We start from the raw sequence: 57,671 nt of genomic DNA on the forward strand, positions 1-57,671 counted from the left end.
CTCCCTGCGCGCGCCGATATCGAGACACCTGTGATCTCTTCAGGCAAAGACGTGGGCACGCTTCGCTTTGCCCACCCTACGATAGTTTGCACAAACGATAGATTGGCGAGCTGCCGTAGGGTGGGCAAAGGCGCGCTGCGCGCGCCGTGCCCACGGTCACTCTCCGAAATGACCGGCGATGTCGCGCATGTCCCCGCCCCAATCCAAAGGCCTCCCTGCGCGCGCCGATATCGAGACACCTGTGATCTCTTCAGGCAAAGACGTGGGCACGCTTCGCTTTGCCCACCCTACGATAGTTTGCACAAAGGATAGATTGGCGAGCTGCCGTAGGGTGGGCAAAGGCGCGCTCTTCGCGCGCCGTGCCCACGATCACTCTCCGAAATGACCCGCGATGTCGCGCATGTCCCCGCCCCAATCCACGGGGAGGTCGCCCTGCTCCACGTAACGATGAAAGCTGCTGAGGGACCAGTCGCGCACGCGCGTGACGAGCCCGTGTTTCACGGGATTGAAATGGATGTAATCAACGTGTCGCTCCAGATCTGCGTCGTCGCGAATTGTGTGCTCCTAGAAACGCCGCTGCCAGATGCCTTTCTCGCGCTTCTTCAATTTGCTCATTGAAGGCGGCCCGCCCTCCAAGCCTCTCGAAAATCCACCCTTGATCAGATTCCACCGCGACGAAAAATCAGCATCGGCCTCCGGAAGCAACCAAACAGCATGGAGATGGTCGGGCAGGATACAAATGGCGATCGTCTCGAACGGGCGGCGCTGCTGAACTGTTCGGTAAATTCGCCTGAGGCGATCAACTTGGTCTACGAGCAGCGTGCTCGAGCGGTCGGCGAGCACGACGGTGAAGAAGAACATGCTGCCTTGTGCGCGGCGATATCGAGACACTTGCGATCCCCTCGAGCGACGACGTGGGCACGCTTCGCTTTGCCCACCCTACGGCAGTTACGTTGCCCTCGCACCTTTCTTCGCCCGCCGCTTGCATGTGCCCGGCAGCTTGGCCGCGAGGAAATCGCCGAGCGCTTCGACGCGGGCGGGACGGGGGCCGCCGGGGGGCGTTACCAGGTGTACGGCGCCTTCGGCCTGCTTCCAGTCCTTCAGGATCACTTCGACGGCGCCCGACGAGATCGCTTCGCCAACGATGAATTCGGGCAGCTCGGCGATGCCGAGGCCCGCTATCAACGCCGGCATCACGGCTTCGCCGTTGTTGACGCGGAGCTGTCCACCCGGGCGCACGCTGGCCTGCTCGCCGGCGGAATTGGTGTAGTGCCAGATGTTGGGCGTCGACATATAGGCGTAGCTGAAGCACTTGTGCTCGGCCAGGTGCATGGGATGCGTCGGCCGGCCGTGCTTCTTCAGATAGGACGGCGCGGCCACGGTGAAGCGCGGCATGGTGAAGAGCCGCCGCGCGAGCAGCGAGGAGTCCGGTAGCCGCGCTATCCGCACCGCCATGTCAAAACCCTCGCCGATCAGGTCGACGGTCGCATCGCTCAAATGCAGATCGACCGAGACTTCCGGATAGGCCTCGAAAAACTCCGGCAGCAGCGGCGCCACCGCCTTGATGCCGAACGTCATGGGCACGGCGAGCCGCACCAGGCCCCGCGGCGCCACCGATTGCGCCAGCGCCTCGTTCTCCGCCGCTTCACCGTCGGCCAACAGGCGCGTCGCGCGCTCGGCGAGCTTGTGCCCGGCATCGGTCAGCGCGAGCCGGCGCGAGGTGCGGTTGAACAGCCGGGCGCCGAGACGCTCCTCCAGGCGGGTGACCGCCTTGGACACAGTCGCCTTCGACATCGCCAACTCGCTCGCGGCCCCCGCGAACGACCGCAATTCCACGACTTTTGCGAAGATCGCGAGTGCCTCGAAATCGGGAAGTTTTGCCATGGCGACCCATCCATAGGGATATTTATGGAAACAATGCGTTTCAACAGTTTCTATTTCTATACCACAGACGGAGGTTTATCCAAGGGGTCATCAGACATTCAGGACTGGAGAAATCCAATGACCAGGAAGCTCTCAGGCAAGGTTGCCCTCGTCACCGGCGGCTCGCGCGGCATCGGCGCGGCTTCTGCCCGCGCTCTCGCAGACGAAGGCGCGGATGTCGCCATCAGCTACGTGGCCTCGCCGGAAAAAGCGGAAGCCGTCGTCACCGAGTTGAAGGCCAAGGGCGTCAGGGCCCGCGCTTTCAGGGCGGACCAGGCTTCCGCGCAGGACGTCACGCAACTGGTCAACGACGTCGCCAGGGAATTCGGCCATCTCGACATCCTCGTCAACAATGCCGGCGTTGCCGCGGGCGGTGCCATCGACGACGCCAATGCCGACACGGATGCCCTCGCCCGCCAGGATCAGGTCAACGTGCACGGCGTCATCGCGGCAATCCGCGCCGCCTCGCAGCTGATGGGTGAAGGCGGCCGCATCGTCACCGTCGGCTCCATGCTGGCCGACCGCGCCTCGTTCCCGGGCCTTGCCGACTACGTCGCCACCAAGGCGGCCGTCGTCGGCTACACCAAGGGCGCGGCACGCGACCTCGGACCGCGCGGCATCACCGTGAACGTGGTGCAGCCCGGATCGATCGACACCGACATGAATCCGAAGGATGGCGGCGAGTTCGCCGAGACCCAGCGCAAGCAGCACGCGCTGCAGCGCTTCGGCCGTCCCGAGGAAGTCGCCGCCGGCATCGTCTTCCTCGCAAGCCCGGACGCCTCCTTCGTCACCGGCACGGTGCTCAACGTCGACGGCGGGTTCGGCGCCTGATCGAGGCGCCAACCACCCACACAAGGAATTACGCAGATGATCGAACTCAGACCTTTCAACAAGCTCGGCGGCGCCGACCACGGCTGGCTCAAGGCCAAGCATCACTTCTCCTTCGCTGGCCATTACGACCCGAACAACATGGGTCACGGCGCATTGCGGGTGTGGAACGACGACGAGATCGCGCCCAACACCGGCTTTCCCGCCCATCCCCACGCCAACATGGAGATCATCACCTATGTGCGCGAGGGCGCGATCACCCATCAGGACAGCCTCGGCAACGAGGGCCGCACTGAAGCAGGCGACGTGCAGGTGATGAGTGCCGGCAGCGGCATCCGCCACTCCGAGTACAATCTGGAGCCGACCCAGACGCGGATCTTCCAGATCTGGATCGAGCCGACGACGCGCGGCGGACAGCCGACCTGGGGTTCGAAGCCGTTTCCGAAAGCGAATCGCTCCGGCAAGCTCGTCACCATCGCGAGCGGGTTCGATGACGATGCGGATGCGCTGCCGATCCGCGCCGATGCGCGGGTGCTCGCCACCACGCTCAAGGCGGGCGAGAGCGCGGAGTACGCACCAGAGAAGGCGCGGCATCTCTACCTGGTGCCTGCGGCAGGTTCAGTCGAGATCAACGGCGTGCGCGTCAACGCCCGCGACGGCGCCGCGATCCGCGACGAGGACCGGCTGAAGATCACCGCGCTCGAGGACACCGAGCTCGTGCTCGTCGACGCGGCCTGACGACTCTCTCCGTCATGGCCGGGCTTGTCCCGGCCATCCACGCCTCAAACAACCATTCAAACTCATCCCCCAACGGAGACCACCATGACCAAAGTTCTCGTCCTCTATTATTCCGCCTATGGCCATATCGAGGCGATGGCCAACGCCGTCGCCGAGGGCGCGCGCGAGGCCGGCGCCACCGTCGACGTCAAGCGCGTACCGGAGCTGGTGCCGGCCGAGGTCGCCAAAGCCTCCTATTACAAGGTCGATCAGGACGCCCCCATCGCCAAGATTGAGGATCTCGCCAATTACGACGCAATCATCGTCGGCACCGGCACCCGCTTCGGCCGCATGGCCTCGCAGATGGCGAACTTCCTCGATCAGGCCGGCGGGCTCTGGGCCAAGGGCGCACTGCACGGCAAGGTCGGCGGCGCCTTCACATCGACTGCGACCCAGCATGGCGGCCAGGAGACGACGCTGTTCTCGATCATCACCAACCTCTTGCATTTCGGCATGGTCGTGGTCGGCATGAACTACGGCTTCGCCGGCCAGATGAAGCTCGACGAAGTCACGGGCGGCGCACCCTACGGCGCCACCACGATCACCGGCGGCGACGGCAGCCGCCAGCCCAGCGCCAACGAGCTCGCCGGCGCGCGCTATCAGGGCCGCCAGATCGCAGAGACCGCCAAGAAGCTCCATGGCTAGGCTCCATGGCTAGCACACGGCTGACGCGACGGGCGGCATTTCTCTTTCGGGAATGCCGCCTCAGCTCCGCTCGGCCTTCTTCCTGACGAGGTCTTTGCCGATCGGCCGCGCCGGTTCGCTCCGCAGCACCAGCGAGGTCGTCACAGTGCCGAAACCGGCAATGCGATCCACGATCGTTTCGAGATCTTCCGGCGCCGGAACCAGCACCTTCAGCACGAAGCAGTCATCGCCGGTCACGCGATGGACTTCGATGATGTACGGAATCTCGCTGAATCTCTTCAGGCAGGTCTTGATGTGCTCATGCGACGTGCGCAGGCGCACCAGCGCCATCAGGCCAAGCCCGAGCGCACGCGGGTTGATCCGGGCACCGTAGCCTTCGATGATGCCGGCTTCCTCCAGCCGCTTGACGCGCTCGGAGACAGCCGGCTGGGACAGGCCGACGGAACGGCGAAGCTCGGACAACGGCACGCGCGCATTGGCCTGCAGCGCCTCCAGGATCTTCAGGTCCTTGGCGTCGATGCTTCCGAAACGATCCAAGAAAATTCTCCATTCCGCCTTGAGATCATCGGCAGATGATCGATTCGGCCGATGACTTGCCATGTCACGCAGCACCGTGACCGGCCACACTGCGCCTCCATCTCAGATATCACGGGACGATCATGCACGACATCATCATCTTGCCCGGCCTCGGCGGCTCCGGCGACACCCATTGGCAGACCCTCTGGGAGCGCAGTGATGCCCGCTTCAATCGATTTCAGCCGACGAGCTGGGACCAGCCCGAGCTCGACGACTGGGAGCAATCGCTGGAGCGAGCGGTCAGGCGCTGCGCGAAGCCGCCGGTGCTGGTGGCCCACAGCCTCGCCTGCCTGCTGGTGGCGCACTGGGCCGCCCGCTTCCCATCCGCGATCGCGGGTGCGTTTCTGGTCGCGGTGCCCGATCCTGACGGCACCAGCTTTCCCGGCGAGGCCGCCGCGTTCAAGCCGGCCCCCGACCGCGCGCTGCGCTTCCCTTCGCTCATCATCGCCAGCACGAACGATCCCTATGGCAGCCTCGAGGTGACACAGCGACGCGCACGCGCCTGGCAGTCGGGCCTGATCGTGCCGGGCGCACTCGGCCACATCAATGGGTCGAGCGGGCTCGGCGACTGGCCGCAGGGTCGCGCATTGCTGGATGCCTTCTGCGCGGGCCTTCCGAGATGACGGGCGAGCAGACAGCCTGTGTCAGCGCATCTTGCGTATCGCCCGCGCCGCGAGGGCGGCGGCCGCGGGATAGCGGCGCAGGCCCTGCGCGGCGTGGTCGCGCCATGCGAAAGGAGCGCCGCGCCAGGTCAGCGCGACGCTGACGTCGGTCAGCGGCACCCGCTCGGCGCCGAAGCGCCGCTTGTAGTCCTGATTGCCGATGCTGAGGTCGAAACGGCGCACGCCCGCCGCATGCATCGCGGCCATCGTGCGCTCGGCGACGAGCAGGCCCGGCGAGCAGCTCGACCATGGGTCGCCGCCGTGGCTGATGCGCAGCAGGTAATAAGTCGCGCCCTGCCTGATGCCGAATGACGTGCCGATGACAGCTTCATCGCAGACCAGTGCCGCAACGACGGCATAGCCTTCTGCAATGCCCTGGCGGGCAACCTCGCGGTAGAACCGCGCATGCGCGTCGTCATTGAGGACGAACCGCGAGCCGAGCTGGCGCATGCGCGCCTGCTGCTGGACATCCATCACGTCCAGCAGCTCATGCGCGCGCGCAACGTCGGCGGCGATCTCGAACCGCGCGCCTTGGTGCCGGCTGAAGACGCGCCAGCAGCGCGGCATCTGCATGCGCTTGATCGACGCTTGATAGTTCTCATAGTCGTCGCCCATCAGCACGACATTGCCGTTCAGCGATGAGGATCCGATCCGCCCGAACGCCACCAGCGGATTCGGCTTGCCACCGACCTGGGCTGGCATCTTCTTCAGGCGGAGCAGGTCGAAGCGGTCCGGCAAGGCGCGCAATGCCTCGACCAGTGCCAAGCTGATCGCATCCATCGCCGCCGCGTCCAACGCGGCATCGCTCGCCAGGATCGGCGCGTTGTTGTCGGAGACGCCGAGATCGGCGAATTCAACGATGCGGATGCCGCGCCTGATGTGGCTGATCATCGGCACCATCGCGATGTCCTTGCCGGTGGCGGCATCCGAGATGATCGCGATCAGCGGCGCAAAATCGTGAAACGCCTCATACCATGCATCGAGCCAGTAACCATGCTGGAATGCGGTGCGATGCCCGGCGCTCAGACGCGACGCGGCCTGCCGCCAGTCACGCAGGAAATCGACAGCGATGTTCGACGTGCTGGACACGAGGCCATCTGGTTGCTCGACGCTGAGGAACGTCATCTGCGGGGCATACGATTACTGAATGGTTCGAGGTAGATTATTGTTTTGTCGCACACCACAAGAGACCTAGCCGCTCAATCGTTAAGCCGATGCCACCATCGCCCCGACTGCGACAAGCTGTCAGCGCTCCGGTTCCATCTGCTCAACGCATTGGAACCTGGCGAGGAAATGCAGGCCGGCCACCGCGAGCGCGAACATGAACCAGATCGGATTCTGCCGTTCGAGCAGGAAGGTCTCGGTCGCGCCGTAGTACAGGCCGAACAGCCATACGGTCAGGAACAGCTTTGCCAGTGCGCCACTGCGGTTGTGTGTCTGGGCTGACTGGAAATTACGGAGGGGGGCGAGCACGAACACGAGAATCACGAGCAGCAGCCCCGGCAGACCGATGGTGACCGCGAGGTCGAGATAGCTGTTGTGGCTGTGCGCCGCCGACGTCGCCCATTCGGCGCCCTGGGCGGTCTGCCGCGCCGTGACATCATCCCAGAAGGCGGCATAGCCGTGACCGGTGATCGGCTTCTCGGCGACGGCCGCCAGTGCGAACTCCCAAATCGCGGAACGGCCCGTGAAGGTCGGATCAAGGGGAAGCAGCCGCGTCATACCGCCGAGCGTCGGGCTCAAGACACTGCCGACCGTCAAAAGGTTCATCACGATCAGCGGCACGAAGCAGATGATCCGCTTCAGCCACAGACTCGGCGTCACGTAGACCAGCGACGCGAGCGCGTAGATCGCAAGGCACAGCACCGACGACGTCTTGCCGCCGGTGAAGATCAGGAAGATGCCGGCAAGCGCGGCGATCGCCGGTCCCATCACGAACGAGCCGACGGCGGTCAGGTAGATCCCGACATAGACCAGGATGGTCATCACGGGCGAGGCGATGTTCTTATGGCCAAAACTGCCGCGCCAGTCGCCGGCAAGCTGCGGCTCGCCAATATCAAGCCCGGTGTGGATCGAATAGTGCGGCGCGAGGAAGACGCCGAGATAGCAGAGCGCGAGCAGCACCAGCGCGGCAGCACCCAGGCACAGGTTGAAGCTGCGCTGCGTCGGCGGCAGCAATGGCAGCAGGACTGCGAGCGACGTCACGCTGGCGGCGAGCACGAAGCGCTGGATCGAAACGCCGCGGCTTTCGGAGAGGACGATGTTGATCACCAGCCAGCCCACGAGGCAGAGATGAAGCGGCGTCACCAGAGTCTTCAGCGCGGGCGCATCCGTGGTCGCGACGAGCAGCACCGCGACCGCAGCGAGCAGTCCCCACGAAACATAGGCCAGCGCCATTCGTCCGCCGACGACGGTGGTAACATCGGGATTGCGCAGGTCCGGGAACGGATCGAGCGTCACCAGCACCAGCAGCAGCGAGGCGACGGCGACGAGGCAGCGCGCCGCCTGCACGGCATTGAGCTCCGCCAGGCCGTCGCGGAAGGCGCGGCCCAACGATCGGGCCTCGAGGTCAGTCATGTCGGCGGCGCTGCGGTCCATGCTGCGGTCCACGGCTCAAGACACTTGGTGACGCCGGTGAAGTTCGAGGTCCCGGTTCAACCCCATTGAGCGTCCGTCACCAGGCCTTTCGGAAGCCTGCGCCACCGGCTGGCGCACGATGCTCCGCGCGATCTCGTAATATTGCAGCGCCCGTTGCTCCAGCGTGAGACTGTCCAGGATATAGCCGCGCGGATCGAACGCGCCCGCGGCACACCCTTCCCAGAAATTGTCCCACCCCGCCTCGAATCCTGCGACGTCGACGAATTTGGCCCCGCAGCGCTCATCCCAATACGGCACCGACGACACGGGCGCGAACTGCACGCGGTGCGGATAGTAATCGGGGTCTCGCCACGGGCCGCCCGGATCCCAGGCGAATACCGGCACGCCGCAAGACAAGGCCTGCTGATAGGCGATGCCCTGGCTCTCGTTCTGACACAGGAAGATCATCGCGCGCGAGGCCGCCAGCGCCGCCTGATAATCTTCTTCCTTGTAGCTGCCATAACGCAGCTCCGTGAACGAGCGCCCCTCTTTTCGCAGGCGGGCGCGGACGGGTTCGATCAACTCCGGCGCATAGCGCTCGCGGTCCCAGTGGACCTTGTCGTAGATCAGCACGTCGACCGCCTTCTGCGAGGCCTGCGACGGCGCCCAGAGATCGGTTTCGATGCCGACCGGCCAGGCCTCCGTCTCGGGCCAATACGGCCGGTACATGTCGACGTACCAGGGGCCGGGCACCACGACCTTCTTCACCGGCAGGCGCTTGAACAGATCGGGGTCGTCAAGCGGATGATTGTGCGCGGCGACGCCGAGCAGGATCGGGTTCTTCCACGAGAACTTGTCGAGCAGGAAGGTGCGGCCGATGATGCAGGCGAGCTCGTCGGGATGCCGCGCGATGTAGCCGTAATCGTTGACGCGGTAGCGGATGCCGAGCCGATCGAGCCCCGCACAGAGATTGAGGAACACGCGGAGCTGGCCGCTCATGCGCGGCTCGCCGAGCAGCAACCGGCGCGCCATGCGTCGCAGATGCCGGTCGCCGGGAAACCAGCGATCGTCCTTGTCCTCATAGAAGAGGTTGAGGATCATCGCATCTGGGTCGTGTTCGAATGTCTTTGCGGGCACTGGATTCCATCCGCGGCAGCCGGATGCGCATTCTCGCATGGGACCGGCGGTCGCACTCTTCCAAATTTGCCACAGGCTTAATGCCAGCGGCTTAACGCTAATTGACGAAACCAGCGCCACACACGGCTTCACGGCAACGATCTGGCTGTAATGCGAGTATCATTCGCGGGGCCTGCCCACGTTGCGATCGATCGCATCATCCATTCAGCGCACGCGTCCTGGTTAACAGACTCTTAAAGGCGAGCCGTGGCTCAGATCACCGCCGAAGACGTCCTCGATTTGCCGGCCACCAGACGCGTCGTTCCGGCGGCACGCCAGCCGCTGCCGTCGAGCTCGACCTGGTCGGTGTCCGTCGTCATTCCCGCCAAGAACGTTGCGGCCTATGTCGGCGAAACCCTCACCAGCGCACTGGCGCAGGGCGAGGTGGGCGAAGTCATCGTCGTGGACGACGGCTCGACCGACAACACCGCCGCCATCGTCCGCGGCATTCGCGATCCGCGGCTGCACCTGATCACGAATGATTCCGCCGGTGTGTCGGCAGCGCGCAATCTCGGTGCGCGATATGCCCGCGGCGACTGGCTGCTCTTCCTCGATGCCGATGACCGCCTTCGCCCCGGCGCAGTGGCGGCGCTGCTGGAGGCGGCACGCGCGGCTCCGCGGGCGGTGCTCGTCTATGGCGATTACAACACGATCGACAGCGAAGGACATCAGATCGGTCGGCGCGGCCTGCTGAAGGGGCGCCGGAAGCCGTCCGGCGACGTGCTGACGCGGCTCGCCGCCGGCAATTTCATCGTCAATGGCGGCATCGCGCTCGCGCGCGCGGAAGCTTTCCGGGCCATCGGCGGCTTTGATACGTCCTTGAGATATTGCGAGGACTGGCATTGCTGGTGCCGCCTGGCGGCGATCGGCGAGTTCGAATTCGCGCCAAAACTGCTGCTCGATTATCGCTTGCACACCGCCAACACCATGAACGCGGCGGTGCGGACGCCCAAGGATTTCTTCCCGGCCATCGCGCGGGTATTCGACGACGGGCTGATTCTGGCACGCCTGCCCGAGGGCACGGCGGCCGGACTGCGCCTTGCCGCCGAACTTCATCTCATCACCTACTCGGCGATGCAGGCGGTTCGTTTCGGCCGATATCGCCAGGCTTTTGGCTATCTTGGAATGGTCGGCCGCCGCTCGCTCAAGGCGTTGCCGCGCGCCGCGGCCAGGACTGCCCTCGCCCGCTTCGGCATCTGATCGTCACGACACGATCTTCGAGGCCTCATAGGGCTTCGGCTCGATCCCGAACGCCGCGAGCATCGAGCCGAACGCGACCATCACGGGGTGCATCGCGACGACGGCTTTCGACGACGTCAGCAGACCTGCGGACCGAATTAGCGAGAGCGGCAACCGTCCGAGCATCTGTACGAACACCCGCGCCCGCGCCGCCGCGCTCTGCGCGGCCTTGTACTGCACGCGATAATTGATGGCGCCGATGCGCAGGCCGCGCTTGGCGATCCAGCCGAGGCTGGTGCGGCTTTGCGGCACGGTCTCGGTGATGACGGCCTCCGCCGTCCAGTGGAAGATCATGCCGGCATCACGGCACCGCACGAAGAAATCGCAATCGCCGCCGCCGAGGAAATTGAAGCGCAGGTCGAAGGCGGGACGATCGAACCGCTCGAAGGCCGCGCGCGTGATCAGACAATTACCGCAGCCATAGATCAGCGGCACCGCGCCGGAATAGTCGTAGGCGGGACGGAAAGCGGGATGACGCGACAGCCACGGCTTGCTGTCGTCATCGAACACAGGCAGCACCGGCCCGCCGACCACGTCGGCGCCGGTCGCCTCCGCGGTGCGGACCATCAATTCGAGCCAGTCGCTTGACGCGATCTCGTCGTCGTCGATCATCAGGAAGCGGGTTGCGGCAGGAAACAGTGCCTGCGCCGTCTCGAACGCAGCATTGATCGCCTGGCAATTGCCCTGCCGTTTCTCGACGAGGCAGACACCCTGCAGCCTGCCGGCGGCCAGAAACTCCGCGGCAACCGGCGCGCTCTCGCGCTGCGTGGCATCGTTCTCGACCATGACGACGGCAAAGGAACGCGGGGTCCGCTGGTTCGCCAGCGACTCCAGCGTCAACCGCAGATGCTGCGGACGGCGGAAGCAGGGAATGCAGACGACGATACCGACCGACAGGTCGATGACCGCGGAGCTCGCCACAATCTCCCGGTTGGGATCGCGCACGGCATCCGAGATACGCGTGGCAGACAGGTCTGTCGGGATCAATGTCATGACGTTCTAGATGTCCGAGATATATTGAGAAAGCCCTGCTTCATTCGTACGTCCCGCGACGGTACATCGTCGCGGGACAGGTGCGTCCCAAAACGAACGGCCTGTTGATGGCGCGTGCCTGCGCCTCACGCCAGTCTCCCGACCGTCCCAAGACAACATCATGCGTTTAACCGCTTTCGCCTGTTTCTCCCGCGAAATCATGCGCACGTGGTACTGCAATTCGCGGTCCACGCGTCGACCAAGACCCAACATGAACAATGCCGTAGTTAATGCGCATGCGCATTAACCCGACCGTAAGCACTGCGACCGGTGAGACGGCGCGGCATCAGATTTGCTCTTCGGGCTCGCGATATTTTTCCTGTAAATTTGAATAGAACAAGCGCGGTCAGAAAATATGAACAAGCCAGCCACGATCGATTTTGCGACAGCCACGGCGATCCGGATCCCCGCGACCGCGGCCCCCGTCCAGGCACTTCACGATCTCGTCCCGGGCGAAGCGCGCGACAGCCTGCTCGCCGTTCACGACGTGCTGCGGCGCGAACTGCCGCAAGGCCAGCTCGCCATCTATGAAGCCGGCGGCGGCTCGTGCAGCGTCCTGCCGCCGGAATTGCCTGGACGCAGCAAGGTCACCGTCGTCGACATCGACGAGGACCAGGTCCGCAACAACACCTACGCGGACGAGGCTATCCTCGGCGACGTGCAGACCTACCGCTTCGAGCGCGAGACCTTCGATCTCGTGATCTGCTACAACGTGATCGAGCATCTGCCCCACGTCGACGCCGCGCTCCTGAATTTCCGCGATGCGCTCAAGCGCGGCGGCCTGATCCTGATCGGCGCGCCCAATCCCCGCTCGCTCTCCGGCGTCGTCACCAAATATTCGCCGCACTGGTTTCACGTCTGGTTCTACCGGCACATCCGCGGCATCAAGGATGCCGGCATGCCCGGTGAGCCACCGTTCCCCACCTTCTTCCATCCGCTGGTGACGCTGCCCCGGCTCGAAGCCTTCGCGGCCGCCAACGGCCTTGAGATGATCTACCGCCGCGAGGTCGAGAGTCCGCGCTATCCCGAGATGCGCCGGAGCAAGCCGCTGTTCGCGGCGCTCGTGGACGCCGGCGCCGCCGTGTTGAATATCATGCTTTCGCGCGGGACCGACGTCCGTCGCGGCGACTATCACGTCATCCTGCGGAAGAGCTGACGATCATGGCGCGCGCGCGGCCCATTGCAGAACAGGCGGAGCTTCGCAGCCATGCCGCGCGCGGTAACGAACCGTTAATCTCCAGGGAGCCCCGGCATCGCTGGCGTCACGAGGACGCACTGCGGAGTGGCATGCGCTTAAACGCTTTGTTTGCCATTTCGGTGAATAGTCCCTCAATGAGTATGGTTAATTTTCCCTGTTGCGTTGATTGGGCACCTATATCCCGGGTGCATGGCGTAGAGCGAAGAGTAGCCCCTCAGCCTGCGGCATTTGGAATGAAAGCTGGGGATCATGCTTGACTATAACCAGCCGATAGATCGGGCCAGACCGGAGTCGCCGCAACAGAGGCCCCAGGCCGGCTTCAACGTGCTGGAGCTCGCCAATTTGCTCTGGCGACGCAAGATCGCGATTACCGCGGCTGCCCTGCTCGGTGCAACGCTCGCCGTTACCGTGGGCAAGAGCCTGACGCCCCGCTACACCGCCACCGCCCAGCTCTATGTCGATCCGCGCGAGCTTCAGCTCGTCGACCGCGAACTCACACCGCGCGCGCAGGACGTCTCCGGCATGGCCATGGTGGTGGAGAGCCAGGCGCGGCTGATCACCTCCAACAGCGTACTGCTCAAGGTGATCCAGCAGGCGGGTCTCGACAAGGACCCGGAATTCGGCGGCGGCAGCGACGGCCAGAGCCTGATGTCGTCGCTGCTCGGCCTGATCGGTCTGCAGCCCCGCGCTCCCTCCGCTGCGGACAACAAGGAGGTGCAGCTTGCGGCACTCGAGGCGCTGAACAGGCACATCACGATCCGCAAGACCGAGAAGAGCTTCATCGTCGACATCGAGGTCTGGTCGACGGATCCGGCGAAGGCGGCGATGCTCGCCAACACGCTGACCAATGCCTACCTCGCCGAGTCCCGCAACTCGCAGGCTTCGGCCGCACGGCGCGCCACCAACGATCTCTCCGGCCGCCTCAAGGAGCTGCGCGAGCGGCTGCGCAACGCCGAAACCGCGCTCGCCACCTACAAGGCCCAGAACAATTTCGTCGGCACCCAGGATGCGCTGATCAGCGATCAGCAGCTTTCCGCCAGCAATCAGCGGCTTTCCGCGGCCCGCGCCGCGACGATGGATGCCCAGGCGCGGCTCGACCAGATCGAGGCGAGCCGCCGTACCGCGGCCGATGCCGGTGCGATCCCGGAAGCGCTGCAATCGCCGACGATTGCGAACCTGCGCGCGCAATATGCCGATGCGCGCAAGAAATATGCTGAGCAGGCCGGCGAGCTCGGGCCGCGCCATCCGGCACTGCGCCAGACCGAGAAGCAGGTCGAGGATCTCAAGCGCACCATCAGCGAGGAGATCGATCGCTTCGCCCAGTCGGCCAAGAACGATCTGACGCGCGCCCGCGACTATGAGGCCTCGCTCAACCGGGCCATGGAAGCGCAGAAGCGGCAGAGCGTGCAGCTCAGCCAGGCCGCCGTCCGCCTGCGCGAGCTCGAGCGCGAGGCCGATGCCAGCCGCGACGTCTATCAATCCTTCCTCAAGCGCTCGCGCGAGACCGAGGAGCAGGAGACGCTGAACACTTCGGCGGCCCGCGTCATCGGCGAAGCGACGGTGCCGCAGCGGCGCTCGTTCCCGCCCGCGATGAGCCTGTTCGCCATGATCGGCTTCATCTTCGGCGCGCTCGCGGCGTCAAGCTGGTTCGCCGCGGTCGAACTCCTGCTCGTCGGCGCGCCGGCGCCCGCGCCAGCCCGCCGTGCGGGCAAGCCGGCACCGGAGAGAACGCGCACTCCCGAGGTATTGCCGGCTCCGGCAGCTCCGCAACCTCCTCAGGTCTCGCGACCTCAGGAAGTGGCGCAGGCGCTGCCAGAACTTGCCGCGCCATCGCTGCAGCCTGCGATGGTCGAAAAGCCCCTGATCGAAAAGCCGCTGATCGCCCGCCTCCAGGAGGCCGACGTCATCCACACGCTCGGAGCCATTCTCGCCACCGGAGGCGGCGTCGACCTCACCCGGCTGGGCTGGCCGACATTGCGGCCCGGCTTTCCGCTGACGAAGCTGCTCAACGCCTGGCGCGATATGCGCACTGCCGTGGCCCGGCGCGCCGGCGACAAGGCGATGCCGGTCATCGCGCTCGTCGGCGCCGGCGAGACCACCGGACGCAGCGTGATCGCGCTGAATTTCGCGCTTGCGGCCGCGCGCGACGGCGCCCGCGTGCTGATGATCGATGCCGACCATCAGGCCCACGCACTCTCGAACAAGGTCAGCCGCCCCGGCAGGAACGAACCGAGCAGGCTCGGCTGGCTCTCGATCGGCAGCAAGGCCGCACGCGAGATCAAGACGGTCAACGGCATTTCGGTGCTGCCGGCCGGCGAGGGCGACGCCGGAAAGGCTGCCGACGCGATCCGCAAGGCGATTGCGCAGGCGCGCGCCGCGGGCGGCTATGACCTCGTGATCCTCGACGGCCCCGTGATGCCGCTTCTTGCCGGCGGCCGAAAGCTGCTCGACGACACCGACGCGCTGGTGGCGGTGCTGCCGACCAGCCTCGACATCAACGACAGCCTGGAAGAGATCCTGACCGCGCTGGGCCGCGCCGAGCGCAAGCTCGTCGGCGTCGTGCTGGACGAGCTCACCCCTGCAATCCAAACGCGCCAGCGAGGCAGACAATATGCTTGAGCGTCGCGTCAACCTCGACGGACGGGCAGCAACGGCCGACGTGCCGCGAATCACCGTCGGCGGGCTCCGCATGGCCGCGATCGATCTGGAAGCGACCGCCGATTTCATGATCGAAGCGACCGATCCCGACAATCGCATCGGCCGTCCGTTGTTCCTGACCTCGGCCAATGGCGAGGTGCTGGCGCGCTGCTCGACGGAACCGCAGACCGAGCGCCTGTTCCGCGCCGCCGACCTGATCAATGCCGACGGCCAGCCGCTGGTGGCGGCATCAAAGCTGCAATCCTGGTTTCCCCTGCCCGAGCGCGTCGCGACCACGGACCTGTTCCACGTCGTCGCGCGCAAGGCGGAAGCGGTCGGCCGCACCTTCTACATGTTCGGCGCCAGCGAGGCCGAAAACATCGTGGCGGTCGATAACGTCCAGAAGATGTATCCGAACCTCAAGATCATCGGACGCAGCCACGGCTATCTGCGAGGCGAGGCGCTGCGCGCCAAAATCGAGGAGATCAACGCGCTTGCGCCGGACTATCTGTGGGTCGCGCTCGGCGTGCCCAACGAGCAGGCATTCGTGGAGGAATTCACGCCGTACCTGACCAATGTTGGCGTTATCAAGACATCAGGCGGCCTGTTCAACTTTTTGTCGGGCAGCCGTTCCCGGGCGCCGCAATGGATGCAGAAGATCGGACTCGAATGGGCCTGGCGCACCTTGCTCGAGCCGCGCCGCCTGTTCTGGCGCTATTTGACCACCAACCCCCGCGCCCTCTATCTTCTCTTCAGCCGCAACCGGCCCCTCCGCTAAGAGAAGAGCAGAAGACGATATGACCGACCGACCGACCGTCCTCGTCACCGGGGGCGCGGGCTATATTGGCTCGCATGCCTGCCGCGCATTGACCGCCGCCGGCTACCAGCCCGTCGTTTATGACAATCTCTCGACAGGTCATCGCAGCTTCGTTGCCGGCCCCCTGGTGACGGGCGATCTGCTCGACGGCACGGCGCTGGCACGCGCCTTCGCCGACCACAAAATCACGGCGGTGATGCATTTCGCGGCAGCGAGCCTGGTCGGCGAGTCCATGACCGATCCGCAGAAATACTACATCAACAACGTTCAGGGCACGCTGTCGCTGTTGCAGGCGATGCGCAACGCAGGCTGCCATCGCATCGTGTTCTCCTCGACCGGCGCCGTCTACGGCAATGCCGATTCCAAGGAGCTGCCGGAAGACTTTCCCTGCATGCCGATCAATCCCTATGGCGCGTCGAAATTGATGATCGAGCGCATGCTCGCCGATTATCGCTCGGCCTATGGCTTCGGCGCGTTCTGCCTGCGCTATTTCAACGCCAGCGGCGCCGATCCGGCCGGCGGCATCGGCGAGCTGCGCGACAATGAAACCCACCTCATTCCCCGCGCCATGATGGCGCTGCAGGGCCATGTCGACTTCGCGGTGTTCGGCGATGACTACGACACGCCCGACGGAACCGCGATCCGCGACTACATCCACGTCACCGACCTCGCCGCGGCGCATGTCGCGGCCCTGAAGCTACTGGAAGAGGGGCATGCCGGCGGCAGCTTCAACCTCGGCACCGGCTCCGGCTTTTCCGTGCGCGAGATCCTGAACGCGATCAGGCAGGAGACCGGCCGCGAGGTGCCGCACACCGTCAAGCCGCGCCGCGCCGGCGATCCCACTTATCTGGTCGCCGATCCCTCCGCTGCGCGAAAGGTGCTGAACTTCGTGCCTGGCCATTCCGACCTGGCGACGGTCATCCGCACCGCCTGGGCCTGGCACCAGAAGGCGCATCCGTTCAGACAGCGTTAGGCAATCGGGGCGCCCGCGCCTTGATCAGCGGAGGCGTGAACGGCTAGACTGGGCCTTCGCTGCCGGCAACGATGCCGGCATGCATGCTCGGCCGATTGAGCGAGCCGATTTTTCCGAGCGTCAGGTCACGATCATTTCGGCGCGAAGGCCTGTCATCGGTCGCGGATCCCTGGGAGCATGGAACGAATGCATCAGGCCGCCCGCCTGGAGTTCGAGCGCGTGATGGAGGAGTTTGCCCGATGGCACATTGTGCCTGCGGACGAGCGCTCGCCCGCGCCCGCCTGGTGGTGGGGACCTGCCATGGCGGTGTTCGACGACCAGGAGCAGATGAGTTGCCCATGGTGCGCCGAACTCGGTTTGAACGAGGGTGCGAGCTTCGCCGAGGGCGCGCACGCGATTCTCGCGCTGTTCGTCGAGCAGACATCGCTGACGGGGCCTCAGGATTTTCCGAGCAAGGTCGAGGGCGGGGAGCACGACGTCCGCGAGCTGCACCCGCAGCCGTCAGACGACAGCGCGTTTCAGCCGTGACGCCGCAGCTTCAGTAGCGGCAACGTCCGGCTCCGGCTGGAGCGGCGGGGCGACAGGCAGGACCATCGGCCGCAGCAGCTCGGCCATCTGCTTGGCCGGCAGCGGCTTCGAAATCAGGAAGCCCTGCATCTCGTCGCAGCCATGGGTACGCAGGAACGCCTCCTGCTCGACGTTCTCGACGCCTTCGGCGACGACGGTCATGCCGAGCGCCTTGCCCATGCTGATGATGGCCTGCGCGATCGCCTGGTCCTCGGAATCCTGCGGCAGGTCGCGCACGAAGGAGCGGTCGATCTTGATGGTGTCGATCGGGAAGTGCTTCATCAGCGACATCGACGAATAGCCGGTGCCGAAATCGTCGATGGCGAGGCGGATGCCGCGGCTCTGGATGGCATCGAGCACCTTGAGCGCGCGGCCGACATTGCGCATCATCATGCTCTCGGTGACTTCGAGCTGGAGCAGCACCGGCGACATGCCGCTGGCCGCCAACGCCTCGTCGACGTCCTGCAACAGATGCTCGTCGGCGAACTGCCGCGGCGACAAATTGACCGCCATCGACAACGGCAACAGGCCGCGGCGCTGCCAGGCCATGGCCTGCGCGCAGGCCTCGTTGAGCACCCAGCGGCCGATCGGCACGATCAGGCCGGTTTCCTCGGCTAGCGGAATGAACTGAGCCGGCGAGATGTTGCCGAGATCGGGATGCGTCCAGCGCAGCAGGGCTTCCACGCCGGTGATCTGGCCGGTCTCCATGTCCACCTTGGGCTGGTAGTTCAAAGAGAACTGCTCGCGCTCCAGCGCACGGCGCAGCGCGCTCTCCAGCGACAGCCGCTCGATCGACTGCGTCTTCACCTCCTTGGAGAAGAAGCGGTAGCCGTTCTTGCCGTCCTCCTTGGCCAGGTACATCGCCATGTCGGCGTTCTTGGTCAAGGTCTGCGCATCGGAGCCGTTGGCCGGATACATCGCGATACCGATCGAGGCCGTGGTGTGGCACTCGTGTCCGGCGAGCTCCATGGGCTCGGCGAGTGCTGCGAGCAGCCCGGTCGCGATGCGCTGGACGTCGTCGATCTCGCCGCACTGGTCCAGGATCACCACGAACTCGTCGCCGCCGAGGCGCGCCACCACGTCGCTTTCCCGCAGCGCGCCGCGCAAGCGGTTGGCGACTTCGAGCAGGAGCAGGTCGCCGGCCTCATGGCCGAGCGAATCGTTGATGACCTTGAAGCGGTCGAGATCGATGAACAGCACCGCGAAACGGTGATCGTGACGCTCTGCCGTTTCGATCGCCTCGCGCAAAAGCCCGTTGAAGGTCTCGCGGTTCGGAAGGTCCGTCAGGCTGTCATGCGAGGCGAGGTACTCGATCCGCTCGTCCGCCTCCTTCTTCTCGTCGGCGCGATCGAAATTCTCCATCGCAAAGGACACGTTGTCGGCGAGACGTTGCAACAGCTCGACGAACTCGGCCGTGAAGGTAGCCGGCTCGGTCGACATGTAGATCATGACGCCGACGGCCTGATTGTGCACGATGAGCGGAAATGCCGCGCCAGATCGCGCGCCGTCGCCGCGGACGACGGCGTGGAATGCGCTGACGCGATCGTCATTGAGATAATCGTTACTGATGCAGGGCCGGCGCGTGCGGAACGCCGTGCCGCTCATCCCGCGTCCTTCGGGCCGCTCGGGGTCGATCGAGAGGCGAACGTTCCGCGTGGTGTTGGAAGATGGCCCGGCACTCGCCACGATCTCCAGCTGGTCGCTGTCGGCCCTGGCCAGCGCGATGGTCGTCGACGTGAACTTGGCACCGTTCGAGGCCGCGAGACAGACGAGATCGAACAGCTCGGCGCGCGACTTCGCCCGCATGATCGCCTCGTTGGTCGCGCTCAGAGCCGCGAACATGCGCGTCAGGCGCTCTTTCTGCGCCTCGGTGCGGGCCTTTTCCTCGGCACGGTCAAAATTGTCGAGCGCGAAGGAGACGTTTTCGGCAAGGCGCCCGAGCAGTTCGACCAGATCGGGCGTGAATGTGTCCTCCTCGGGCGCGAGGAAAAGCAGGATGCCGATGGGCTCCTGGCCCGCCTTTAGAAGCGGGAAGCTGGCGGCGGCCCGCGTTCCGTCCTCGATCGCCTTCGCCCGCCAATATGCCGACCGCGGCTCGTTCAGATAGTCGTTCATGACGCTGGGCCGGCGGGTCCGGAGCGAGGTGCCGATGATCCCCTTGGCTTCGGGATGGTCGGCGGAAATGTTGCAGGTCCGTCCAACCATCTGCTGCTGCAGGCGCCCCTTCACCGCGACGACGCGGACGAGCTCGTTTTCCTCGTCGATGATGCCGATCGTTGCCGACGCGAACACGTCGCCGAGAATAGCTGCCTGGCACGCGGCCTCGAACAGGTCCTCGCGCGTCTTGGCGCGCATAATCGCTTCATTGGTTGCGCTGAGCGCTTCGAACATTCCGCTCAGGCGATTGCGCTGCTTGTCTACCTGCGCCTTCTCCTCGGCGCGATCGAAGCCTTCCAGTGCGAAGGCGACGTTGGCCTGGAGCTTGCGCAGCAATTCGACGAATTCGGGTGTGAACGTGCCGCACTCCGGGGAGTTAAACAGGAACACGCCTTCGACCTGGTCGCCGTTGAAGAGCGGCAACGCGGCAGAGGACGCGATCCCGTTGCGGCGGGCGCTGGCGTGCCAGGGCGCGATGCGCTCGTCGGCGAGAACGTCGTTGCTGACGGCGGGCTGGCGCGTGCGGAACGCGGTGCCGGTCAGTCCGCGCCCTTCCGGCACCTGCTCGGAGATGGATAACTTGAAGTTGCGAACGTGGTCGGCGTTCGGTCCGTAACAGGCGACGACGCGCAGCAGCCCGGCGTGAGGGTCGACCAGGGCGATGTTGGCCGAAGTGAACTTGGCGCCCTTCGCCGTCGCCTCGCAGACGAGGTCGAACAGATCGGCGCGCGACCGCGCCCGCAGGATCGCCTCGTTGGTGGCGCTGAGCGCCGCATACATGCGTGCCAGCCGTTCCTCTTCGGCGGCGATTTTGGCCTTCTCGGACTCGCGGCCGAAATTATCGATCGCGAACGAGACGTTCTCCGCCATACGCAGCAGGAGCGCGACGATCTCCTCGTCCTTGGCCCAGGAGCGGCTGATGAAGAACAGGAGCACGCCGACACTTTCACCGTGCCTGATCAGCGGCGCGACCACGCAGGCGGCAACGCCAGTGTTGACGTTGGCCTGCTCCCACGGCGTGCCTCTGGTGCGGCTGGCGAGATCGTCCTCGACGATGGCCTTCTGCGTCCGGAACACCTCGCCGGATAGTCCCTTGCCGTAGGGATTCTCCGGATCAATCGAATAGCGCGCCTGGGTGATCAGTGCGAGGTTCTGGCCGGTGGACGCGACCGGACTCATCCAATGCGAATCCGGTTCGCGGAGCAACACGATGGTCGCCAGCGACTTGCCCCCGTGAACGGAGGCGTCACACACGAGCTGGTAGAGCTCCTGCTCGGTCTTGGCGCGCAGGATGGCTTCGTTGGTGGCGCTGATGGCGCCGAACATGCGGTTGAGCCGCCGGGTCGCCCGTTCGCTGGTCTGCCGCGCTGTTTCGCGGGCGAAATTGTCCAGAGCGTAGGAAATGTTGGCCGACATGCGCTCGAACAGCGACACCATCTGCTCGTTCAGCGAGCCGGCTTCGCGGCGGGTCACGTAGAGCACGCCGACGCTCTCGCCGTTGCAGAGCAGCGGCAGCGCCGCAGCCGCGCCAATGCCGGTGGAAGCTGCACCCTGACGCCACGCCAGCGAACGCGGGTCGTTCAGATAATCATTGCTGACGCACAGCTTCTGATCTCGAAATGCCTCGCCGCCGACGCCCGAGCCTTCGGGTGTGCCGGCATCCGTCGTGATCTCGATCGAGCGCAGCCGCGCAATGTCATCGCCACAGCCGGCCGCAAAATGGAGCCGCCGGTCGTCCGCTCCGACCAGAAACACGGCGACAGCCAAGAAATCCCCGCTCGAAAACCCGGCGTTGCAGACCTTCTGGTACAGCTCGTCCGGCGATTTCGCATAGAGGATCGCTTCGTTGATGGCGCTCAACGCCGCAAAGGTGCGCGCGAGTGTCGTCGGCACGATCTCAGCTCCCGGGCATTTCTGCCTATTTCTCCCGGGTGACTTTATGAGGGGCCATCGCCTAAGTGGTGGTTATTGCGCGCTGCAAACAATCGATCAAAGTGAACGAGCTGCGAACGACCCCGGGTAAACTACCGAAAATACCGCCGCGCGGGACGATTCCTCAGCGAGAGGCGCGATCTCTTTACGAATTTGCAGCCCTGTATTGGTTTACGGGAGATTGATATCGCTGCCGCGCTTTGAGACGATGGCCTCCAACAATCAGTGCCCGCCAAGGGCAAAGACCCCGGGGAACGCCATGCCGATCGTCACGGCCGATCGCCTCACGCGCGTCAGCGCCGCCCTGCTCCGCGTCGCCGGAGCCTCCGAGGAAGAAGCCGACGCCGTCGCGGTCGGCTGCGTCAACGCCAATCTCGCCGGCCATGATTCCCACGGCGTGATCGCCGTTCCCACCTATATCGACCGGATCAAGGCGGGCCACATCGTTCCCGGCGCCAAATGGACCGTGGTCCAGGAATCGCCGACCACGACCGTGATCGACGGTCACTGGGGCTTTGGTTTCCACGTCAACGCCAAGGCGATGGCGCTGACGATCGAGAAAGCCAGGACGGCGAATGTCGCTGCCTGCACCGTGTTCCGGCAAAGCCATGTCGGCCGCCTCGCCGCCTACCCCTTGATGGCGATGCGCGCAGGCATGATCGGGATTGCCACGGCGGATTCCGGCCGCTCGCCGAAGCACGTGGCGCCGTTCGGCGGCAAGGAAGCGCGGCTCGGCACCAACCCGATCTCGATCGCGGTGCCGTCCGATCTCGATGCGCCGTTCTATCTGGATATGGCGACTTCAGCTGTCGCGGCCGGCAAGATCCAGCTCGCGGTCGCGCGCGGCGAGGAGATTCCGACGGGCTGGATCATCGATGCCGAGGGACGGCACACCACCGATCCGACCCAATACCGCAAGGGTGGTGCGCTGCTGCCGCTCGGCGGCACCGAGGGTTACAAAGGCAGCGGCCTTGCTGCGATGGTCGAGGTGCTGTGCGGCCTCCTCACCGGCCTCGGCTTCGGCGTCGAGCCGACGGGGCGACACAATGACGGCTGCTTCATGGCGGTGTTCAATGTCGCCGCATTCCGCCCGCTGCAGGAGTTCAAGCGCGAGGTCGCCGAGTTCGCGCGCTATCTGAAATCGACGCCGCCGTCAGAGGGCAGCAAAGGCGTCTACTATCCCGGCGAGATCGAGGGCCTGCGCGAGCAGCAGCGCCTGCGCGACGGCATCGAGATCGAGGATGCCACCTTGGAAAAGCTGCGCGCGCTGGCGCGGGAATACCGGCTCGACACCGTCCTCGATCTGGCCTGACGGCATCAGGAGAACAGCAGCATGAATCGACAGATGGTCCTGGTCGGCTTTCTCCAGGCGCAGAACTGCACCAACCTGCCGAGCTCCTGGCGGCATCCGGATTCGCGCGACGATTCGATGTCGGCGGACTATTATCAGGAGATCGGCAGAATTCTCGAAGCCGGCAAGTTCCACATGGCCTTCTTCGACGACCGCCTGGCGATGCCGGACCGCTACGGCAACGACCACGCCCATACCGTCGAATACGGCATCCGCTGCGTGAAGATGGATCCGCTGATCGTGCTGACCACGATGGGCATGGTCACCGAGAAGCTCGGGCTGGGCGCGACGTGCTCGACCACTTATTACGAACCGTTCGACGTCGCCCGCCGCTTCGCGACGCTCGATCTCATGTCCGGCGGACGCGCCGGCTGGAACGTCGTCACCTCGCTCAACGACGGCGAGGCGCTCAACATGGGGCGCGACTCCCATCCAGAACATGATTCCCGCTACGACAAGGCCGACGAGTTCATGGAGGTCGTGCTCGGCCATTGGGACACCTGGGAAGACGGCGCGCTTATCATGGACAAGAAGACCGGCCGCTTTGCCGATCCGACCAAGGTGAAGCGGCTCGACCACAAGGGCGCGGCGTTCAAGTCACGCGGGCCGTTCACCGTGCCGCGTTCGCAGCAGGGCCATCCCGTGATCATCCAGGCCGGGGCATCGGGCCGAGGCCAGCGCTTTGCCGGGCGGTGGGGCGAGGTGATCTTCACCGCCGCGCGCAATCTTCAGGGCGCCAAGGACGGCTATGCGTCCGTGCGCAACGAGGCCGCCAAAGCCGGCCGCGACCCCGACCAGATGTTCCTTTGCAATCTGACGACGCCGGTCTGTGGCGCGACCAAGGCGGAAGCCGAGGACAGGATGGCGCTGATCAACAAGCTGCCGCTCCAGATCGACGCGCTGTCGCTGCTTGCCGAAGCGCTCAACTACGACTTCGCCTCCAAGGATCTCGATGAGCCGCTGACCACTGACGAGCTGAAGAGCATGCAGGGTATCCTGGGCATCCGCGACGGCGTGCTGAAGAATTCGGGCAAGAGCAATCCGAGCGCGCGCGACTCGTCACTTTCTCCGGCCGCGGCCAGGTGCAGGACGCAATGGTCGGCGGCCCCAAGGAGATCGCGGACAAGCTCGAGGAGATGTTTGTCGAGCGCGGCTGCGACGGCTTTGTCATCGCCGCGACCTATGTGCCCGGCTCCTACGCCGATTTCGTCCAGCATGTCGTCCCGGAGCTGCAACGCCGCGGACTGTTTCAGAAAGACTATCGCGGCAAGACGCTGCGCGAAAATCTCGGACTGAAGCGGCCCGCGGCCGGCGCCTGGAAGGTGCCGCCGCGCGATGCCGCGGAATAGCAACGAGGACTAGGCATGCGCTGGCTGAAATTTACTGATGCAGGCAAGACCTCGTGGGGAATCATCGAGGACGACAAGGTAATCGCAGTCGAAGGCGATCCCTTCGACGAATGGCAACGCAGCTCGCGCACGCATTCGCTGTCGGACGTGAAGATCGAGTTGCCACTGATCCCCCGCACCTTCTATTGCGTCGGCTTGAACTACCTCAAGCACCTGAAGGAAGCCGCCGACAAGGCCGGCACCGTGCCGGCCGTGCCTGACCGTCCCGAGATCGGCTATCGCGCCCAGAACGCGCTGATCGCACATGACGAGGACGTCGTGATCCCGTCCTTTGCGACGGAGAAAATCCACTACGAGGGCGAGCTCGTCGTCGTCATCGGCAAGAAGGTAAAGCATCTCACGGAGGACAACGCGATGGATTGCGTGTTCGGCTACACCATCGGCAACGACGTCAGCGAGCGCAGCTGGCAGAAGGCCGATCGTAGCCTGTGGCGCTCGAAGAACGCCGACACGTTCAAGCCGATGGGACCGTGGATCGAGACCGAAGCCGATCTCGAACAGATGGAAACGATCGTCCGGGTCAACGGCAAGGAGACCAATCGCTTCGCGACCAACGACATGATCTTCGGCGTGGTGCCGTTCCTGGTCGAGCTGACCAAGTATTTTACCTTATGGCCCGGCGACGTGATCTGGATGGGCACGGACGGCGCCTCGCCCGACATCAAGCACGGTGACGTCGTGGAGATCGACATCACCGGTGTCGGGACGTTGCGGAACAGGTTTGTGCGGGAGGGGCGCTAGCGGCCCCGCAGCACCGGTGCCGTAGGGTGGGCAAAGGCGCTCTTGCGCCGTGCCCACCATCTTTTTCCGTCGTGAAAGATCGTGGGCACGCTTCGCTTTGCCCACCCTACGGCATCTCTCGGGAATCAAAACGGCAGCGCCACACTCGACTTGATCTCCTTCAGCACCACGTTGCTGCGGACGTAGCGGATGCCGGGAATGCGGAACATGAACTCGTCGAGGAAGCGGTTGTAGGCCGCCATGTCCTGCACGACGACGCGCAAATGATAATCGGCGTCGCCCGTGGTCGCAAAGCACTCCAGCACCTCGCGGCGTTTGGTTACCCGCGCGACGAATTCGTCGACGAACTTTGCATCGTGCCGTTCCAGCGAGACGTGGAGAATGGCGGACATCGCAAAGCCCGCCGGCTCGCGCGCGACCAGCGCCGCATAGCCCTGGATGATGCCGGCCTCCTCCAGCGCGCGCACGCGTCGCCAACAGGCAGAGGTGGACATGCCGACCTCGTCGGCGAGCTGCTGGTTGGTGGCGCGGCCGTCTTTCTGGAGGTGGGCGAGAATCCGGGTGTCCTGGTCTTCGATCATGGCGACCTCACAATTCAGTTAAATCTACCAAATTTGCCGACACCTTGCAAAATTCTACCGATTATTCACGCCAATGGGGATGAATAGGTAAGACCTACCAGCCTCCCAGGCCTAACCTTCCAGCATCGGCAAGGATGCCGCGGGAGGTCCGCATGGACGCCTTTCCGTCACTCGACCCCTACGAACTCTCCGATCGCTACGATCGTGAACACGGCCGCGTCTTCCTTACGGGCACACAGGCCATCGTCCGCATCGCGCTCGACCAAGTCAGGCGCGACCGGGCCGCGGGGCTCAACACGGCCGGCTTCATCTCAGGCTATCGCGGCTCGCCGCTCGGCGGCATCGACCTCGAGCTCTGGCGCATCCAGGAGCGGCTGAAGCGGGACCGCATCGAATTCCTCCCCGCAGTGAATGAGGACCTCGCCGCGACCGCGGTGCTTGGCTCGCAGCAGGTCGAGACGCAAGGAGATCGCGAGGTCGATGGCGTGTTCGGCCTCTGGTACGGCAAGGGCCCGGGCGTCGATCGCTCCGGCGATGCGCTGAAGCATGGCAATGCCTACGGCTCCTCGCCGCATGGCGGCGTGCTGGTGGTCGCCGGCGACGACCATGGCTGCGTCTCCTCCTCGATGCCGCACCAGTCCGATGTCGCCTTCATGAGCTGGTTCATGCCGACGCTGCATCCCACAAGCGTCGGCGAGTATCTCGCGTTCGGCGAATATGGCTATGCACTGAGTCGCTTCTCCGGCATGTGGGTCGGCTTCAAGGCGATCTCGGAGATCGTCGAGTCGAGCGCCTCCGTCGCGCTGCAGCCGCCGCGCCACTTCCGCACGCCCGAGTTCACGCCGCCGCCAGGCGGCCTGCACTATCGCTGGCCTGATCTGCCGGGCCCGCAGATCGAGGAACGGCTCGAGGCGAAGAAGCACGCGGTCTACGCCTTCGCCAAGGCCAATCCGATCGACCGTCACATCTACGACATTGCGGATGCCACCTACGGCATCGTCACCACGGGCAAGGCCCATCTGGACCTGATGGAGGCGCTGCGGCTGATGGGCCTTGACGAGGCCGCCTGCCGCAGCATCGGCATCGACGTCTACAAGGTCGGCATGGTCTGGCCGCTGGCGCTGCATGACGCCATGGATTTTGTGAAGGGCAAGCGCGAGATCCTCGTGGTCGAGGAGAAGCGCGGCATCATCGAGAGCCAGTTCAAGGAATATTTTTACGACTATCCTGGCAGCAAGCCGGAGCGCGTGGTCGGCAAGCACGACGAAACCGGCGCCAGGCTGATCTCCTGGATCGGCGAATTGTCGCCTCGCGCGCTCGCGGGCGTGCTGGCGCGCCGGCTTGATCCGATGTTTCCAGGCCTCAATCTCGCCGCACGCGCGGCCGCTCTGATGCCGGAGGCCGCACGCACCATCAACGTCTCTGGCGCGACGCGCACGCCGTATTTCTGCTCGGGTTGCCCGCACAACACGTCAACAAAGGTACCTGAAGGCTCCAAGGCGCTGGCCGGCATCGGTTGTCACTTCATGGCAAGCTGGATGGACCGGGAGACCTCGTCACTGATCCAGATGGGCGGTGAAGGCGTCAACTGGGCGGCGTCGTCACGCTTCACCGGTCACAAGCACATCTTTCAGAACCTCGGCGAAGGCACCTATTACCACTCCGGCTCGATGGCGATCCGGCAGGCGATCGCCGCCAAGGCCAACATCACCTACAAGATCCTGTTCAACGACGCCGTCGCGATGACCGGTGGCCAGCCGGTCGACGGTCCCATCAGCGTGCATGCCATCGCCCACAGCGTCCGCGCCGAAGGTGTGGCGCGCATCGCGCTGGTGTCGGATGATCCGGCACAGTTCTCGCCTGCCGACCTGCCGGCCGGCGTCACCCTTCATCCGCGCGAGGAGATGGATGCCGTGCAGCGCGAGCTGCGCGATGTCCCCGGCGTCTCGGTCCTGATCTATCAGCAGACCTGCGCCACGGAGAAGCGACGCCGGCGCAAGCGCGGGCAGATGGCCGACCCGAAGCGCTTCGCCTATATCAACGATCTCGTCTGCGAGGGCTGCGGCGACTGCTCGGTGGAATCCAACTGCCTCAGCGTCGAGCCGAAGGAGACGCCGTTCGGCCGCAAGCGCCAGATCAACCTGTCGACCTGCAACAAGGATTTTTCCTGCCTCAACGGCTTCTGCCCGAGTTTTGTGACCGTCGAAGGCGCGACGCGTCGCAAGAAGAACGCGAGCCAGATCGACGCGGTTGGGCGCGCCGCCACACTTCCGTTGCCCGCGACGGCGGCACTCGACCGTTCTTACGACCTGCTGGTGACCGGCGTCGGCGGTACCGGCGTGATTACTGTCGGCGCGCTGATAGGCATGGCGGCGCACCTCGAAAGCCGCGGCGTCTCAGTGCTGGACTTCACCGGCTTCGCGCAGAAATTCGGGCCCGTGCTGAGCTACATCCGCCTCGCCTCGAGCCCTGCGGCGCTGCATCAGGTCCGTATCGACCAGGGCGCAGCCGATGCGCTGATCGGCTGCGATCTCGTCGTCAGCTCCTCGCCGAAGGCCTCCGGCACCTACCGCCGCGGCACGCGCGCCGCGATCAACACCGCGGAGATGCCGACCGGCGACGTCGTCCGCTTCCGCGACGCCGATCTCGCCTCCCCCGCGCGCTTGCGTGCAATCGGCCAAGTCATCGGCGAGGGCAATCTCAGCACCATCAACGCCAACGCGCTGGCTGAACGACTGCTCGGCGATGCCGTCTATGCCAACATCATCATGCTGGGCTTTGCCTGGCAGCGCGGACTGGTGCCGATTTCGCTGCAAGCGCTGCTGCGTGCAATCGAGCTCAACGGCGTCGCGGTCGAACGCAACAAGCAGGCCTTTGCCTGGGGCCGGATTGCGGCCGCCGATCCGGACTTTTTGCCGAAAGTCGACGAAGCGCCCAAGATCGAGACGCTCGACCAGATGATCGAGCGGCGCGCCGAATTCCTCACTGCCTATCAGGACGCCGCCTATGCGGCGCGCTACCGGGCGACCGTCGCGAGGGTCCGCCGCGCCGAAGCTGTCCTGAACAGCGAGGCCCTGACCGAGGCCGTCGCACGCGCCCTGTTCAAGCTGATGGCCTACAAGGACGAGTATGAGGTGGCGCGTCTGCACATGCAGGGCGGATTCCTCGACGAGCTGAAGCGCGAATTCGAGGACGGCTTCAGCGTCCAGTATCACCTCGCCCCGCCCTTCCTGCCGTCGCGGCGCGACGCACGTGGGCGTCCGCGCAAACGCGCCTTCGGCCAATGGATCCAGATGCCGCTCGCCATGCTCGCGCGGCTGAAGGGGCTGCGCGGCACGCGGTTCGATCCGTTCGGCTACACCGGGGAAAGGCGCAACGAGCGCGAGCTGATTGCCTGGTATGAAGGTTTGATCGAGCGGATGCTCGGCAGGTTCGATGCCGCGCATCTGCCAGGTCTGGTCGCAATCGCAGCAGTGCCGATGGACATCCGCGGCTACGGCCCGGTCAAGGACGCCGCGATCGCGAAGGCGAAGATCGAGGTCGAGCGGCTGTTCAATGAACTCCACCCGTCGCCGCCGGCAAAGCTGCGCGCCACCGGTTGACGCGGAGCCGGCGAGGCTTCAGCCTCTATCCCCGGGGGGCCCTGATGGCTGCCCACCAATCGGGTGACGCATCATGGATTTCGACCAATTGACCCTGACCCAGGCCGCGGCCGCCCTCCGCGCCGGGACAGTCAAGAGTACCGCGCTCACAACGGAGGCTCTCGCCCGCGCCAAGGCCAATGCCGATCTCAATGCCTTCGTCACGCTGGACGAGGCCGGCGCCTTGAAGGCCGCCGCGGCATTCGACACAACGGGTGACAAGGACAAGCCGCTCGGCGGTGTGCCCGTCGTGATCAAGGACAACATCGAGGTCGCGGGACTGCCCTGTAGCGCTGGCACACCCGCACTCAGAGATTACGTTCCGAAAGCCGATGCGCCCGTCGTGGCAAAGCTGCGCGCTGCGGGCGCGGTCATCATCGGCAAAACCAGCATGCACGAGCTCGCCTTCGGCATCTCCGGCTACAACACCGCGTTCAAGACCGGCGCGGAGTTCGGCGTGCGCAACGCCTATGACCGCACCCTGATCGCCGGCGGCTCCTCGTCAGGGACCGGTGCTGCGATCGGCGCGCGGATCGTCTCAGGCGGGCTCGGCACCGACACGGGTGGATCGGTGCGCGTGCCCGCCGCCCTGAACGGATGCGCCTCGCTGCGCCCGACCGTCGGGCGCTATCCACAGGAAGGCATCGCCCCGATCTCGCACACGCGCGACACTGCAGGCCCGATGGCTGCGACCGTGGCCGACGTCGAGCTGCTCGATCGCGTGATCACGAATGGCGAGGCGGCCCTACCGGCCGACCTGAAGCAGGTGCGGATCGGCGTCGTGAAGACCATGTTGACCAATCTCGATGTCGACACCGAAGCCGCCTTCCAGGCCGCTATCGTGCAGATGAAGGCCCACGGCGTCACGATCGTCGAGGTCGAGATGCCGCAGCTCGCCGAACTCAACGGCCAGGTCGGCTTCCCGGTCGCGCTGTATGAAGCCTATGACGATATGGTCGGATATCTCGCCCACACCGGCACAGGCCTCACCATCGAAGCGCTGGCGAGGGAGATTGCGAGCCCCGACGTGAAGGGCACCTATGATGGCCTCGTCATCCCGCGCAAATTGCCGGGTCCGGACAATACGCTGCTCGATGCCAGGCCGATCTACGACGCGGCCATCAAGACCGCACGACCGGCGCTACAGGCGCTCTATGCCAGGACCTTCGCCGATCATCGGCTCGACGCCATCGCTTTCCCAACCACGCCGCGCGTCGCGATCGCCTCCAACCCAGACTCCAGCAGCCTCGAGAACTTCGGACTGTTCATCCAGAACACCGATCCCGGCAGCAATGCCGGTATTCCCGGCATCCAGCTCCCGATCGCGCTCGGCGCCACCAGCAGATTGCCGATCGGACTTGAACTCGATGGCCCTGCCGGAAGCGATCGCCGCCTGCTCGCGATCGGCTTGGCGGTTGAAAAGCTGTTCGGACGGCTGCCGCCGCCGCATTGACGCTCTCGTAGGGTGGGCAAAGCGAAGCGTGCCCACGTCTTCTGTCCACCAATTGACAGATCGTGGGCACGGCGCAAAGGCGCCTTTGCCCACCCTACGACACGGCCGCTGCCGGCGCGGCTCACGAATACGGATTGATCAGCTTTTGCTGCTCGGCGCTGTGCTGCGCGAGCAGGTCGATGAAGGTCCTGACCTTTGCCGACAGATGATGACGATGCGGATAGACCGCGTTCATCGACAGCTCGATCGTCCGATATTCCGGCAAGAGGCGCACGAGACGGCCGGCTTCGAGGTCGTCCTGAATGAGAAATCCCGCCATCAGGCAGATGGCGGCCCCCTCCAGTGCGACCTTGCGCAGCGCTTCTCCGCTATTGGTGACGAAGCTGCCCGAGATGCGTACGGAGGCCGGTGCGCCTTTGCGATCGAGGAAGCGCCATTCATCGCCGAACGGGTAATTCAGGTGCCGGCCACAATTATGCGCGGCGAGCTCGTCGAGCTTCTGCACCCGGCCGTGCTTCTCGAGATAATCGTGCGAGCAGCACAGCACGTGACGCCAGGTAGCGAGGCTGCGGACGATCAGGCTTGAATCCGGCGGCGAGGTCATGCGCAAGGCGACGTCGTAGCCTTCCTCGATGAGATCGACGTCGCCTTCGCCCATGCGCAGATCGACCTTGAGGTCCGAATAGGTCGACAGAAGCTTTGCCACGACAGGCGCGACGAACTGCACCATATGCGTGGCGACATGGATGCGCAGCGTGCCGCGGGGCACCGACTGCAATTCGCCTGCGATATCGTCGGCCTGTTCGATGTCGGCGAGGATCTGGACGCAACGGTCGTAATAGGCCTTGCCGATCTCGGTGAGGTTGACCTTGCGCGTGGTCCGCTGAAGCAGCCTCACCCCGAGCCGGTCTTCCAGCGCCTGAACGTGATTGCTCACCATGGTGGTCGACATGTTGAGCTTGCGGGCGGCTGCAGAGAAGCCGCCGGTCTCTACCACCCGGCTGAAGACTTCGAGGCTGGTCAATCGATCCATGGCACCTGATTATCCGCCTTTGATGGATAATCGCAAGGAATTCACCCCGATTATCTATCAAAACACGGGATCTCACCCCGCATGAAGCTTCGCGTGGAGCAGGACGCATGCGTTAGCAGCAATCGCTCGACGGGCGCGGCAATCCCGCTGGGGCAGTCGCGGGTCTGGTTCGCTAGATATCACAACCAAGGCGACCTCTCCGGATTATCCAACCTTGATGGATAATCCTTCCAGCATTTCCTCGATTATCACCAAGGCCAGAAAGACCAATAGTCTCAGGACGCCGATAGGAGACTTCCATGTCCGAGATGCCCCGCGCCGAGACTTTTCAGCAGGCAACTGAAATCACCCCCGATAACCCCAAGACCCCGCCGACTGCCCCGGCCCGGAACAGGGTGCGGCGCGCGGCGCTGGCGCTCGCGTTCCTCGCGGGCACGGCAACCGCTGTTTATTACGGGCACGATTACTGGACCAACGGCCGCTACCTCGAGACAACCGACGATGCCTATGTGAAGGCTGACTCCACGATCATCGCACCAAAAATCTCCGGCTACATCGCCAAGGTGCTGGTCAGTGACAACGAAAAGGTGAAGGCGGGCCAGGCGCTGGCCAAGATCGACGATCGCGACTTCAGGGCGGCGCTCGACCAGGCCAAAGCCGACGTCGCCGCCGGCGAAGCCTCGGTGCGCAACATCGATGCCCAGCTCGAGCTGCAACAGCCGATCATCGAGCAGAGCACGGCTGACGTCACTGCAGCCGACGCCAACCTGAAATTCGCGCAGGAAGAGCGCGCCCGTTACGACGACCTCATGAAGACCGGCTCCGGCACGATCCAGCGCGCGCAGCAGACCGACGCGGCGCTACGCGCGAGCAGCGCGCAATTGCAGCACGCGAAATCCGGCCTGCTGGCCGCGCAGCGCAAGATCGACGTGCTCACCACCCAGCGCGCCCAGGCGGCGGCCCAGCTCGAACGGGCCCGCGCTGTCGCGCAGCAGGCGGCGTTGAACCTGTCCTATACCGAGATCACCGCGCCGGTCGAGGGCACCGTCGGCGCCCGTTCGCTGCGCGTCGGCCAGTACGTGCAAGCCGGCACGCAATTGATGGCGGTGGTGCCGCTCGATGCGGTGTACGTGGTCGCCAACTTCAAGGAGACCCAGCTCACGCATGTGCGGCCGGGTCAGCCGGTCGAGTTGCACGTCGACAGTTTTCGCAATCGAACCCTGCACGGCCATGTCGACAGCCTGTCGCCCGCGAGCGGGCTCGAATTCGCGCTGCTGCCGCCCGACAACGCCACCGGCAATTTCACCAAGATCGTGCAGCGGGTGCCGGTGAAGATCGTGCTCGACGACCACAGCCTCACCGGCCTGCTGCGCCCCGGCATGTCGGCGGTGCCGACGGTCGACACCAAGCAGGCGGTGCTGGCAGAGCGCGAGACGGCGAAGCGCCTCGCCGGCAACACGTCCCGCCCGAACGGCGGCTGAAGCCGGAAGGCCTCGGCAGGATTATCAAATCCTGCCGAACGATCCTTCCACAGCTTCATCGATTATCGAAACCATTCGCCTGACGCATCCTGTCTCCGTACCCGAGACGAGGCTTCCATGAGCACGCTGCAACCGACCGTTGACGCCGCCACCAATCTGGCCGCCCCCGCAGCTCCGAGCACGCCGGCCGTATCCGCAAAAACCTGGGTCGCCGTGATCGGCGCTACGCTCGGCGCCTTCATGGCGGTGCTGAACATCCAGATCGTCAACGCCTCGCTCGCCGACATCCAGGGTGCGATCGGCGCCGGCATCGACGACGGCGGCTGGATCTCGACCTCCTATCTGGTCGCTGAGATCGTGGTGATCCCGCTGTCCGGCTGGCTGGCGCAGGTGTTCTCGATCCGGATTTATCTTCTGACCAACGCGATCCTGTTCCTGATCCTCTCGGCGGCCTGTGCACTTGCGCAGGATTTGCCGCAGATGATCGTGTTGCGCGCCGTGCAGGGATTTACCGGCGGCGTTCTGATTCCGATGGCGTTCACGCTGATCATCACGCTGCTGCCGCGCGCAAAACAGCCGGTCGGCCTTGCGCTGTTCGCGCTGTCGGCGACGTTCGCGCCGGCGATCGGCCCGACCATCGGCGGCTATCTCACCGAGAATTTTGGCTGGCAGTACATCTTCTACGTCAACCTCATTCCCGGCGCGGTGATGGTCGGCATGCTCTGGTACGCGCTCGAGCCCAAGCCGATGAAGCTGGCGCTGCTGCGCGACGGCGACTGGGCCGGCATCATCACCATGGCGATCGGGCTATCGGCGCTGCAGACCGTGCTGGAGGAAGGCAACAAGGACGACTGGTTCGGCTCGCCCTTCATCGTCAAGCTGTCAGTGATCGCGGCAGCCGCGCTGACCGCCTTCCTGATCATCGAGCTCACGGTGAAGAAGCCGCTGCTCAACCTGCGCCTGCTCGTCCGCCGCAATTTCGGCTTCGGCATGCTCGCAAACTTCCTGCTCGGCATCGCGCTGTACGGCTCGGTCTTCATCCTGCCGCAGTATCTGTCGCGCATCCAGGGCTACAATTCCGAGCAGATCGGCATGGTGCTGGCCTGGACCGGATTGCCGCAACTTCTGCTGATTCCGCTGGTGCCGCGCCTGATGCAAAAGTTCGATGCGCGGATCATCATCGGCGTCGGCTTCGTGTTGTTCGCGGCTTCCAACTTCATGAACATCTATATGACCAATGATTACGCCGCCGACCAGCTGCTGTGGCCCAACGTCGTCCGCGCTATCGGCCAGGCGCTGGTGATGGCGCCGCTCTCGGCGGTCGCTACCGCCGGCATCGAGCCGGAGAACGCGGGCTCGGCCTCGGGCCTGTTCAACATGATGCGCAATCTCGGCGGCGCCGTCGGCATCGCACTGCTCCAGACCGTGCTGACCAAGCGCGAGCAATATCACTCCAACGTGCTGATGCAGTCGGTCTCGGTGTTCGAGCAGGCCACCCGCACACGGCTGGAACAGCTCACGCAATATTTCGTCAATCACGGCATCCTCGACCGTGCGGATGCAGCGCATCGCGCGTATGTCGCGATTGGCCATATCGTGCAGAAGCAGGCGTACATTCTCGCCTTCAGCGACACGTTTTATCTGCTCGGCATGGCGCTGATCGTCGCGCTCGCCGCCGTCCTGTTCCTGAAGAAGCCCGGCCAGACCTCAGCCGGTGGCGCCCACTGACTCAACCCAGCAAGCAAGGAGAACGACCATGAAACCCCGCATGAACTACTATCAGGCCGCGCCAGATACGATTAAAGCGCTGATGGCGCTGGAGACGCAGATCCAGTCCACGGGGCTCGAGAAATCGCTGATCGAGCTCGTCAAGATCCGGGCGTCACAGATCAATGGCTGCGCTTTCTGCATCAACATGCACACCGAGGACGCCCGCAAGCGCGGCGAGACCGAGCAGCGCATCTACCTGCTCGATGCCTGGCGCGAATCCCCGCTTTACACCGATCGCGAACGCGCCGCGCTGGCCTGGACGGAATCGGTCACGCTGATCTCGCAGACGCATGCGCCTGATGACGTCTACGAGCAGGTCCGTGCGCAGTTCTCCGAGGAAGAGACGGTGAACCTGACCATGCTGATCGGCGCCATCAACGCCTGGAACAGGATCGCGATCGCGTTCCGTGCGGTTCATCCGGTGAAGGTGAAGGCGTCGGTGGCGTGACGGGAGGCGCTCCCCTCACGGGTAAGTCTCGTAGGGTGGGCAAAGGCGCACTTGCGCCGTGCCCACGTCTTCCCATCAAATAGGCAGGACGTGGGCACGCTGCGCTTTGCCCACCCTACGGCAGCTGAGTGCGCGGCTCAGACCGCCGTCGCCTTGGCGAACTCCACGTAGATCTCGCGCAGGCGCGTCGCCATCGGGCCGGGCTTGCCGTCGCCGATGGTCTTGCCGTCGATGGCGACCACCGGCTGGACGAACAGCGAGGCCGACGTCGCAAAAGCCTCCTTCGCGGCGAGCGCCTCGGCCACCGTGAACGAGCGCTCCTCGACGCGAAGCTGACGTTCCTCGGCGAGCGCCACCACGGCCTTGCGGGTACAGCCCGGCAGGATCGCATTGGAGTTCTTGCGGGTGACGATGACGTCGTCCTTGGTGAGGATGAACGCCGAGGACGAACCGCCCTCGGTGACGTAGCCATCTTCCAGCATCCAGGCTTCGCCGGCTCCGGCTTCGGCCGCGGCCTGCTTTGCCAAGACCTGCGCCAGCAGGGCCACGCTCTTGATGTCGCGCCGCTCCCAGCGGATGTCTGGCACGGTGATGACGTTGATGCCGGTCTTCGCCGAAGCGGCGTTGATGATATCCTTCTCCGAGGTGAACATCACCAGGCTCGACTTGACGTCGCCCTTGGGAAACGGAAAGTCGCGGCCCTTGTCGGCGCCGCGCGTCACCTGGAGATAGACCAGGCCATTGGCGACCTTGTTGCGCGCGATCAGCTCCTTCTGCAGCTCGGTGATGCGCTCGACCGTCTCCGGCAGCTTCAAGCTGATCTCGCCGACCGAGCGCTCCAGCCGCGCCAGATGCGAGGCGTTGTCGACCAGCTTGCCGTCGAGCACGGCCGAGACCTCATAGATGCCGTCGGCAAAAAGGAAGCCGCGATCGAGGACCGAAATCTTGGCGTCCGAGAGCGGGACGAATGAGCCGTTGACGTAGGCGATCGGGTCCAAGGCAGGTCTCCTGGGGGGAAGGGGGATTTGGCCACCGGTATAGGAGATTTGGCGAGCCCGATAAACCCTCGATCCGTCATTCCGGGGCATTCGCAAAGCGAATGAGCCCGGAATCCATCTTACCTCGCGTACTGCCGCCCGATGGATTCCGGGCCCGCGCCAAGAGGCGCGTCCCGGAATGACAGGGGAGCTAATGCGACAGAATCTTCGACAAGAACTTCTGCGCGCGGTCGCTGCGCGGCTGGCCGAAGAAATCGTCCTTCGCCGCGTCCTCGACGATCTCGCCGCGGTCCATGAAGATCACGCGATTGGCCACTTTGCGGGCAAACCCCATCTCGTGGGTGACGACCATCATGGTCATGCCCTCATGGGCGAGATCGACCATGACGTCGAGCACTTCGCTGACCATTTCGGGATCGAGTGCCGAGGTCGGCTCGTCGAACAGCATGACGATCGGGTCCATGGCAAGCGCGCGCGCGATCGCCACGCGCTGCTGCTGGCCGCCGGAAAGCTGCGCGGGAAACTTCTGCGCCTGCTCCTTCAGGCCGACGCGATCCAGCAGCATCATGCCCTTCGTCACCGCCTTGTCAGACGACCTGCCCAGCACCTTCTGCTGCGCGAGGCAGAGATTGTCGATGATCTTGAGGTGCGGGAACAGCTCGAAGTGCTGGAACACCATGCCGACGCGCGAGCGCAGCTTGGGCAGATTGGTCTTGGGGTCGTTGACCTTGGTGCCGTCGACGCTGATGTCGCCGCTCTGGAACGGCTCCAGCGCATTGACGCATTTGATCAGCGTCGACTTGCCCGAGCCCGACGGACCGCAGACCACCACGACCTCGCCCTTGGTGACGCTGGTGGTGCAATCCGTCAGCACCTGGAAGCTCGGAGTGTACCATTTGTTGACGTGGCTGATTTCGATCATGACCGACACGCTCTATCGAATGATGGCGATGCGCGCCTGGAGGCGACGGACGCCGAAGGACGCGATACAGGAAATGGTGAAGTAGACGACGGCTGCGAACAGGTACATTTCGACGAGGCGCCCGTCGCGCTGCGCGACCTTGCTCGCCGCTCCCAGGAAGTCCGTGATCGAGAGGACGTAGACCAGCGAGGTGTCCTGGAACAGCACGATGGTCTGCGTGATCAGGACCGGCAGCATGTTGCGGAAAGCTTGCGGCAACACGACGTAGCGCATGGTCTGGGCGTAGGTCAGCCCTAGCGCGCTGGCCGCGGCCGGCTGGCCGCGCGAGATCGACTGGATGCCGGCGCGCATGATCTCGGAGAAGTACGCCGCCTCGAACATGATGAAGGTGATGAGCGAGGATGCGAACGCGCCGACGCTGATGGGACGCGAGGCGCCGGTCAGCCACTGCCCGATATAGGGCACCAGGAAGTAGAACCAGAAGATCACCAGCACCAGCGGCAGCGAGCGCATGAAGTCGACATAGACCCCGGCGATCCGGCCGAGCAGCTTGAGGCCCGACAGGCGCATCAGGGCGAGCGCCGTGCCGAAGACGAGGCCACCGAGGGCTGCAAGGCCCGTCAGCGTCAGTGTGAACGTCATGCCCTCGTAGAACAGATAGGGCAGAGCGCGGCGGATGACGTCGAAATCGAGATTGCCGAACATCGCTTATTTCCCCGTGATGTAGCCGGGGATCGCGACCCAGCGTTCGAGGAAGCGCATCGCGGTCACCACGACGGCGTTGACGAGGAGATAGAGGATGGTCGCGGCGGTGAAGGCCTCGAACACCTGGAACGAGAATTCCTGCATCGAGCGCGCCTGTCCGGTCAGCTCGAGCAGGCCGATGGTGATCGCGACCGCCGTGTTCTTGATGGTGTTGAGGAACTCCGACGTCAGCGGCGGCAGGATGATGCGGAACGCCATCGGCAGCAGCACATAGCGATAACCCTGCGCGGTGGTCAGACCCAGCGCGGTCGCCGCCATCTTCTGCCCGCGCGGCAGTGAGCCGATGCCGGCCTGCAGCTGCACGGCCACGCGCGCCGACATGAAGAAGCCGACGCCGATCGCCGCCGTCCAGAACGGCGCGTTCGGCAATTGCTTCAGCCAAATGCCGGCGGCCTTCGGCAGCAGCTCCGGCAGCACGAAGAACCACAGGAACAGCTGCACCAACAGCGGCATGTTGCGGAAGAATTCGACATAGGCGAAGCCGAACCAGTTCGCCCCCTTCGACGGCAGCGTGCGCATGACGCCGACGATCGAGCCGGTGATCAGCGCGATGACCCAGGCCAGCGCCGCGGTTTTCAGGGTCAGCGCCAGGCCCGACAGCAGCATGTCGAGATAGGTGCCCGTCCCCATCGGGTTCGGCTGGAAAAAGATTCCCCAGTTCCAGTTATAGTTCACGTGTCCCCCGCGCGAACGCGCCAGTCAGAGATATCCTGGCCGCCTATGCAAATGTCCGGCCACCCCTGTGTCAAGAGTGGCCGGACATGATCCCGATCGAAAGATCGAGGTTATCTTACTTATAGTCGTCCGGGTTCGGCGAGTCCGTCGGCTTGGCGAACTCGTTCTTCAGCTCGGCCGAGATCGGCGTGTTGAGGTTCAGGCCCTTCGGCGGGATCTTGGCGGTGAACCACTTGTCATAGATCTTCTGGGCCTCGCCGGACGTATAGAGCGCCGCGGTCGCCGCATCGACCACCTTCTTGAAGGCGGCATCGTCCTTGCGCAGCATGATGCCATAGGGCTCCGGCTTGGAGAATGCGTCCTTGGAGATGACGTAGTCAGCCGGCGACTTCGAGCCGGCGACGAGGCTGGCGAGCAGGATGTCGTCCATCACGAAGGCAACCGCGCGGTCGGTCTCGACCATCAGGAAGGCTTCGGCGTGGTCCTTGGCCGGAATGATGTTGGCGCCGAGCTTTTTCTCGACGTTGGCCTCGGTCAGCTGCTTGATGTTGGTGGTTCCCGCGGTCGAGACCACGGTCTTGCCCTTGAGGTCTTCGATCGACTTCAGGCCGCTCGACTTCTTGAAGACGTAGCGGCTCGCGGTCAGGTAGTGGGTGTTGGTGAAGGCAACCTGCTTCTGGCGCTCGGCATTGTTGGTGGTCGAGCCGCATTCGAGGTCGATGGTGCCGTTCGCCATCAGCGGGATACGGGTCGCCGACGTCACCGGGTTGAGCTTGACCTCGAGCTTGTCGAGCTTGAGCTCCTTCTTCACGGCGTCGACGATCTTGTAGCAGATGTCCATCGCAAATCCGACGGGCTTCTGATTGTCGTCGAGATAGGAGAAGGGGATCGAGGAGTCGCGGAAGCCCAGCGTGATGGCGCCGGTGTCCTTGATGTTCTTCAGCGTGCCTGTCAGCTCCTGGGCCCCGGCCTGGCTGACGGCGAAGGTCGCGGCGAGCGCGAGCCCAATGCTACGGAAATGTTTCACTTTTTTGGTCCCCTTTCAGGATGATGCGGCCCGGATGCAAGCACAGATTGGGCCGGATTAGAATGTGACTTTCGGCTGGCTTGCGGCAGAGGTTAATGGGCTCAGGTCAGCGGCTTGGGCAATTCCCCGAGATCCCAGAACAGGCCGGCCATCACCGTCAAGGCTTCTTCCGTCAATGGCAGCAGGATGTGCTCATTGGGCGCATGCTGGGAGCAGCCGGGATAGGAGTGCGGGACCCAGATCGTCGGCAGACCCAGGATCTCGGAGAATACGTCGTTGGGCAGCGAGCCGCCGAAGTTCGGCAGCACCGCCGGCGGCTTGCCGGTGGTCTCTTTCACCGAATCCGCCGCCCATTTGATCCAGGGGCTGTCGAAATCGGTGCGCGATGCAGCAAAGCTCTGCGCCGCCCGCACCTCGACCATCGAAAAGCCCTTCTGGACAAGATGCGCGCGGATCGCCTCGATCAGGCCGCCGACCTCGGTGCCGACCACGAAACGCAGTTGCAGCACGGCATTGGCATGGCCCGGAATGGCGTTGGCCGGCTTCTCGATATTGCCGGATGACATCGCCAGCACTTCCAGCGTGTTCCAGGCGTAAAGCCGCTCGGCGGCCGACAGCCCCTCCTCGCCCCAGTTCTCGGCAAGCGCCGGCTCGTCCTCGGTCGGCACCACCTGTACGTCGGCAAGATAGCTGCGGATCTGGTTGGTGAGGCGCGGCGGTTTCAGGGCGTCGAGCTGCAGGCGGCCATGGCCGTCGACCAGCGTCGAGATCGCATTCACCAGAATGGTCGCGGGGTTGGCGAGCACGCCGCCCCAATTGCCGGAATGGTGGCCGCCGTCGCGCAGGTTCACATCGAGATGAACGCGGATGCCGCCGCGGCATCCCAGGAACAGCGTCGGGCGGTCGGCGGACAGGCGCGGCCCGTCGGAGGCCATGAACAAATCGGCCTTGAGCGCGTCGCGATTGAGGTCGCACACCTTGCCCAGATCGGGCGAGCCGATCTCCTCGCCCATCTCGACGATGAACTTGGCGTTGAAGCCGAGCTTGCCGCCACGGGCGTCGCGCACCGCGCGGAGTGCCGCCATGTTGATGCTGTGCTGGCCCTTGTTGTCGGCGGTGCCGCGGCCATAGAGCCGCGTGCCCGCAACCGTCGTGCGCCAGGGATCGCGGCCCTCGCGCCACTCGCCCTCCATGCCGTCGACGACGTCGCCATGGCCGTAGATCAGCACGGTGGGCGCTGAGGCGTTTTCGTGATGCTCGGCGAACAGGAACGGCGACTTGCCACTGGGGGACTCGACGATGCGGCTGGTAAAATCCAGCGCGGCAAACGCCGGCTGCATTTCCTGTTCCAGATAGGCGCGCAGCTCGGCGCCGCGCGAGGGATTCTGGCTTTCGGTCTTGAAGGCGACGCGGCGGTCGAGTTCAGCGAGGAACGCACCGGATTTGAAATCATCACGGGCGCGGGCGATGGCGTCGGCTCTGGTCATGACTTGCTTTTCGAGACTTTGAGACAAAGGACCCTACCCGAGACAGGTGGCCCTTCGAAAGTGGCGGGGACGTCGATAGTTCTTGGAGTTCTCTTGAACTTCTCTTGTAGTTCTCTTGGGATTTCGTTCTTGCTCTCTTGAGACTGGCTTGCCAAGGGCGGCAGCCCGCTGATTTTGGCCTTGCCAAGCGCAGGTTATATGCAAGAACTTCGCCAAGTTCGGGCGCACATCTACCATTCGAAGAGCGCTCAGTATAGAGCGCCGGGGAACGATCATGGCCAAGCAGATCAGGCTCAATGCCTTTGCGATGAATTGCGTCGCGCACCAGTCGCCGGGCCTGTGGACTCATCCACGCGACCGCACCGCCGAGTATAACCGCCTGCCCTACTGGATCGATCTTGCCAGGACACTGGAGCGCGGCCGTTTCGACGGGCTGTTCCTGGCCGACGTGCTCGGCGTCTACGACGTCTACGGCAACAGTCCTGACGCTGCCTTGCGCAACGCAGCACAGACGCCGTCGAACGAGCCGCTGCTGCTGCTCTCGGCGATGGCCGCGGTGACGAAAGACCTCGGCTTCGGCGTCACCAGCAATCTGTCGTTCGAGCCGCCCTATCCGTTCGCGCGGCGGATGTCGACGCTGGACCATCTCACCGAGGGCCGGATCGGCTGGAACGTCGTCACCGGCTATCTCGACAGTGCCGCGCGTGGCGCCGGCAAGGACAAGCAGACCGGGCATGACGACCGCTACGACATCGCGGACGAATATATGGAGGTGGTCTACAAGCTCTGGGAAGGGAGCTGGGAGGACGACGCCGTGCTGCGCGACCGCAAGAGCGGCATCTTCACCGATCCCAGCAAGGTTCACCGCATCAATCACGAGAGCGCGAACTACCGCATCAACAACACCATCCATCTCAGCGAGCCCTCGCCCCAGCGCACGCCGGTGCTGTACCAGGCCGGCACTTCGCCGCGCGGCCGGCAGTTCGCGGCCAAGCATGCCGAATGCGTGTTCATGTCGGGACCGTCGGCCAAGATCATCGGGCCGCGCGTGTCAGCGATCCGCCAGGAGGCCGCCGCGGTCGGCCGCGATCCGGCTGAGATCCTGATGTTCAACATGATGACGATCATCCTCGGCAACACGGAAGCAGAGGCTGCGGCGAAATATGCCGACTACCGGTCGCATATCAACCCGGAAGGCGCGCTGGCCCTGATGTCGGGCTGGACCGGCATCGACTTCTCCGGCTACGAGCTCGACCAGCAGGTCCGTCACGTCCAGAACGATGCCGGTCGCAGCGCACTCGACAATGTCACCCGCGGCGATCCCGACCGCGTCTGGACCGTGCGCGACGTCATCGAGCATGTCGGCATCGGCGGCGCCGGCCCTGTCGTGGTCGGCACGCCGGAGATGGTCGCGGACAAGATCGAGGACTGGTTCGAGAAGACCGACGTCGACGGCCTCAACGTCGCGTTTGCGATCTCGCCTGGCGATTTCGAGGATATCGCCGACATGCTGGTGCCGGAGCTGACGCGGCGCGGACGGTACAAGTCGGAATACGCCAAGGGCACGCTGCGAGAGAAGCTGTTCGGCGCCGGCCGCGCAAGGCTGGATGCGCCGCATCCGGCGGCCGGATATAGGGTGGGGAGGAAGGGGTAGTTGCCACGTCCTAGGTGTCGTCCCGGCGAACGCCGGGACCCATAACCCCAGGGAGTGGTTTGGCGAAGACTCGTTGTTCGGGATTAGCTCTGTCCGCAATCGATAGATCGCGCGGTGGGTCCCGGCGTTCGCCGGGACGACGCCGTGGAGGCAGCCTGCCCTACACCTTCCCGTCCACCATCACCTCGATCAGCTTCGTCCCCGGCCGGCCAAACGCCGACGCCAGCGTCGCCTTCAGCTCGCGGGGATCGCTCACCTTGATTGCCTCGCAGCCGAGCGCCTTGGCGACGCCGGCGAAATCCACGGGCGGATCGACGAAATCCATGCCGACATAATTGTCGTCGCCGTGGAAGGCGAGCAGGCGCTGCTTGATGATGCGGTAGCCGCCATTGTTGACGATGACGACGTTGAGCGGCAGCTTGTGATGCGCCGCGGTCCATAGCGACTGGATCGAATACATCGCGCTGCCGTCGCCCGAGAAGCAGACGACCGGACGATCAGGATTGGCAATGCTGGCGCCGACCGAGGCCGGGAGGCCCCAGCCGATGCCGCCCGAGGCAAGACCGTGATAACCGTAGCGATCGCGATGCGGCCGCAGCGCCGTCACTTGACGGCTGGAGGTGAGGCCTTCGTCGACCAGGATGGCATTGTCAGGCATGGCCTCGACCATTTGCAGCACCAGGAAGTCCGGATCGATTGGCGTGCGACCAGCGCTCTTGCCGATCTGCTCGACCAGCGCCGCGCGGCGTGCGGTCCAGTTCTTCGGCGCGAGTTCGGCGAGACGCTGCTTGGCGCGGCACGCCAGTGTCGCGCCACCCATCTCCTTGAGCACCGGGATCAGCGCGCGCAAGGTTTCCTTCAGATCCGCCTTCAGGGCGATCTCGACGCCATAGTTCTTGGCGATCTCCCAATCGACGAGGCCGATCTGCACGACACCGAGACCATCCGGCAGCGCATCAACCTCGCTATAAACAGACATCCGCAACGGATCGCCGCCGAGCGCGATCAGGAGGTCGTATGGCGCAAGCGTATCGCGCGCGACCTTCTGCACGCGTGCCAGCGTGCCGACAAAGCTCGGGCTCTCCGACAGGAAGTGCGAGCCATACGGCGTTGAGGATTGAAAGGCCGCCGCGCCGAGCAGTTCGGCAAGTTCGGCGGCCTCCTTCAGCGCATCGCTCTTGACCACCTCGTCCATGGTGACGATGACGGGACGCTCCGCCCTGAGCAGGCGCGCAGCAAACGCCTTGAGCGCTTCGTCCGACGGCCTTGTCCGCGCGTCGATGCGGGTGGAGCGGCCGAGATCGATCCCGGCTTCGCTGTTCAGGATGTCGCCGGGCAGCGAGATGAACACCGGCCCCGTCGGCGGCGTCGTCGCAATCTTGGCGGCACGGCGCACGATGCGCGGCAGATCCTCCAGCCGCGTCACCTCCACCGCCCATTTCACCAGGGGTTCGGCCATGCGCACCAGCGGGCCATACAGCACTGGCTCCATCAGGCCATGGCCCTGCTCCTGCTGGCCGGCGGTCAGGATCATCGGCGTACCCGTGAACTGGGCGTTGTAGAGCGAGCCCATCGCGTTGCCGAGGCCGGGCGCGACATGGACGTTGCAGGCGACGAGCTTTCCCGAAGCGCGGCTATAGCCATCGGCGATCGCGACCACCAGGCTCTCCTGCATCGCCATCACATAAGTGAGGTCTGGATGGTCCTTCAGCGCATGCATGATCGGCAGCTCGGTGGTGCCGGGGTTGCCGAACAGATGCGTGATGCCCTCGTCCTTGAGCAGCGCGAGAAAGGCGGAGCGGCCGGTGATCTTGTTCTTCATGTTTCCTCCAGGAGCGGACGTTGCCGCAAGGACTGAAAGCATGATGGCCGAAGTCGCGGGAGGCGCGCAAGGAAGCGTGGTCATGGCTGCGTTGCATGGAAACCCCGCTCGTGTCCCGGACGCGACGCAGCGCGCAGCGGTGCGGCGCAGAGCCGGGACCCAGTTGCTCGCCGCATTCTGCATGGGCCCTGGCTCGGCGGAGCGTCACTTCGTGCCGCACCGCGTCCGGGGCACGAGAGCGGAGTACGTTGCGCGCTACATTTCCTCCCGCCCCAGCTCGAACGGGTCCTCGCCGCCTGCCCGCTTCTTCTTTTTCGACCGCTGCCAGACCACGCCCGGAAATCCCTTCAGCGGCACCAGCGGCTCACCGGTATAGGCCCATTCCTGCAGCTCCTCGATCGCGATGTGATAGAGCGGCTGGCGGCCGGTGCGCTCTCTGAAGAGCGCACGCGGGATGTTGACCATGTGCGGACCGCGCGGACGTTCATAAGCAATCGGCGTGCCGCAATGCGAGCAGAAGCTGCGCGCGGTCTTGGTCGCCTTGTCTTCAAAGCGGGTCAGCGCGGTTTTGCCCGAGGTGATGCGGAAGCGCTTCTTCCAGCTGCCGACATAGGTGGCATAAGCGGCACCATGGGCGCGGCGGCTCGCAGCCGAATGATCGTGCCAGGCCCAGCGCGCGGGGACGTCGATCTCGAAGGTCACCTTGCCACAGAGGCATTGGCCGGTGGCGATCCCTGCGGCGGCTGCGGCTTTGGCCATGGAAATCTCTCCGTCGTCATTGCGAGGAGCGTTAGCGACGAAGCAATCCAGACTGCCTCGGCGGAAAGATCCTGGATTGCTTCGCTGCGCTCGCAATGACGGAGTTTGTGGTGCGGTGGCGCAACAAATCAAGATCGTCATTCCGGGGCGATGCGAAGCATCGAGCCCGGAATGACCGAGCAAATTACGCCGGCGTCAGCTCGTCATAAACAGGATAATCCGTATACCCCTTCTCCTCGCCGCCGTAGAACGTCGCGCGGTTGTACGGCGTGATCGGATAGTCGTGCTGCAGGCGGCGCGGCAGATCGGGATTGGAGATGAAGATGCGGCCGAAGGCGATGATGTCGGCGTGTCCATCGGCGATCGCCGCATTCGCGGTCTCGCCGGTAAAGCCGCCAGCGGTCATCAGCACGCCACCGTAGAGCGGGCGGAACAGCAGCATCGCCGACGGCACATTCTGCCAGTTGACTTCGGCGCGACCCGAGCCGCTCGATCGCGGCTCGATGAAGTGCAGATAGGCGAGGCCGAGCTTGTCGAGCGCCTTCACCACGTGGGTGTAGAGCGGCATCGGATCGGGCTCGCCGGAATCATTGGCGATGCCATGCGGCGACAGCCGCACGCCGACGCGGTTCGCACCCCAGACGTCGATCGCGGCCTGCGTGATCTCCAGCAGCAGCCGCGCGCGGTTCTCGATCGATCCACCATATTGATCGGTGCGCTGGTTGCTGCGCGATTGCAGGAATTGCTCGAGCAGATAGCCGTTGGCGCCGTGGATCTCGACGCCGTCGAAGCCGGCCGCGAGCGCATTCTTCGCGCCCTGCCGGAAGGCCTCGACGATACCCTTGACCTCCTCGGTCTCCAGCGCGCGCGGCGTCTCATAGTCCGAGATCTTGCCGTCGGCCGTCATCGCCTTCATGCCCTCGGCCTTGATCGGGATCGCCGAAGCCGAAACCGGCAGCTCGCCGCCGTGGAACGAGGAATGCGAGACGCGGCCGACATGCCAGAGTTGGAGGAAGATGATGCCGCCCTTGGCGTGCACCGCATCCGTCACCTTGCGCCAGCCGGCGATCTGCGTTTCCGAATAGATGCCGGGCGTCGCCGGATTACCGCGGCCATGCGAGAGCACCGGCGAGGCTTCGGCGATGAGCAGGCCGCCTGGCGTCGCACGCTGGCCATAATATTCGGCGTTGAGCGGCCTCGGAGAAAAGCTCTCGCGCTCGGCCCGCATGCGCGTCAGCGGTGCCATCGCCACGCGATGCGCAAGCTTGTACGGCCCGACCTGCAACGGTCTAAACAACGCCTCGAATTTCATGCTGACCCCGAATTACTTTGGAAGGATGCGGATCATATAGCGAGGGGCGGCCCCCGGAAAAGGCGCCGCCCCACAAAAGCAGATATTCCCTCTCGCGGAAGGCGGAGAGCACAGGGGCTAGGCCGTCTTGACCCAGACGGCCTTCACGTTGAGATATTCCTCGACATGCTGCTTGCCGGACTCGCGGCCATAGCCGCTCATCTTGTAGCCGCCGAAGGGCACGGCCGGGTCCATGGCCTGGTAGCAGTTCACCCACACCGAACCGGCACGCAGCGATTTTGCGACCGCATGCGCTTTGCTGACGTCGCGCGTCCACAGGCCCGAACCGAGGCCGAAGGTGGTGTTGTTGGCGCGCTTGACCAGCTCGTCCATGTCCTTGAATGCGATCGCTGAGATGACGGGGCCAAAAATCTCCTCCTGCGCGATGCGCATGTTGTCCTGAACGCCCGCGAACACGGTCGGCGAGACGAAGAAGCCCTTCGACAATGCCCCCTCGGTGACGCGGCCCCCGCCGGCGAGCGCCTTCGCGCCTTCCTTCTGGCCGATGTCGAGATAGCCGGTGACGCGCTCGAGCTGTTGCTCGGACACCAGCGGGCCGATCTGCACATTGGGATCGAGACCGTTGCCGACCTGCAGCTTCTTGCCGAACTCGGCGACGCGGCCGACGAACTCCTCGTAGATCGACTGCTCGACGAACAGGCGCGTACCCGCGCTGCAGATCTGCCCCGAATTGGCAAACACCGCCATCGCCGCGCCAGGTACTGCGGCATCGAGATCGGCGTCAGCGAACACGATGTCCGGCGACTTGCCGCCGAGCTCGAGCGAAACACGCTTCAAGTTGCCGGCGGAGGCGCGGATGATCGACTGACCCGTGACGTGCGAGCCAGTGAAGGCGACCTTGTCGACGTCATGATGCGAGGCGAGCGCGGCGCCCGCGGTCTCGCCATAGCCGGGCACGACGTTGACGACGCCGGGCGGAATGCCGGCCTCCATCGCCAGCTCGGCGATGCGCAGCGAGGTCAGCGGCGCCTCTTCGGCGGGCTTGAGCACCACGGTGCAGCCGGTCGCGATCGCCGGGCCGATCTTCCAGATCGTCGCGGTCAGCGGGCCGTTCCAAGGAATGATGGCGCCGACGACACCGATCGGCTCCTTCAGCGTGTAGGAGAAGATTTCGCCGGGCAACGAGTTCTCGATGGTCTCGCCGTGGATCGCAGTGGTCTGGCCGGCGTAATAACGCAGCATGCCGACGGCGCGCAGACGATAGGCCCGGGTGCGGCTGAGAGGCGCACCCATGTCGAGGGTGTCGAGCTGCGACAATTCGTCGAAATTCTTCTCGACGAGATCGGCGAGCTTGAGCAGCAGATTCTGCCGCTCGAACGGTTTCACTTTGCTCCAGGGGCCCTCGAAGGCGCGGCGGGCGGCGGCAACCGCACGATCGATGTCTTCCTTGTCGCCCTCGGCGACGGTTGCGAGCAATTCGCCGGTGGCGGGGTTGTGAGTCTCGAAGCGCTTGCCTGAGGCTGCGTCGACCCACTTCCCGTCGATCAGCATCTGCTTGTAGGACCCATTCGCGAACGGATGGCGCGTGATCGGAATAGCCTGCGACACAGCCATGGCTGCACTCCCTGTCAGGTGATTTATTGGTTCGATCTGGGCGGGATCGTTGGGATGAAGGATACAGCCGTGCCGGATAGGCGTAAAGGCAGCGCCGAACGAAGACCTCCCATGCCAACTTGTGCAGGGTCGGAGTGCTGCCATGTTATAACTCGACGAAGAGTCCTCCCCGGAGATGATCCATGCCACATCCCGCCATCGTCAAAGACAATGTCGCCGTGATCACAGGTGGCGCATCCGGAATCGGATTTGCCGCCGCCGCAGCGTTCGCGCGCGCCGGCATGAAGGTGTGTATCGCGGACGTGGACCAGAAGCGGCTGGCGGACGCTGCGACAAAACTGTCATCCGTCACGGTTGCCACAAACGTGATGACCTTCGCCGTCGATGTCAGCAGCGCGGAGAGCGTGACGGAACTGGAACACGCCGTGGCCGCGCAGTTCGGCGGAACGGACCTGCTCATGAACAATGCCGGCATCCAGCCGGGCAGCACGCTGTTCGGCGAACCCGACAATTGGCAGCGCATCATCGCCGTCAATATGTGGGGCATCATCAACGGCTCGCGCATCTTCGCGCCCAACATGATCGCACGCGGCAAGACCGGCCTCATCATCAACACCGGCTCGAAGCAGGGCATCACCACGCCGCCGGGCGATCCCGCCTACAATGTCTCCAAGGCCGGCGTGAAGGCATTTACCGAGGCGCTTCAGCACGAGCTGCGCAACATGAGAGACTGTCGCGTCACGGCACATTTGCTTATTCCCGGCTTCGTCTTCACCGGCCTCACCGCGAAGGGGCGCACCGAAAAGCCGGCCGGCGCCTGGACGCCGGAGCAAACGGTCGATTTCATGCTGGCGCGGCTGGAGGTGGGCGATTTCTACATCCTGTGCCCGGACAACGACGTGCCGCGCGCGCTCGACGAGAAGCGCATGCAATGGGCCGCCGGCGACATCGTCGAGAACCGCCCGCCGCTGTCGCGCTGGCACCCGGATTACGCGGATGCGTTCACGAGGTTCGTGGAGGGGAAATAACTGTCAGACCCTCATGGTGAGGAGCGCGCCCTTGCGCGCGTCTCGAACCATGCAGGCTGCAACAGCCCGGCCTCGATCCTTCGAGACGCCCGCTTTCAGCGGGCTCCTCAGGATGAGGGTTGGAGTGTTCGCGGCGCGGTAAGTTCGCAACCGCCTACAGCGTCTCTTGCTGATGCCCGCAATTCTTGCAGGCGAACTTGACCCGAGTCTGGCCTTTCTCCGCCTGGACGCGGTTCGGCGCGCCGCACTTGCCGCACACGGCCTCGATGCGGGTCGCGCCCTGCTTGACGACGATGGTCTTCTTTTCCATCGATTCGCGGATCAGGCGCTCGGCCTCCTCACGCAGCGATTGTTTCGACAAAGCTCGTCTCCGCCTCTGGAAAGCGCGAGAGCCATAACGCACCTGCGTTCGAAGTACAATGCGGGATGCGGATCGGAAGGCCCGATCAAAACGTCATTCCGGGTGGTCGCGGACGCGAGAGCCGCGGCGCGACGCTCCGCGGCTCTCTTGCTCGTCGTCCGATTGGCGCAAGACACATTTTTCAAGCCGCCTTGGAAACCTCCATCAGCAGCCGTTCGGCCTTGGCATCCTCGATGCGGTTCACCAGCCGGCTGCTCTCGTGATTGTCGCGCACGGTCTTGGTCAGGGTGATGCAGGTCTGAATCAGCATCACGATGCCCATGGTGAGGTAGCCCTTCATCCAGAGGTCGATCGGCAGGAAGAAGATGCCGATGGCAATGAGGAACGCGGAAGCCGCGAAGGACGCGTAAGTGAAGGTCACCCAGGCGCTGCTATGGGGTTGGCCGTTCTGGTTCATGATCGTCTCCTGTTGGTTCGAATGATGATGGGGTTGGGGATCAGGCGGTCGGCGCGCGCTTGGACTTCAACCGGACCAGCACGTCGTCCGCAGTCGTCTTCAACCGGGGGCCAAAACCCTGCTCGGCGAGTCTCTCGGCGGTGGCGAGCGGACCGCTCGCCGCATCGAGCTCGACCAGCGCATCATCGGCCGCCTGGGCCTCCACCTGCCGCTCGCGCAGGCGCCGCAGGGTGCTCTCCGCCTCCGGCAGCGTGGATTCGTAAGGGCGTGCCGCCTCGATGCCGCTGCGGCGAAGCGAGCGCACCGCCTCCGAGGCGCGGGCGACGCGGCGGCCGCGATCGAGCTCGGTGATGCGGGCCTGCGCGGTTGCGACGTGCCGCTTCAGCCGGGCGATCTCGGTCGCGAACAAGGCGCGGGCCGTCATCGCCGCATCGCGGTCGGCCTCCAAGCCTGCGATGGCTTCGGCAGCGTCCCTGGCGAGATCCTCGCGGCCGCCGTCGAGCGCCGCGACCGCGCGCGTCTCGAGATCGGCAATGCGGGCGATCGTCGCCTCGAGCTTGCGGCCTTCCTGCTGATCCTGCGCGATCGCCAGCGCCAGCGTCCGCTTGCTGCGCTCGACGGCGGCTGCCGCATCCCGCATCTGCTGGTCGAGGATCAGAAGGGCAGTTCGGTCTTCCAGCTCTTCGCCGGCGGCGGCCACGCTGCCGCGGAAAAGTGTCACGAAGGTCTTGAACATCTGTTGCTCCCTGTTTATGAGCGTTGCTCACAGACCCTTTGTAGCAACAACCTTGAACATTGTTCAAGAGAAATTTGAGCAACGCTCAAGAATTTTGCCGACATATGTCTAAAGCCTTGGAACGTCGAGAGAAACTTCGATCCGCGCTCATCCTGGCGGCGGAACGGATGATCGCGGACCGTGGTTTGTCAGGGCTGAAAACCCGCGATCTCGCCCGCGAGATCGGCTGCGCCAATGGTGCGGTCTATAATCTCGTGGCCGACATGGACGAGCTGATCCTGCGTGTGGGGTCGCGCACGTTGCTCCGGCTCGACGAGGCGCTGAGCGAGGCCGAAGGCGCGGGCGTCCCCTCGCCGCAGGAGACGCTGGTCCGCATCGCCATCGCCTATTGCGATTTCGCGGCGGAAAATCTCCAGCTCTGGCGCGCGCTGTTCGAGCACCGCATGGAGGCCGACAAGGTCGTCCCCGACTGGTCCGTCGCGGATCAGATGCAGCTGTTCCGCCACATCTACCAGCCGCTGGCCGCGCTGTTTCCAAAGCGCGGCCAGGAGGAGCTCGGCATCACCGCGCGCAGTCTGTTCTCGGCGGTGCATGGCATGGTGGCGCTGGGGTTGGAGCAGAAGCTGGTCGCCGTGCCGCTGCCGGCGCTGCGCAAGGAAATCGCAGGCCTCGTGCGCGCGATGATTGACGGACTGATCGCGCGGGTCGAGTAGAGCCGCGCAGCAGCGGGATCGTAGAGATCTCGCCTGCACCAACGAACGTGCATATGCGCTCCGCTTCACACCTTCGCGCAACACCGGATCTGAATCTCGACGAGAGTAGGAACGAACATTCCGAGGGTCGGTTGACGCGCATAGTTTCCCTCAGAGCGCGAGCCCTCCCATGTATCACCACGTCAAAAAACTGATGTTCACCGTGCGTGTCGACGAACCCGATCCCCGCTTCGGCAATATGCTGCTCGAGCAGTTCGGCGGCGCCAACGGGGAACTCGCGGCCGCGATGCAATACTCGATTCAAGGTTTGAATTGCGAGGACCCCGACCGCAAGGATCTCTTGATGGATATCGGCACCGAAGAGCTCAGCCATCTCGAAGTCGTCGGTTGTCTCGCACGGATGCATCTTGCGCCTTCGAAGAACGACCGCCAGGCGGCGGAAGCCGATCCGCTAATTGCGATCGCCGGCGGCGGCGGCGTCAACCTGTTCAATTCGCAAGGCAATCCCTGGACCGCCGACTATCTCAAGATCACCGGCGAGCTCGACGTCGACCTCCGCAGCAACATCGCCGCCGAGGCGCGCGCGAAGATCGTCTATGAACGGCTGATCAATTTCTGCGACGACGCCGGCAGCAAGGACGCACTCCAGTTCCTGATGACGCGGGAGATCACTCATATGAAGGCGTTCGCGCGAGCGCTCGAAAGCCTGTCGAAGCCGGCCTTCAGCGTCGGCAGGATCGCGCCGACGCCCGGCCTGGTGAACCAGTACTTCAACGATTCCACCGGCAGCGGTGAGCACGGCGAAATCGACACCCGCGGTCCCTGGAACGAGGGTGAGGACTGGGTATTCACGGAATCGCCCGCGCTGCAATCCGCCGATCCCGGCGCCGGCACGCCGATCGTCACGGAGAGCTCACCGCCCGTCGACGAAGCCGGCCTGACCGATCTGCTGCTCCATGAACTGCGCGACATTCTCCATGCCGAGAAGCAGTTGACCAAGGCGCTTCCCAAGATGGCGCAGGCCGCCCGCTTCGACCAGCTGCGGGAATTGTTCGAGCAGCATCTGGCCGAGACCGAGAATCAGATCGAGCGCATCAACGAATGCTTCGAGCTGCTCGGCGAGAACGCTCGCGCCAAGCCTTGCAAGGGCATGATGGGCCTCATCGAGGAAGGCCAGGAGGTCATGAAGGAAGGCGAAGAAAAAGAGGACGCAGCCGCCGACCTCGCACTGATTTCTGCGGCTCAACGCGTCGAACATTACGAGATGTCCGGCTATACCACCGCACGCAACCTGGCACAGCAGCTCCGGCATAGCGCAGTGGTCGCCCTGCTCTCCAAATCCCTCGCCGAAGAGGAAAACGCCGATCTCCTGCTCAATCAGGTCGCGCGATCGCTGATGTCGGTTGCGAAGATGCCTGCCGCACTGGAGCAGGCCGAATAGGAAGCGCCTGGCGCAACGCACCGGCGCACCGAATGAAACCGCCTCGCGCCGTCGCGCGAGGCGGCCGGCCATGGATACGGTACGATCGTTCGTGCCGGTGGCACACACCTTGCCTCTCGATACCGGACAATTGCCGGACAGGAGGCCCCCATGAGCAGTTCACCCTTCCATATCAGCCGCCGCAGCGTGGTGCTCGGCGGCGTGGGTGCCGCCGGCATCAGCGCCGTCGCGCCTTCCTTCGCCTGGGCGCAGGGCCGGAGCGAGACGCTGCTGGTGGTGCAGGAGCTGGGTCCGAACTCGCTGGACATGCAGGGCGTCGGCTCCAACCAGACTGTGAACGGGCTATCGTGGAATTGCTACGACCGCCTGCTCTCCTACGCCTCCAAGACGCTGCCGGACGGAACGCTGTCGTATGATCGCGAGAGGCTCGCGCCCGAACTCGCCGAGAGCTGGGAGGTCGCGGCCGACGGCATGTCCTGCACCTTCCGCCTGCGAAAAGATGCAAAATTCCACGACGGGACGCCGGTTACGGCCAAGGACGTGAAATGGTCGTTCGACCGCGCGGTGAAGGTCGGCGGCTTTCCGACCTTCCAAATGTCGGCGGGATCGCTGGAAAAGCCCGAGCAGTTCGTGGTCGTCGACGATCACACTTTCCGCATCGACTATGTCCGCAAGGACAAGATGCTGCTGTTCAACGTCGCCGTCGTGGTGCCGTTCATCATCAATTCCGAGCTGGCGAAGAAAAATGCGACGGTTGAAGACCCGTGGGCGCTGGCGTGGCTGAAGAACAACGAGGCCGGCGGCGGCGCCTACAGGATCGAGAGCTGGAAGCCCGGCAGCGAGACCGTGCTGGCGCGCTTCGACGACTGGAAGAGCGGACCGTTGCCGAAGATCAGGCGCGTGATCGCACGCGACGTTCCCTCCGGCGGCACGCGCCGCGCCATGCTGGAGCGAGGCGATGCGGACTTGTCGAGCGGCTTTGCGCCGCGCGATTTCGACCAGCTGATCAGGGAAGGCAAGGTCAGGGTGTCGGGCGTGCCGATCCCCAACGCGCTCTGGTACGTTGCTCTGAACACCGCAAAGCCGCCGTTCGACAACGCCAAGCTGCGCCAGGCCATCGCCTGGGCGATGCCGTATGAGCAGATCCAGAGCAGTGCGTTCTTCGGCCGTGCCGTTCCGATGTACGGCGGCGCCGCCGACGTTTCAAAGCCGGTTTGGCCGCAGCCGTTTCCCTATGTCACCGATCTCGACAAGGCCAAGGGGTTGATGAAGGAAGCCGGCTTCGCCTCCGGCCTGGAGACGACCTTGTCGCTCGACACAGGCACCGCGACCGTCGGCGAGCCGACCGCGATCCTGATCCAGGAGAGCCTCGCCAAGATCGGCATCAAGGCGGGAATCGAGAAGATCCCCGGCGCGAACTGGCGGACGACGCTGAACAAGAAGGAGCTGCCGCTTGCGCTCAACCGTTTCAGCGGCTGGCTCGATTATCCCGAATATTACTTCTACTGGAATTTCCACGGCAACAACTCGATCTTCAACATCTCCTCCTACCAGAACAAGGAGATGGACGCGCTGATCGACAAGGCCCGCTTCACCGCGGACGCAGCCGAGTACGACCGGTGCGTGAAGGACTTCATCGCGCTCTGCATGCGCGACGTGCCGATCGTTCCGCTCAACCAGCCAATCCACGACGTCGCCATGCAGAAGGCCGTCACCGGCTACGAGTTCTGGTTTCACCGCGAGCCGGACTACCGTCAGTATGTGAAAGGCTAGTCCTGGCGGGCGAGGCTGATCGCGCCCGAGCCTACGCGTGCCTGCTCGACCGGAAACCCTCTTTCCAGCCGCGTCGCGCTGGCGCTCAGCATCGCCGCATCGAGCCTGCCCTGCCGTAAGCCGTCCAGAGCGCAGGCGAAGACTCGGTAGAACTGCGCGCCGTCATAGGCGACCAGCAGCAGGTCGACGCCGGCATTGATCGCCTCGACCACGGCCTTGCAGACGTCGTTCTGGTAAATCGCACCCATCACGAGGTCGTCGGTCATCACCATGCCCTGGTAGCCCCATTTGTCACGGAGAATGCCATCGACGACGCGCTTGGAATGCGAGGCGGCGCGGTCGGGATCGACCGCGGTCAGCGTGACATGCCCGACCATCAGCGCGCTACGCGAATGCGACAGCACCTCGCGGAACGGAAGCCAGTCGGCGGCTTCCAATTCCCCGACCGGCGTATCGAGATTGGCACTGAAATGATGCGTGTCGTTACGCACGCGGCCGATGCCCGGGAAATGCTTGAGCGTGGCACCGACGCCGGATTCTTCCAGCCCGCGGACATAGGCGCTTGCGATCGTGCTGACGACAGCAGGATCGGTTGCAATTGCGCGCTGGCCGATCAGCGTGTGAAAATCGAGACGATTGCGCCTCGCCGGCGGCTTGAGGTCGAGCACCGGCGCGAGATTGAGGTTGACGCCAAGCGCGCTGAGCTCATGTCCGTGAATGCGGCCGAATTCTTCGGCTTTGGCCTGCTGGTCGTCGGGAGCTAGCCCAGTGAGCGTCGCCAGCGCCGGCACCTTGGTGAGCGGCGGGGCAAGATGCCCGACGATGCCGCCTTCCTGGTCGGCAGCGACGACCAGCGGCGGCAGGCCCGCCGCGCGCCGCTTGTCCTGAAGCGCCGAGATTTCGGCACGTAGCGCCGCAATCGTCCGGCCCCGGATGTTGTGCCGGGTCACGTAGACGCCGCCGATCAATCCCTGCTCGGCCAGCCGCGCGGCCTCGGGAAACGAGGAATAGCCGACCATGAAATGAGGCCCGAGCTGTCGCGCCTCGGCGGCGCTTGCGCTGAGAACGTCGTGCTTGCGCAGCTCGAACTTCAGATGTGCCGCGGACATCAGGAGCGGCGGCAGGCACCAGAGCGTGACGAGCAGCTTGCCCGCGATACTACGCCAGCGCCCGCGGCGCAGCAGGAGAACGACGATCGCGATGCTTGCGACGACAAGCGCGATGTTTCCGGCGCCGCGCAACGGGACCAGATAGGGATCGTTCTTGTTCGCGGCCGCGAATGCGACCACAGGCGCGGCAAGCCAGAGCAGGATGAGACCGATACGGCGGAGGAATTGCATGATGCATCACGCGCTGGGAGTGGCGATGGTTCGCACCTATCAAAGCGATTTGCGCTGGGCGAGAGGCAAAGGCGCGCCTGCACGAAAACTGCAAAAGACTCCTGAAACCGTGCAGACGATGATCCCGGCTTCTGCACAAGCACCGTTCAGACTTCGTGATGCCACCAATCACGAAAGGTCTTCTGGACATGACGAGCCTGGCTTCGACGATAGCAGCGGACCTCCAGCCGCTCAGGCATTCCTCCATTCCGGCCAAGCTCGGCCTCGCGCTGGTGCTGGCCGCACTGGCGGACTGGCTGTTCTATGGCCACCGGATCGGCCTATCGCTGGCCCTCTTTGCCGTCGCCACGGCTTGCGTGTCGGTGCTCTTCAATCACGCGGCCCTGAACCTGCGGCGCGCCCTGATCGCCACAGCCATTCTCATCGGCGGCCTCGCACCGGCCGTCGAGGAGCTCAACGCGATCTCGTTGCTGATCCTCGGCGCGGCGCTGCTTATCGCCCTGCTGCTGGCGACCAATCCGGAGACCACCGGGCTCGCCGACCGCATCCGCGCGCTACGCAACTTCGTCCTGCTCGGCCCCTTCAGGTTCTTCCTCGATGCGCCCCAGGGGTTCAACGCGTCGGCGCTGACCCGCGGCATCGCGCGCTGGCTGCTCCCTGCAGCACTCAGCACGGTCTTCGTCGCGCTGTTCGCCGCGGCCAATCCGGTGATCGAGCAATGGGTGTCCCTGCTCAATCCGAAACTCATCCTCCAATATATCAGTATCCCGCGCGTCCTGTTCTGGGCCTTGATGCTGGCTCTGGTCTGGCCGTTCATCCATGTGCGCTGGCGGCGCAAATCCATAGTCACCACCGCCGTCGCGGACGGACCTGTGCCGCCGCTGGTCTCGGCGGAGTTTCTTGGCCCCTCCACCATCCTGCGCTCACTGATCCTGTTCAACCTGCTGTTCGCCGCGCAGTCCATTCTCGACGGCATCTATCTCTGGGGCCATATGGCGCTGCCGGACAATCTGACCTATGCGGGCTATGCGCATCGCGGCGCCTATCCGCTGATCGTGACCGCCCTGCTCGCGGCGGCTTTCGTGCTTGTTGCGATGCGCCCGGGCGGCCCAGCTGAGAAATCGCCAGTGATCCGCCCGCTGGTCTATCTCTGGGTCGGGCAG

Annotated in this window: 46 protein-coding genes and 2 pseudogenes (1 of these 48 only partly in view); 24 read left to right on the top strand and 24 right to left on the bottom strand. The window is 64.5% G+C overall.

The features are described 5' to 3' along the window. Positions 1-369: 369 nt before the first annotated feature. Together GGD65_RS36860 and GGD65_RS36865 are read right to left on the bottom strand one after the other, a co-directional pair. A pseudogene (locus GGD65_RS36860) lies at positions 370-891 on the bottom strand (REP-associated tyrosine transposase). A gap of 57 nt (positions 892-948) precedes the next feature. Then, entirely contained in the window at positions 949-1,884 is a 936-nt protein-coding gene (locus GGD65_RS36865) for a LysR family transcriptional regulator (protein WP_183238367.1), read from the bottom strand. Between the two features lie 117 nt (positions 1,885-2,001). Here GGD65_RS36865 and GGD65_RS36870 point away from each other — a divergent pair, with 117 nt between their 5' ends. From GGD65_RS36870 to wrbA, 3 genes are all read left to right on the top strand, one after another. Next, positions 2,002-2,754 carry an SDR family NAD(P)-dependent oxidoreductase gene (locus tag GGD65_RS36870; RefSeq protein WP_183238368.1) on the top strand — a complete coding sequence of 251 codons (753 nt, stop codon included), beginning with the start codon at positions 2,002-2,004 and terminating at the stop codon, positions 2,752-2,754. 36 nt (positions 2,755-2,790) lie between these two features. Next, on the top strand, positions 2,791-3,489 hold the full coding sequence (locus GGD65_RS36875; protein ID WP_183238369.1) for a pirin family protein: 699 nt from the start codon (positions 2,791-2,793) through the stop codon (positions 3,487-3,489). A gap of 84 nt (positions 3,490-3,573) precedes the next feature. Further along, positions 3,574-4,173: an NAD(P)H:quinone oxidoreductase gene (wrbA, locus tag GGD65_RS36880; protein ID WP_179731692.1), complete on the top strand. Its 600-nt coding sequence runs from the start codon at positions 3,574-3,576 to the stop codon at positions 4,171-4,173. Between the two features lie 60 nt (positions 4,174-4,233). Here wrbA and GGD65_RS36885 read toward each other — a convergent pair whose 3' ends face one another. After that, on the bottom strand, positions 4,234-4,710 hold the full coding sequence (locus GGD65_RS36885; protein WP_183238370.1) for an Lrp/AsnC family transcriptional regulator: 477 nt from the start codon (positions 4,708-4,710) through the stop codon (positions 4,234-4,236). Positions 4,711-4,832: 122 nt separating this feature from the next. On the opposite strand from GGD65_RS36885, the gene GGD65_RS36890 reads away from it, so the two are divergent. Next, positions 4,833-5,372, top strand: coding sequence for an alpha/beta hydrolase (locus tag GGD65_RS36890; protein ID WP_183238371.1), 540 nt, complete (start codon positions 4,833-4,835; stop codon positions 5,370-5,372). Between the two features lie 21 nt (positions 5,373-5,393). Here the strand turns inward: GGD65_RS36890 and GGD65_RS36895 are convergent, their stop codons facing one another. The 3 genes from GGD65_RS36895 to GGD65_RS36905 form a co-directional block, all read right to left on the bottom strand. Then, positions 5,394-6,536, bottom strand: a complete 1,143-nt coding sequence (locus tag GGD65_RS36895; RefSeq protein ID WP_183238372.1) for a GNAT family N-acetyltransferase — start codon at positions 6,534-6,536, stop codon at positions 5,394-5,396. A 120-nt stretch (positions 6,537-6,656) separates the two neighbouring features. After that, on the bottom strand, positions 6,657-8,009 hold the full coding sequence (locus GGD65_RS36900; protein WP_183238373.1) for an O-antigen ligase: 1,353 nt from the start codon (positions 8,007-8,009) through the stop codon (positions 6,657-6,659). Between the two features lie 15 nt (positions 8,010-8,024). Continuing rightward, entirely contained in the window at positions 8,025-9,125 is a 1,101-nt protein-coding gene (locus tag GGD65_RS36905) for a glycosyltransferase (RefSeq protein WP_183238374.1), read from the bottom strand. Positions 9,126-9,371: 246 nt separating this feature from the next. Here GGD65_RS36905 and GGD65_RS36910 point away from each other — a divergent pair, with 246 nt between their 5' ends. Further along, complete coding sequence (locus tag GGD65_RS36910) at positions 9,372-10,364, top strand: glycosyltransferase (protein WP_183238375.1); 993 nt, start codon at positions 9,372-9,374, stop codon at positions 10,362-10,364. 3 nt (positions 10,365-10,367) lie between these two features. Here GGD65_RS36910 and GGD65_RS36915 read toward each other — a convergent pair whose 3' ends face one another. Further along, positions 10,368-11,396 carry a glycosyltransferase family 2 protein gene (locus GGD65_RS36915; protein ID WP_183238376.1) on the bottom strand — a complete coding sequence of 343 codons (1,029 nt, stop codon included), beginning with the start codon at positions 11,394-11,396 and terminating at the stop codon, positions 10,368-10,370. Positions 11,397-11,790: 394 nt separating this feature from the next. Between GGD65_RS36915 and GGD65_RS36920 the strand changes: the two genes are divergently transcribed. The 5 genes from GGD65_RS36920 to GGD65_RS36940 all read left to right on the top strand — a co-directional run bounded on the left by GGD65_RS36920 (position 11,791) and on the right by GGD65_RS36940 (position 17,588). Then, positions 11,791-12,591 carry a bifunctional 2-polyprenyl-6-hydroxyphenol methylase/3-demethylubiquinol 3-O-methyltransferase UbiG gene (locus GGD65_RS36920; protein ID WP_183238377.1) on the top strand — a complete coding sequence of 267 codons (801 nt, stop codon included), beginning with the start codon at positions 11,791-11,793 and terminating at the stop codon, positions 12,589-12,591. Positions 12,592-12,882: 291 nt separating this feature from the next. After that, positions 12,883-15,252, top strand: coding sequence for an exopolysaccharide transport family protein (locus tag GGD65_RS36925; protein WP_183238378.1), 2,370 nt, complete (start codon positions 12,883-12,885; stop codon positions 15,250-15,252). Continuing rightward, positions 15,245-16,048, top strand: a complete 804-nt coding sequence (locus GGD65_RS36930; RefSeq protein WP_183238379.1) for a WecB/TagA/CpsF family glycosyltransferase — start codon at positions 15,245-15,247, stop codon at positions 16,046-16,048. Before GGD65_RS36925 ends, GGD65_RS36930 begins: the two co-directional genes overlap by 8 nt. A gap of 19 nt (positions 16,049-16,067) precedes the next feature. Next, entirely contained in the window at positions 16,068-17,060 is a 993-nt protein-coding gene (galE, locus tag GGD65_RS36935; RefSeq protein ID WP_018321525.1) for a UDP-glucose 4-epimerase GalE, read from the top strand. A gap of 186 nt (positions 17,061-17,246) precedes the next feature. After that, positions 17,247-17,588 (top strand): hypothetical protein, encoded by a 342-nt coding sequence (locus GGD65_RS36940; protein ID WP_018321524.1) that lies wholly within the window; start codon positions 17,247-17,249, stop codon positions 17,586-17,588. Here GGD65_RS36940 and GGD65_RS36945 read toward each other — a convergent pair. Next, positions 17,562-21,677, bottom strand: coding sequence for a GAF domain-containing protein (locus GGD65_RS36945; RefSeq protein ID WP_183238380.1), 4,116 nt, complete (start codon positions 21,675-21,677; stop codon positions 17,562-17,564). The genes GGD65_RS36940 and GGD65_RS36945 overlap by 27 nt on opposite strands. Before the next feature lie 298 nt (positions 21,678-21,975). On the opposite strand from GGD65_RS36945, the gene GGD65_RS36950 reads away from it, so the two are divergent. The 3 genes and pseudogenes from GGD65_RS36950 to GGD65_RS36960 all read left to right on the top strand — a co-directional run bounded on the left by GGD65_RS36950 (position 21,976) and on the right by GGD65_RS36960 (position 25,217). Next, complete coding sequence (locus GGD65_RS36950) at positions 21,976-23,028, top strand: Ldh family oxidoreductase (RefSeq protein ID WP_183238381.1); 1,053 nt, start codon at positions 21,976-21,978, stop codon at positions 23,026-23,028. A 21-nt stretch (positions 23,029-23,049) separates the two neighbouring features. Continuing rightward, positions 23,050-24,416, top strand: a pseudogene (locus GGD65_RS36955) (LLM class flavin-dependent oxidoreductase). Between the two features lie 15 nt (positions 24,417-24,431). Continuing rightward, a complete protein-coding gene (locus GGD65_RS36960; protein ID WP_183238382.1) occupies positions 24,432-25,217 on the top strand; it encodes a fumarylacetoacetate hydrolase family protein in 786 nt (261 codons plus the stop codon). Between the two features lie 125 nt (positions 25,218-25,342). On the opposite strand, the gene GGD65_RS36965 is transcribed toward GGD65_RS36960, so the two are convergent. After that, positions 25,343-25,798 carry an Lrp/AsnC family transcriptional regulator gene (locus tag GGD65_RS36965; protein ID WP_018321519.1) on the bottom strand — a complete coding sequence of 152 codons (456 nt, stop codon included), beginning with the start codon at positions 25,796-25,798 and terminating at the stop codon, positions 25,343-25,345. 152 nt (positions 25,799-25,950) lie between these two features. On the opposite strand from GGD65_RS36965, the gene GGD65_RS36970 reads away from it, so the two are divergent. Beyond that, positions 25,951-29,400 (top strand): indolepyruvate ferredoxin oxidoreductase family protein, encoded by a 3,450-nt coding sequence (locus GGD65_RS36970; protein WP_183238383.1) that lies wholly within the window; start codon positions 25,951-25,953, stop codon positions 29,398-29,400. A gap of 73 nt (positions 29,401-29,473) precedes the next feature. Then, positions 29,474-30,892 carry an indoleacetamide hydrolase gene (gene iaaH / locus GGD65_RS36975; RefSeq protein WP_183238384.1) on the top strand — a complete coding sequence of 473 codons (1,419 nt, stop codon included), beginning with the start codon at positions 29,474-29,476 and terminating at the stop codon, positions 30,890-30,892. A 121-nt stretch (positions 30,893-31,013) separates the two neighbouring features. Here the strand turns inward: iaaH and GGD65_RS36980 are convergent, their stop codons facing one another. Then, on the bottom strand, positions 31,014-31,925 hold the full coding sequence (locus tag GGD65_RS36980; RefSeq protein ID WP_183238385.1) for a LysR family transcriptional regulator: 912 nt from the start codon (positions 31,923-31,925) through the stop codon (positions 31,014-31,016). A gap of 299 nt (positions 31,926-32,224) precedes the next feature. Between GGD65_RS36980 and GGD65_RS36985 the strand changes: the two genes are divergently transcribed. From GGD65_RS36985 to GGD65_RS36995, 3 genes are all read left to right on the top strand, one after another. After that, on the top strand, positions 32,225-33,406 hold the full coding sequence (locus GGD65_RS36985) for an HlyD family secretion protein (RefSeq protein WP_179731727.1): 1,182 nt from the start codon (positions 32,225-32,227) through the stop codon (positions 33,404-33,406). A 117-nt stretch (positions 33,407-33,523) separates the two neighbouring features. Next, positions 33,524-35,134 (top strand): MDR family MFS transporter, encoded by a 1,611-nt coding sequence (locus tag GGD65_RS36990; protein WP_183238386.1) that lies wholly within the window; start codon positions 33,524-33,526, stop codon positions 35,132-35,134. Positions 35,135-35,162: 28 nt separating this feature from the next. Then, the gene (locus GGD65_RS36995) at positions 35,163-35,624 is read left to right on the top strand and encodes a carboxymuconolactone decarboxylase family protein (RefSeq protein ID WP_183238387.1); all 462 of its coding nucleotides are present in this window, start codon (positions 35,163-35,165) and stop codon (positions 35,622-35,624) included. Positions 35,625-35,761: 137 nt separating this feature from the next. Here the strand turns inward: GGD65_RS36995 and GGD65_RS37000 are convergent, their stop codons facing one another. The 6 genes from GGD65_RS37000 to GGD65_RS37025 form a co-directional block, all read right to left on the bottom strand. Beyond that, positions 35,762-36,622, bottom strand: a complete 861-nt coding sequence (locus GGD65_RS37000) for a D-amino-acid transaminase (protein ID WP_179731731.1) — start codon at positions 36,620-36,622, stop codon at positions 35,762-35,764. Positions 36,623-36,812: 190 nt separating this feature from the next. After that, complete coding sequence (locus tag GGD65_RS37005) at positions 36,813-37,544, bottom strand: amino acid ABC transporter ATP-binding protein (RefSeq protein WP_018321511.1); 732 nt, start codon at positions 37,542-37,544, stop codon at positions 36,813-36,815. Positions 37,545-37,556: 12 nt separating this feature from the next. After that, complete coding sequence (locus tag GGD65_RS37010; RefSeq protein WP_018321510.1) at positions 37,557-38,249, bottom strand: amino acid ABC transporter permease; 693 nt, start codon at positions 38,247-38,249, stop codon at positions 37,557-37,559. Positions 38,250-38,252: 3 nt separating this feature from the next. Further along, on the bottom strand, positions 38,253-38,984 hold the full coding sequence (locus tag GGD65_RS37015; protein WP_183233351.1) for an amino acid ABC transporter permease: 732 nt from the start codon (positions 38,982-38,984) through the stop codon (positions 38,253-38,255). A 115-nt stretch (positions 38,985-39,099) separates the two neighbouring features. After that, positions 39,100-40,011: an amino acid ABC transporter substrate-binding protein gene (locus GGD65_RS37020; RefSeq protein ID WP_092255403.1), complete on the bottom strand. Its 912-nt coding sequence runs from the start codon at positions 40,009-40,011 to the stop codon at positions 39,100-39,102. A gap of 101 nt (positions 40,012-40,112) precedes the next feature. Then, positions 40,113-41,498: a M20 family metallopeptidase gene (locus GGD65_RS37025; protein WP_183238388.1), complete on the bottom strand. Its 1,386-nt coding sequence runs from the start codon at positions 41,496-41,498 to the stop codon at positions 40,113-40,115. A gap of 274 nt (positions 41,499-41,772) precedes the next feature. Between GGD65_RS37025 and GGD65_RS37030 the strand changes: the two genes are divergently transcribed. Beyond that, positions 41,773-43,152, top strand: a complete 1,380-nt coding sequence (locus GGD65_RS37030) for an LLM class flavin-dependent oxidoreductase (protein ID WP_183238389.1) — start codon at positions 41,773-41,775, stop codon at positions 43,150-43,152. A 160-nt stretch (positions 43,153-43,312) separates the two neighbouring features. Here GGD65_RS37030 and GGD65_RS37035 read toward each other — a convergent pair whose 3' ends face one another. The 4 genes from GGD65_RS37035 to GGD65_RS37050 form a co-directional block, all read right to left on the bottom strand. Then, entirely contained in the window at positions 43,313-44,974 is a 1,662-nt protein-coding gene (locus GGD65_RS37035; RefSeq protein WP_183238390.1) for a thiamine pyrophosphate-binding protein, read from the bottom strand. 255 nt (positions 44,975-45,229) lie between these two features. Continuing rightward, positions 45,230-45,733, bottom strand: a complete 504-nt coding sequence (locus tag GGD65_RS37040; protein ID WP_183238391.1) for a GFA family protein — start codon at positions 45,731-45,733, stop codon at positions 45,230-45,232. Positions 45,734-45,917: 184 nt separating this feature from the next. After that, positions 45,918-47,045 carry an alkene reductase gene (locus GGD65_RS37045; RefSeq protein ID WP_183238392.1) on the bottom strand — a complete coding sequence of 376 codons (1,128 nt, stop codon included), beginning with the start codon at positions 47,043-47,045 and terminating at the stop codon, positions 45,918-45,920. Positions 47,046-47,162: 117 nt separating this feature from the next. Further along, positions 47,163-48,659, bottom strand: a complete 1,497-nt coding sequence (locus tag GGD65_RS37050) for an aldehyde dehydrogenase family protein (RefSeq protein WP_018321502.1) — start codon at positions 48,657-48,659, stop codon at positions 47,163-47,165. 182 nt (positions 48,660-48,841) lie between these two features. Here GGD65_RS37050 and GGD65_RS37055 point away from each other — a divergent pair, with 182 nt between their 5' ends. Continuing rightward, positions 48,842-49,687, top strand: coding sequence for an SDR family NAD(P)-dependent oxidoreductase (locus GGD65_RS37055; RefSeq protein ID WP_018321501.1), 846 nt, complete (start codon positions 48,842-48,844; stop codon positions 49,685-49,687). A 154-nt stretch (positions 49,688-49,841) separates the two neighbouring features. Here GGD65_RS37055 and GGD65_RS37060 read toward each other — a convergent pair whose 3' ends face one another. The 3 genes from GGD65_RS37060 to GGD65_RS37070 all read right to left on the bottom strand — a co-directional run bounded on the left by GGD65_RS37060 (position 49,842) and on the right by GGD65_RS37070 (position 51,241). Beyond that, entirely contained in the window at positions 49,842-50,048 is a 207-nt protein-coding gene (locus tag GGD65_RS37060; protein ID WP_008145196.1) for a hypothetical protein, read from the bottom strand. A gap of 181 nt (positions 50,049-50,229) precedes the next feature. Beyond that, positions 50,230-50,505, bottom strand: coding sequence for a YiaA/YiaB family inner membrane protein (locus tag GGD65_RS37065; RefSeq protein WP_018321499.1), 276 nt, complete (start codon positions 50,503-50,505; stop codon positions 50,230-50,232). Positions 50,506-50,545: 40 nt separating this feature from the next. Next, positions 50,546-51,241, bottom strand: coding sequence for a PspA/IM30 family protein (locus GGD65_RS37070; RefSeq protein ID WP_183238393.1), 696 nt, complete (start codon positions 51,239-51,241; stop codon positions 50,546-50,548). A gap of 104 nt (positions 51,242-51,345) precedes the next feature. On the opposite strand from GGD65_RS37070, the gene GGD65_RS37075 reads away from it, so the two are divergent. From GGD65_RS37075 to GGD65_RS37085, 3 genes are all read left to right on the top strand, one after another. Next, positions 51,346-51,954 carry a TetR/AcrR family transcriptional regulator gene (locus tag GGD65_RS37075; RefSeq protein WP_183238394.1) on the top strand — a complete coding sequence of 203 codons (609 nt, stop codon included), beginning with the start codon at positions 51,346-51,348 and terminating at the stop codon, positions 51,952-51,954. 169 nt (positions 51,955-52,123) lie between these two features. Continuing rightward, positions 52,124-53,395: a DUF892 family protein gene (locus GGD65_RS37080; RefSeq protein ID WP_018321496.1), complete on the top strand. Its 1,272-nt coding sequence runs from the start codon at positions 52,124-52,126 to the stop codon at positions 53,393-53,395. A gap of 150 nt (positions 53,396-53,545) precedes the next feature. Further along, on the top strand, positions 53,546-55,168 hold the full coding sequence (locus GGD65_RS37085; protein WP_183238395.1) for an ABC transporter substrate-binding protein: 1,623 nt from the start codon (positions 53,546-53,548) through the stop codon (positions 55,166-55,168). On the opposite strand, the gene GGD65_RS37090 is transcribed toward GGD65_RS37085, so the two are convergent. Further along, complete coding sequence (locus tag GGD65_RS37090) at positions 55,165-56,508, bottom strand: glycoside hydrolase family 3 protein (protein WP_183238396.1); 1,344 nt, start codon at positions 56,506-56,508, stop codon at positions 55,165-55,167. The two genes, GGD65_RS37085 and GGD65_RS37090, sit on opposite strands and share 4 nt — an antisense overlap. A gap of 188 nt (positions 56,509-56,696) precedes the next feature. On the opposite strand from GGD65_RS37090, the gene GGD65_RS37095 reads away from it, so the two are divergent. Next, on the top strand, positions 56,697-57,671 hold the 5' portion of the coding sequence (locus GGD65_RS37095; protein ID WP_183238397.1) for a DUF4173 domain-containing protein. It continues 522 nt past the right edge of the window; the window shows 975 of its 1,497 coding nt (coding positions 1-975); it begins with the start codon at positions 56,697-56,699; its stop codon lies beyond the right edge, outside the window.

The organism is Bradyrhizobium sp. CIR18 (assembly GCF_014198295.1).
In the GTDB taxonomy this organism is placed as follows: domain Bacteria; phylum Pseudomonadota; class Alphaproteobacteria; order Rhizobiales; family Xanthobacteraceae; genus Bradyrhizobium.

Excerpts from the sequence above, each read along its gene's own strand:
- GGD65_RS37035 (WP_183238390.1), bottom strand. The coding sequence starts at position 44,974 with ATGAAGAACAAGATCACCGGCCGCTCCGCCTTTCTCGCGCTGCTCAAG.
- GGD65_RS36940 (WP_018321524.1), top strand. The coding sequence starts at position 17,247 with ATGCATCAGGCCGCCCGCCTGGAGTTCGAGCGCGTGATGGAGGAGTTT.
- GGD65_RS36970 (WP_183238383.1), top strand. The coding sequence starts at position 25,951 with ATGGACGCCTTTCCGTCACTCGACCCCTACGAACTCTCCGATCGCTAC.
- GGD65_RS37075 (WP_183238394.1), top strand. The coding sequence starts at position 51,346 with ATGTCTAAAGCCTTGGAACGTCGAGAGAAACTTCGATCCGCGCTCATC.
- GGD65_RS37005 (WP_018321511.1), bottom strand. The coding sequence starts at position 37,544 with ATGATCGAAATCAGCCACGTCAACAAATGGTACACTCCGAGCTTCCAG.
- GGD65_RS36950 (WP_183238381.1), top strand. The coding sequence starts at position 21,976 with ATGCCGATCGTCACGGCCGATCGCCTCACGCGCGTCAGCGCCGCCCTG.
- GGD65_RS36915 (WP_183238376.1), bottom strand. The coding sequence starts at position 11,396 with ATGACATTGATCCCGACAGACCTGTCTGCCACGCGTATCTCGGATGCC.
- GGD65_RS36895 (WP_183238372.1), bottom strand. The coding sequence starts at position 6,536 with ATGACGTTCCTCAGCGTCGAGCAACCAGATGGCCTCGTGTCCAGCACG.
- GGD65_RS37025 (WP_183238388.1), bottom strand. The coding sequence starts at position 41,498 with ATGACCAGAGCCGACGCCATCGCCCGCGCCCGTGATGATTTCAAATCC.
- GGD65_RS36995 (WP_183238387.1), top strand. The coding sequence starts at position 35,163 with ATGAAACCCCGCATGAACTACTATCAGGCCGCGCCAGATACGATTAAA.
- GGD65_RS37065 (WP_018321499.1), bottom strand. The coding sequence starts at position 50,505 with ATGAACCAGAACGGCCAACCCCATAGCAGCGCCTGGGTGACCTTCACT.
- GGD65_RS36920 (WP_183238377.1), top strand. The coding sequence starts at position 11,791 with ATGAACAAGCCAGCCACGATCGATTTTGCGACAGCCACGGCGATCCGG.
- GGD65_RS37045 (WP_183238392.1), bottom strand. The coding sequence starts at position 47,045 with ATGAAATTCGAGGCGTTGTTTAGACCGTTGCAGGTCGGGCCGTACAAG.
- GGD65_RS37080 (WP_018321496.1), top strand. The coding sequence starts at position 52,124 with ATGTATCACCACGTCAAAAAACTGATGTTCACCGTGCGTGTCGACGAA.
- GGD65_RS37070 (WP_183238393.1), bottom strand. The coding sequence starts at position 51,241 with ATGTTCAAGACCTTCGTGACACTTTTCCGCGGCAGCGTGGCCGCCGCC.
- GGD65_RS36870 (WP_183238368.1), top strand. The coding sequence starts at position 2,002 with ATGACCAGGAAGCTCTCAGGCAAGGTTGCCCTCGTCACCGGCGGCTCG.
- GGD65_RS37085 (WP_183238395.1), top strand. The coding sequence starts at position 53,546 with ATGAGCAGTTCACCCTTCCATATCAGCCGCCGCAGCGTGGTGCTCGGC.
- GGD65_RS36875 (WP_183238369.1), top strand. The coding sequence starts at position 2,791 with ATGATCGAACTCAGACCTTTCAACAAGCTCGGCGGCGCCGACCACGGC.
- GGD65_RS36990 (WP_183238386.1), top strand. The coding sequence starts at position 33,524 with ATGAGCACGCTGCAACCGACCGTTGACGCCGCCACCAATCTGGCCGCC.
- GGD65_RS37030 (WP_183238389.1), top strand. The coding sequence starts at position 41,773 with ATGGCCAAGCAGATCAGGCTCAATGCCTTTGCGATGAATTGCGTCGCG.
- GGD65_RS36985 (WP_179731727.1), top strand. The coding sequence starts at position 32,225 with ATGTCCGAGATGCCCCGCGCCGAGACTTTTCAGCAGGCAACTGAAATC.
- GGD65_RS36960 (WP_183238382.1), top strand. The coding sequence starts at position 24,432 with ATGCGCTGGCTGAAATTTACTGATGCAGGCAAGACCTCGTGGGGAATC.
- GGD65_RS37090 (WP_183238396.1), bottom strand. The coding sequence starts at position 56,508 with ATGCAATTCCTCCGCCGTATCGGTCTCATCCTGCTCTGGCTTGCCGCG.
- GGD65_RS37010 (WP_018321510.1), bottom strand. The coding sequence starts at position 38,249 with ATGTTCGGCAATCTCGATTTCGACGTCATCCGCCGCGCTCTGCCCTAT.
- iaaH (WP_183238384.1), top strand. The coding sequence starts at position 29,474 with ATGGATTTCGACCAATTGACCCTGACCCAGGCCGCGGCCGCCCTCCGC.
- wrbA (WP_179731692.1), top strand. The coding sequence starts at position 3,574 with ATGACCAAAGTTCTCGTCCTCTATTATTCCGCCTATGGCCATATCGAG.
- GGD65_RS36865 (WP_183238367.1), bottom strand. The coding sequence starts at position 1,884 with ATGGCAAAACTTCCCGATTTCGAGGCACTCGCGATCTTCGCAAAAGTC.
- GGD65_RS36930 (WP_183238379.1), top strand. The coding sequence starts at position 15,245 with ATGCTTGAGCGTCGCGTCAACCTCGACGGACGGGCAGCAACGGCCGAC.
- GGD65_RS37050 (WP_018321502.1), bottom strand. The coding sequence starts at position 48,659 with ATGGCTGTGTCGCAGGCTATTCCGATCACGCGCCATCCGTTCGCGAAT.
- GGD65_RS37040 (WP_183238391.1), bottom strand. The coding sequence starts at position 45,733 with ATGGCCAAAGCCGCAGCCGCCGCAGGGATCGCCACCGGCCAATGCCTC.
- galE (WP_018321525.1), top strand. The coding sequence starts at position 16,068 with ATGACCGACCGACCGACCGTCCTCGTCACCGGGGGCGCGGGCTATATT.
- GGD65_RS37055 (WP_018321501.1), top strand. The coding sequence starts at position 48,842 with ATGCCACATCCCGCCATCGTCAAAGACAATGTCGCCGTGATCACAGGT.
- GGD65_RS36890 (WP_183238371.1), top strand. The coding sequence starts at position 4,833 with ATGCACGACATCATCATCTTGCCCGGCCTCGGCGGCTCCGGCGACACC.
- GGD65_RS36900 (WP_183238373.1), bottom strand. The coding sequence starts at position 8,009 with ATGGACCGCAGCGCCGCCGACATGACTGACCTCGAGGCCCGATCGTTG.
- GGD65_RS36925 (WP_183238378.1), top strand. The coding sequence starts at position 12,883 with ATGCTTGACTATAACCAGCCGATAGATCGGGCCAGACCGGAGTCGCCG.
- GGD65_RS36980 (WP_183238385.1), bottom strand. The coding sequence starts at position 31,925 with ATGGATCGATTGACCAGCCTCGAAGTCTTCAGCCGGGTGGTAGAGACC.
- GGD65_RS36965 (WP_018321519.1), bottom strand. The coding sequence starts at position 25,798 with ATGATCGAAGACCAGGACACCCGGATTCTCGCCCACCTCCAGAAAGAC.